Here is a 56,429-nt window from a genome sequence, read left to right as displayed (position 1 = left end):
CGGCGTCCTCGATCGGCAGCGGGCGCCTCAGCTGGAGGAGGTCGCGGCCGCGGCCGAGGCCCACTTCGGCGGCGACGGCGTCGTGCACCTCGGTCGGCTGGTGGACCCACAGGTGCACGTGGCCTCCGCCCTCGTCGGCGATGGTACCGAGGGCGGCGCGCAGCAGCTCGGGGCCGATGGTCAGGCTGTCAATCCGGTGGTGGGGGTCGATCACGAGGTCCAGGGCCCAGCTGCGGACCCCCCGGCTGACCTGGGCATAGCCGACGGGGTGGTCGTGGCCCGGCTCCCAGGCCACCAGGCCAGCGAAGCTCTGGCGCCCGCCCTCGGCCATGTCGAGCCAGCGGTGGTCGTCGACGGCGCGGTGGCCGTCTGCCTCCTCGGCCACCGCCAGCAGCCGGCGGACGGCGGCGATGTCGTCGCCGTCGAGCTGACGCTTGATCTCGAGCCTGCGCACCATCGCAGGGTACGACTCCGGTGGGGCCGCGCCGACCGTCCCGTACGATCCGGACATGGCCCGACCCCGCAGCCCGACCGGCCGGGCCCGAGAGGTCGTTCGCCGGCTGGCCGTGGTGTACCCGGGCACGGCCGCCGAGCTGTGCGAGCTCGACCACCGGTGTGCGTTCGAGCTCCTCGTGGCGACCATCCTCTCGGCTCAGACCACCGACGCCCGGGTCAACACGGTGACCCCCGAGCTCTTCCGTCGCTGGCCCGACGCCGCCGCCCTCGCCGGTGCGGACCCGGACGAGCTCGAGGCCGTCCTCCATCCGACCGGCTTCTACCGCCAGAAGGCGAGGAGCGTGCGGGCGATGGCCGCCCTGCTGTGCGAGCGCCACGGTGGCGAGGTGCCCACGGCGATGCGCGAGCTCGTGGCGCTGCCGGGGGTCGGCCGCAAGACCGCCAACGTGATCCGCAGCGTCGGCCTGGGCCTGCCGGGCCTTCCGGTCGACACCCACGTGCTGCGCCTCGCCGAGCGCCTCGGCCTGACCGACGCGACCGATCCGGTGAAGGTCGAGGTCGAGCTGAACCCCATGGTGCCGGCGCGCGAGCGGGGTCTCCTCAGCGAGCGGCTCATCCTCCACGGCCGCCGCGTGTGTGGCGCCCGCCGCCCCCGCTGCGACGACTGCGTCCTCGCCGACATCTGTCCCAGTGCCTTCGCAGCCGGTGGCACATGACCGGCTTGGGGCCGTGTGCCGGCCCATAGGCTGTCGAGGTGACCACCCGGCCCGCATCGTGACCCCCGAGGCTGTCTGGCGGGTGGGCTGCCGCCTCGGCTTCCGGGTGAGCGAGCCGGCGACGGTGGCCCTCCAGATCGCCCCGGCCGCCACCGCTGGCGACGTACTCGATGCCACGCTCGACGTGACGATCGGTGGCGACCCCCTCGATGTCGAGCTGTTCGATGGTGACCACGGCGCGGTCGTCCAGATCCTGCACAGCCCGGTTGGAGAGCTGTCCGTCGCCTACGACGGCGTGATCCAGCGGGGGGAGGCCGTGCCCGGGCCCCCGGTCACCAGCCTCGACGCCGAGCAGCTGACGTACCTGCGCCAGAGCCGGTACTGCCCCTCCGACGAGCTGAGCGGCTTCGCCGCCTACGAGCTCGGCCACCTCGGACCCGGTCCCGAGCTGCTCGCCGCCGTCGGCGGGTGGGTGGCCAGCCGCCTCACCTACCTGGGCGGGGCGAGCGGACCGCTCGACACCGCCGTCGACTCGCTCTTCGCCGGGCGGGGCGTCTGCCGCGACTTCGCCCACCTGGCGATCACCATGCTGCGGGCCCTCGACGTCCCCGCCCGCCTCGTGGCCGTCTACGCCCCCGGGCTGAGCCCCATGGACTTCCACGCCGTGGTCGAGGCCTACGTCGACGGACGGTGGTGCATCCTCGACCCCACGCGCCTGGCGCCCCGCGCGTCGCTGGTGCGCATCACCACCGGCCGGGACGCGGCCGACACCGCCTTCGTCACCGTCATCGGCGGCACCGTCGAGCTGCTACGGGCGGAGGTGACGGCCGTGATCGACGGCGACCTGCCCATGGACGACCACACCGGCGTGGTCGTCCTCCCGCTCTAGGGGTCACGGGTCCTGTCGCCCTCGCGCAGGTCACCCGCGAAGGTCGTCGACCACCCGGTCGAGTCGGCGCCCCGCGGTGCGCAGGGTGCGCTCCACGTCGAAGAGGGCCAGGGCCAGGTCGTCGCGCTCGGTGCCGACCATCGCCTCGGCGATGCCGGTGAGCCGTTCGGTGAGCTCGGCCAGGCTCGTGGCCACGGAGGAGAGCTGGGGTCCGGCGGTCATGAGGCCTGTCTAGCGGTCGATACCGGTTCCGGCCGCGTCAGGGGTGCCCGTTAGGCTCGATCTCCCATGTTGAAGCGGCTCGACCTCCGTGGCACCACCGGTGACCTCGTCGACCTCCTCCCGCGGCCGCAGGCCGCCAAGGAGCCGCCGATCGCCGAGGTCCAGGCCCTCCTGGCCGATGTCGCCGCCCGGGGCGACGCCGCCCTTCGGGACGCCACCGAGCGCTTCGACGGGGTCGTCCTCGACGAGCTGCGGGTGCCGACCGCCGACCTCGACGCCGCCCTGGCATCGATCCCGGCCGAGCTGAGAGCTGCCCTGGAGGTCGCGCAGGCCAACATCACCGCCTACCACCGGGCCCAGGTGGCACCCGACGTCGACCACGACAACGACGGCATCACCGTGCGAGGCCTCCGCCGGCCGGTCGACCGGGCCGGCTGCTACGTGCCGAGCGCGGCCGCACCGCTGATCTCCACCGTGTTGATGACGGCACTGCCGGCCAAGGTGGCGGGCGTGCCCGAGGTCGTGCTCTGCACCTCGCCGTCGCCCGATGGGTCGGTCGACCCCGGCATCCTCGCCGCCGCCGCGCTGGCGGGGGTCGACGAGGTCTTCCGGGTGGGTGGTCCGGCGGCCATCGGTGCCCTGGCCTCCGGCACCGAGAGCATCCGGGCGGTCGACGTCATCGTCGGCCCCGGGAGCGCCCGTGTTGCCCAGGCGAAGCGCGAGGTCGCCTCCCGTGGGCTCGTCGGTGTCCCGTCGTCCTTCGCTGGACCGTCGGAGGTGGTCGTCGTCGCCGACGCCGGCGCGCCGGTGGAGTGGGCCGCGGTCGACATCGTGGTGCAGGCCGAGCACGGCCCCGACGGCCTGGCGTGGCTGGTCACCTGGGACGAATCGGTGGCCGACGCGGTCACCGACGCCGTCGCCCGCATCGTGGCCGCGTCACCCCGGCGGGCGCAGATCGAGTCGACCCTGGGCGAGGGTGGCTACGCCGTGCTCTGCGACGGCCCCGAGCACGCCATCGCCATCGCCAACGCCATCGCCCCAGAGCACCTCGAGCTGATGGTCGACGGTGCCGACGACCTGCTGCCGTTCGTGCGCCACGCCGGCGCCGTCTTCACCGGTCACCTGGCACCTGCTTCGGTCGGTGACTACCTGGCCGGCCCGAACCACGTCCTGCCGACCTTCGGCTCGGCCCGCTTCGCCGGCGCCCTGCGGGTCGACGACTTCACCAAGCACATCCACGTGGTGAGCCTCGACGGCGCCGCGCTCGACCGCGTCGCGCCCCACGTGGTGGCCATCGCCGAGGCCGAGGGCTTGGTGGCCCACGCCCTGTCGGTGCGGCTCCGCCAGGAACGACCCCGGTGAGCGCGGCGGCGCGGCCGCCCGTGCGGGACGACCTCGCCATCCTCGAGGGCTACCACTCCCCACAGGTCGACGTGGCGGTGCGGCTCAACACCAACGAATCGCCGCTGCCCCCGCCCCCGGCGTTCTCCGACGCCCTGGCCGCCGAGCTGTCGCGCCTGGAGTGGCACCGCTACCCGGACCGACAGGCCCTCGAGCTGCGCAACGCCATCGCCGGGGTCCACGGCGTCGACCCCCGCCAGGTCTTCGCCGCGAACGGCTCCAACGAGGTCATCCAGAGCGTGTGCCTGGCGTACGGGGGTCACGGGCGCACCGCGGCGTTGTTCGCGCCCACCTACCTCATGCACGGCCAGATCGCCAGGGTGGTGGGGACGACGGTCGTCGAAGGAGGGCGCGCCCCGGACCTCTCGCTCGACCTCGCAGAGGTCGACCGGGTCGTCGCCGCCCACGGGCCTGCCATCACGTTCATCACGTCGCCGAACAACCCCACGGGCATGGTCGAGGAGCCCGACGTGATCCGCGCCGTGGCCGACCGCGCGCCGGGGGTGGTGCTCGTCGACGAGGCCTACGGCCAGTTCGCCGGGTGGTCGTCCCTCGAGCTCGTCGACGACGACCGACCCCTCGTCGTCACCCGCACCTACTCGAAGACCTGGTCGATGGCGGCGGCCCGGCTGGGCTACCTCATCGGGCCCACCTGGCTGGTCGACGAGCTGGAGAAGGTGGCGCTCCCGTACCACCTCGACGCCGCCAAGCAGGCCGCCGGTCGCATCGCCCTGCGCTTCGAGCCCGAGATGCGCGAGCGGGTTCGGGCCCTCGTCGCCGAGCGCGAGCGCCTGGCCGCCGCCATGGCACGCCTGCCGGTCCACCAGTGGCCGTCGGGTGCCAACTTCATCCTCTTCCGTCCCGAGTCCCGTCCCGGGGCCGAGGTGTGGCAGGGGCTGCTCGACCGATCCGTCCTCGTCCGCGACTGCTCGTCGTGGCCCGGCCTCGACGGGTGCCTCCGGGTCACCGTCGGGACACCGGCCGAGGGGGACGCCTTCCTGTCCGCGCTCTCCGAGGTGATCACATGACCCGTTCCGCCCGCCGCAGCCGCACCACCAAGGAGACCTCCATCGAGCTCTCGGTCGAGGTCGACGGAGGTGGCACCGTCGAGGTGAGCACCGGGCTGCCGTTCTTCGACCACATGCTCTCCCAGCTCGGCCGCCACGGAGGCTTCGACCTGGTGGTCAAGGCCGAGGGCGATCTCGAGGTCGACGCCCACCACACCGTCGAAGACGTCGCCATCACCCTCGGGGAGGCCTTTGCCGAGGCGCTCGGCGACAAGGCAGGGGTCCGGCGCTTCGCCAGCGGGCTCTACCCCCTCGACGAGGCGCTGGTGGAGGTGGCGCTCGACCTGTCGGGCCGGCCGTTCATCGCCTACGACGTCGAGCTGGGGGAGGTGCTCCCGCTCGGGACGCCGCCGTTCGACCCGCAGATGGCGGAGCACTTCTGGCAGTCCTTCGCCCACAGCGCCGGCATCACCTTGCACGTGAACCTGCGCACCGGCCGCAACACCCACCACGTCCTCGAGGCGACCTTCAAAGGCGTGGCTCGGTGCCTGCGCGATGCGGTGCGGGTGGAGGGTGGGGGGATCCCGTCCACCAAGGGCACCCTGTGACCGACGCCGGGCGCCCGCTCGTCGCCGTCCTCGACTACGGCATCGGCAACCTCCGGTCGGCCCAGAAGGCGCTGGAGCGCGTCGGGGCCGATGCCCGTCTCACCGCCGACCACGGCCTCATCAGCGAGGCCGCCGGTGTGGTCCTGCCCGGGGTGGGGGCGTTCGGGTCGTGCATGGCGGCGCTGCGCCGGACAGGCCTCGACGAGCCGGCCGCCGAGGCCGCCTCGGAGCGACCCTTCCTCGGCGTCTGTGTGGGGATGCAGCTGCTGTACGAGGGCTCCGAGGAGGATCCCGGGGTTCCCGGGCTCGGCGTGCTGCCAGGCACGGTCCGTCGGCTCCCCGATGGGGTCAAGCGCCCGCAGATGCAGTGGAACACCCTCGACATCGTCGGTGAGCCGGCCCTGTTCGAGAGGGTCGAGCGGCCGGTGTGGGTCTACTTCGTGCACTCCTACGCCGCCGACCCGGGCGAGCACGTGGTGGCCACCTGCCACTACGGGCGGCCTCTCGCCGCCGCAGTCGAGCGTGGCCGTCTGTGGGCCACCCAGTTCCACCCCGAGAAATCGTCCACCGCTGGCCTGGCCATCCTGGGAAACTGGGTCCGTCGCCTCGGCGCCGAGGTGCCAGCATGATCGACCTCTACCCCGCCATCGACCTGCGCGGTGGCCGCTGCGTGCGGCTCTACCAGGGCGACTTCTCCAGGGAGACCGTCTACGGCGACGACCCGGTGGCGGTGGCGCGGGCCTACGAGGACGCCGGCGCCCCGTGGATCCACGTCGTGGACCTCGACGCCTCCCGGGGGCAGGGCTCGAACCGCGAGCTCGTCATCGCCGTCGCCGCCGCCGTGTCGGTGCCGGTGCAGACCGGTGGCGGCGTGCGTGACACCTCGCTGCTGGACGAAGGCGTCAGTCGGATCGTCCTCGGGAGCGTTGCGGTGGGCGAGCCGGACCTCGCCGCCCGCCTCATCCAGGAGGCGCCCGGCCAGGTCGCCATCGGGCTGGACCACTGGGACGGTCAGGTCCGGGTCCGGGGCTGGGAGGACGGAGCGGGCGTCGAGCTGTTCGAGGCGCTGGCCTGGCCAGAGCTCAGCGGCGCGGCGTCGTTCGTCGTCACCAACATCGCGCGGGACGCGACGCTCGAGGGCCCCGACCTCGACGGCTACCGAAGGCTGCTGGAGGTGACCGACACCCCAGTCGTGGCCAGCGGAGGGGTGGGATCGCTCGACGACCTGCGTGCCCTCGACTGCATCGGTGTGTCCGGGGTCATCGTGGGCAAGGCCCTGTACGAGGGGCGCTTCGACGTGACCGGTGCCCTCGAGGTCCTCGCCGGTCCGTAGCGACCACGGAGCGTAGGTGCTCGCATACCTTCTCTCCGGCGTGGGGAAGGTGAAGCACATGCTCTTCGTCCTCCTCGTCCCCGGCACCCTCGCTCTCATCCTCGCCCTCCTGGTGGTCGCCGATGCCCTGGAGCGGCGCTCCTCGCTGTCCCTCGTCCGGTCGTCACTGCGGTCGCCGGTCTCGTGTGAGCTGACCGAGGCGATCATCGCCGCCAACCTGGCGCCCCGCCTCGAGGCCGCCGGCCTCGGCCGCGACGAACATGAAGGCGACGGCGAGGAAGACGCGGCGGGCGTCACCGCCCTTCGGGCCGAGCCGGCGAGCGCCTCGTTGGGCGCCCTCCAGGTCGCGGAGGCCTGACCCTCGGGGCTCGTCGACCCGGAAAGACGATGTGCCACCGTGGCCTGGCCCTGCCACGCTGGACCAATGCTCTCCGTGCGCGATCTCTCGGTGGAGGTGGGTGGTCGGCTGACGCTGGCCGACGCCACCTTCAGCGTGCGCGCCGGCGACAAGGTCGGCCTCGTGGGTCGCAACGGGGCCGGCAAGACCTCGATGCTCAAGGTGATGGCGGGCGCGGCGCCGCCCCACAGCGGCACCGTCTCCATCCAGGGTGCCCTCGGCTACCTCAACCAGGACCCCCGGAACACCACCGCCCTCGACGGCACCACGGCCCTGTCGCACGTCCTGGCCGGCCGAGGCCTCGACGAGATCACCACCCGGATCGAGAAGGCCCGCCTGGCGTGCGAAGAGGACCCCTCCGAGCGCAACGTGGCTCGGCTCAGCAAGGCCCAGGACGCGTTCGAGCACGAGGGCGGCTACGCCGCCGAGGCCGAGATCCGCCGAATCGCCTCCGGTCTCGGTCTGGCCGACGACCGCCTCGAGATGCCCCTGAAGGTCCTCTCCGGCGGCGAGCGCCGTCGCGTCGAGCTGACCCGCATCCTCTTCGCCGGCAGCGACGTCCTCCTGCTCGATGAGCCGACCAACCACCTCGACACCGACGCCAAGGCATGGATCATGGGCTTCCTCCGCGGCTACCGGGGTGCCCTGCTGGTGGTGAGCCACGACCTCGACCTGCTTGACGAAGCGATCACCCGGATCCTCCACCTCGACCGGGCCGGCGACGGGGTTGGGCACATGGTGGAGTACAAGGGCACCTACACCCAGTACCGGGAGGCCCGGGCCGCCGACGAGGTGCGCCTGGCCAAGACGGTGGCGGCCCAGGACGCCGAGATCCACCGGCTGGCGTCGCTGGCCGACTCCATGCGGGGCCAGACGGCCAAGCGGGCCCGCACCGCCAAGTCGCTCGACAAGCGGGTCTCCCGCCTCGAGGGGGCCAAGGTGACCGGCCCGACGCGGGAGCGCAGCATGGCGGTGCGCTTGCCCGACCCCCCGCACGCCGGCAAGGTGGTGCTGGAGGTCGAGGGGCTGGCGAAGTCCTACGACGGGCCCCCGATCTTCACCGACGTGGCCTTCGACCTCGGCCGGGGCGAGCGCCTGATGGTCATGGGCCTCAATGGGGCCGGCAAGACCACGCTCCTGCGCATCCTGGCCGGCCAGAGCGAACCCGACTCCGGCACGGTGCGCTTCGGGCTCAACGTGTCGACGGGTTACTACGCCCAGGAGCACGAGAACATCGCCGCCGGCACCGACCTCCTCACCCACGTCCAGGCCGAGGCCGACCGCCCGCTCGTCGAGCTCCGCTCCCTGCTCGGCATGTTCGGGCTCTCCGGGGAGATGGCCTTCCAGGACGCTGGCACGCTCTCCGGTGGTGAGAAGACCAAGCTCTCGCTGACCCTCCTCACCGCCGGGCGCCACAACCTGCTCTTGCTCGACGAGCCGACCAACAACCTCGACCCGCCGTCCCGCACCGCGGTCGCCCACGCCCTGGGGGGCTGGAAGGGCTCGATGATCCTCGTCAGCCACGATCCGGAGTTCGTGCGCGAGCTGGCGCCGCAACGGGTGCTGATGATGCCCGAGGGGACCCTCGACTACTGGAGCGACGACCTCCTCGACCTCGTTGCGATGGCCTGATGGTGCAGGCGGCCCGCGTCATCCCCTGCCTCGATCTGGATGCCGGGCGCGTGGTGAAGGGGGTCAACTTCCTCGACTTCCGCGATGCCGGCGACCCAGTGGAGGTCGCGGCCCGATACGACGCCCAAGGCGCCGACGAGGTCGTCTTCCTCGACACCACCGCGTCCTCCGACGACCGCGACACGATGGTCGAGGTGGTCGCCCGTGCCGCGGAGGAGGTCTTCATCCCCCTCACGGTCGGCGGAGGGGTGCGTACCGTCGATGACGCCCGTCGCCTCCTCCGTGCCGGCGCCGACAAGGTCGGCGTGAACTCGGCTGCCGTGGCCCGACCCGAGCTGGTGGCGGAGATCTCTGGCATGTTCGGCGCTCAGTGTGTGGTGGTGTCGATCGACGCGCGCCGCACGGAGTGGGGCTTCGAGGTGTACACCCACGGGGGCCGGCGACCCACGGGCATCGACGCCGTGGCGTGGGCGGCCGAGGTGGAGGCGCGTGGCGCCGGCGAGATCCTGCTGACCTCCATGGACCGCGACGGCACGGGCGATGGCTTCGACCTGGAGCTGATCCAGAGGGTCGTCGACGCCTGTGGCATCCCGGTGATCGCCAGCGGCGGGGTCGGCACCCTGCAGCACCTCGTCGACGGCGTCCTCGAGGGCCACGCCGACGCTGTGCTCGCCGCCTCGATCTTCCACTTCGGGGAGCACACCGTGGCCGAGGCCAAAGAGGCCATGGCCGCGGCCGGCGTCGTCGTCCGCCCACCCGACTGACCGGGCCTGGCCCCTCCTGGTTCTGGGCACGTCCGTTGCCGCCCGCGCACCATCTGCGTGCCGAGAACCAGGCGGTACGCACGCCGTCGCCCGGACCCCGGCGTCGCATCGCTCTCCCTCCGCGAGCCAGACTGAGGCCATGATCCTCGAACACGCGATCCTCGACGTGACCCCGGGACAGGAGGCCGCCTTCGAGGTCGCCTTCCGGCGGGCGAAGGCGATCATCGCCGGGGCGCAGGGCTGCTCGTCGGTAGCCCTCCGCCGCTGCGTCGAGCACCCCAACCGCTATCTGCTCCTGGTGGAGTGGGAGCGCCTTGAGGACCACACCGAGGGCTTCCGGGGCTCGGCGGCCTACGAGGAGTGGCGCGACCTGTTGCACCACTTCTACGACCCGTTCCCTGTGGTCGAGCACTTCGAGGAGCTGGAGGGCACATCTTCGCGATGACCCCGGGTTGTCAGGAGACCCGAGCCTCCCAGGCTCGCCGGAGGACGCGCAGGAGGGTCTCGGGGGGCTGGGCGCCGCCGATGCCCCGACCGTCGATGAGGAAGTACGGCACACCGGTGACGTCGATCTCGGTGGCCCGCCGCTCGTCGGCGCGCACCTCGTCGGCGAATGCCCCAGAGGCCAGGACCTCGGTCACCTCGTCGGGGTCGAGCCCGGCCTCCACCCCCAGGCGGGCGAGCGCGGCGTGGTCGGCGATGGGTTCGCCCTCGGTGAAGGTGGCGGCCAGCAGACGCTCCTCGACGCGGTCCTGGATCCCCCGGGCGGCGGCGAGGTGGATGAGCCGGTGGGCGTCGAAGGTGTTGCCCGACCGGACGAGGTCGAAGCGCAGGTCGAGCCCGGCTTGCGCCCCGGCCGCCGTCATGCGGTCGACCATGCCCTGGGCGCCCTCGACCGAGGTGCGGTACTTGCGCGCCAGGCGCTCGACGTAGCGGCCCTCACGAACGCCGGGCGCAGCAGGGTCGAGCTCGAACGACCGCCACACGACCTCTACCTCGTCGGCGTGCTCGAAGTCGGCGAGAGCGGCCTCGAGGTGGCGCTTGCCGATGTAGCACCAGGGGCAGACGACGTCGGACCAGATCTCGACCTGCATGGTGGGTCCAACACGGCGCCGCCCACCGATCATCCCCAGGGTGATCTCCCGAGGCCAGCCGGAACCGAGGCCAGGAGGTGGACCACCCGGCCCTACGATGGGGCCATGGACGCCGCCACGACCATCGATGCGACCGACGACGAGCTGGGCCGCGTCACGTACGACGCCGCCGGCCTGGTGCCCGCCATCGTGCAGGACCGGGCGACCGGCCAGGTCCTGATGATGGCGTGGATGAACGCCGCGACCCTCCGGCGCACCCTTGCCGAGGGTCGCACCGTCTTCTGGAGCCGCTCCCGCAAGGAGGAGTGGGCCAAGGGGGACACCTCGGGCGACCGCCAGTGGGTGCGCGAGGCGTACTTCGACTGCGACGGCGACACGCTGCTCTTCGTGGTCGACCAGGAGGGCAAGGGCGCGTGCCACACCGGTGAGGTGAGCTGCTTCTACCGGCCCTTCGGATCCGGCTGAGCCCATGTTCCGACCCAGCAGGGACGACTTCCGCGACCTGGCGCGGGGACACACCGTGGTGCCCGTGTGGCGGGAGGTCCTCGGCGACCTGATCACGCCGGTGGCGGCCTTCGCACGGGTCGTGGGCGAGGAGCCGGGGTTCCTCCTCGAGTCCGTCGAGCACGGCGAGCGGTGGGGCCGCTTCTCCTTCATCGGCCGGCGGCCGACGGCCACCCTGGTGGCCCGCGGCGCGGTGGTGACCGTCGACGGGGCGATCCCCGACGGCATCCCCCTCGACCGTGGGGTCCTCGCCGCCGTCGAGGCCCTGCTCGGCGCCTACCGATCGCCCTCCCTCCCCGAGCTTCCCCCGCTGCACGGTGGTCTGGTCGGCTACCTCGGCTACGACATCGTGCGCGAGGTGGAGCACCTCCCCGACGTGCCCCCCGACGACCACGGCCTCCCGGACGCGGTGCTCAGCGTCATCGGGCAGCTGGCGGTCTTCGACCACTGGCGCCAGCGGGTGATCCTGATCGACAACGTCATCGTGGAGCCGGGCGCGACCGACCAGGAGCTCGACGCCGCCTACGACGAGGCCCTGCTCCGGCTCGACCAGCTCGCCGCCGACGGTGCCCGCCCGACCGACGAGCCGGTGGTCGACCCGCCCGACCCGGGAGACCCCCTGCCCGAGGTCAGCTCGTCGATGGGGCCCGGCGTCTACGAGGCGGCAGTCGACGTGGCCAAGGAGCACATCCTCGAGGGCGACATCTTCCAGGTGGTGCTGTCGCAGCGCTTCGACCTCACCCTCGACGCCGACCCCTTCGACGTCTACCGGGTGCTGCGCCAGGTGAACCCGAGTCCCTACATGTACTTCGTCCGCCACCCCGACGTGACGCTGGTGGGTTCGTCGCCCGAGCCGATGGTCCAGCTCCTCGGCGGCCGGGTGGTGTCCCGCCCCATCGCCGGGACCCGTCGCCGGGGGGCCACCGACGAGGAGGACCGCCGCCTCGCTGGCGAGCTGGCCGAGCACCCCAAGGAGGTGGCGGAGCACATCATGCTGGTCGACCTGGCCCGCAATGACGTCGGCCGCGTCGCCGAGTTCGGTAGCGTCGCCATGGACGAGCTCATGACCCTCGAGCGCTACAGCCATGTGATGCACCTCACCTCGCAGGTGTCGGGCCGGCTCCGTCCGGGGCTCGGGCCGGTCGACGTGCTGCGGGCCACGATGCACGCCGGCACCGTCACCGGCGCTCCCAAGGTCCGGGCCATGGAGATCATCGACGAGCTCGAGCCCGTCAAGCGCGGCCCCTACGCGGGTGTGGTCGGCTACCTCGACTTCTCGGGCAACCTCGACACGGCCATCGCCATCCGGACCATGGTCGTGCGCGAGGGCACCGCGTCGGTGCAGGCGGGTGCTGGCATCGTCGCCGACAGTGACCCCCAGGCGGAAGAGGCGGAGACCCGGAGCAAGGCGGCGGCGCTCCTCGCCGCCGTGCCCGCCGCTCGCCGCATGACCGCCAAGCGCCACGAGGCTGCGACATGACCGTCGAGGTCGCCGCCAGCGGGGGGTTGGTGCTGGCGCGCGACGTCGTGCGCGCAGCCGGCGACGAGGCCGTGTCCTTCCTGCAGGGCCAGCTGAGCCAGGACGTGGAGGCCCTCGAGGTCGGCGGCTCGGCGTTCTCGCTCCTCCTCCAGCCGCAGGGCAAGGTCGATGCCTTCCTCCGGGTCACCCGGGTCGCCGACGACGAGCTCGTGCTCGACACCGACGCAGGTTGGGGGAGGGCGGTCGTGGCCCGGCTCGAGCGCTTCAAGCTGCGCGTCCGCTGCGAGCTGGCGCTGCTCGACGACTGGCGGGTCGTGGCCCTCCGGGGCGTGGACTGCGAGGGGCTCGACCCGGGACCGGACGTGTGGGCCGTCCCGCCGGAGACCCCGGGGGTCGAGGGGTGCGACCTCCTGGGACCGGGCGTCGCCGTCCCCGATGGCATCGCCACCATCGCCCCCGGGACGTACGAGGCCCTTCGCATCGCCCGTGGCGTGGCCCGCATGGGTCCCGAGCTCGGCGAGTCGACCATCCCCGCCGCCGCCGGCCTGGTCGAGCGCTCGGTCAGCTTCACGAAGGGCTGCTACACCGGCCAGGAGCTGGTGGCCCGCATCGACTCGCGGGGCGGGAACACCCCGGTGCGGCTGCGACGGGTGGTCGTCGAGGGGTTGCTCCCGATGGCGGGCGCCACCCTCGAGGTCGACGGTGAGGAGGTGGGCACCCTCACCAGCGTCGCCCCCGTCGAAGGCGGTGCCGTGGCGCTGGCCTACGTCCGCAGGGGGGTCGAGGTGCCGGGCCCGGCGGCGCTCCGGTGGGGTGACGGCGTCACCCCGGCCACCGTCGAGCCGCTGCCGTAGCCGTCGTGTCCCTCTCTCACGGCCGCGGCCGCCACGTCGTCGTGCTCCTCGCCCCGCTGCTCCTCGCGACCATCGTCGGCTGCTCGTCCCCGCGGGGGTTCCAAGCGCTGCCGGAGCCCGAGACGGTCACCACCCTCGAGGCCACCTCCACCTCCCGGCCCGACCGCAGCCAGGTCCGCCTCCGCGAGGTGCGGGGCACCACGACCACCACGACGGTGGCCATCGTGGGGGCTGGCGGCGACGCCACCCTGGTGGGTCGGGTCGACGGTCCGAACGGGCCCGTCGGGGGGGCGACCGTGCTGATCGAGCGGTTCGTCGGTGGCGAGGTGGCCGCCGTCATGGTGCCGACGGCCCCCGACGGCACGTGGAACCTCCCGGACGTCCTCGGCGGTCGCTACCGGATCCGTGCCTGGCGGGTGCCCGACCTGGCGCTCATCCGGCCCACCATCCTCTTCCTGCGGTCTGGCCAGACGCGCGGCGTCGAGCAGCGCCTCGAGCTCGTCGAGCGCGAGCGGGTCGACACCGTGGCGGCGCCGAACCCGCCCATCGTCGACGAGCCGACCAACCTCAAGGTCCGGCTCTCGACCTGGGCGGTCGACGACGACGGCATCGTGCGATCGCGCCCACGCCCCGGGGTCTCGGTGAGGCTCGGGGGGACCGGCTCCTGGAGCGTTCGCAGCGCCAACCCGGTCACCACCGGCAGTGACGGCTCGGCGACCTTCACGCTGGTCTGCCAGACGACCGGGCGTCAGCCCCTCGTCGCCACCCTCGACGGCACCGACACCGTCATGCTGGTCGTAGCGGACTGCACCACGGCTCCGACCACCACGACAACCACGGACGGGACGGCGACCACCGATCCCGGCGGGGGGTCCGGGACCACGACCACCACGACAGAGGGGAAGACGACCACCACTGCAGACGACGATGGCTGACGCCGTCCGCGCCGTCGCCCCCGCCTCGTGACCCACTACGAGGTGCTCGGGCTGGCGCCCGATGCCGGCGAGGCAGAGGTCCGGCGGGCCTACCTCGCCTTGGCCCGGCGGCACCACCCCGACGTGGTCGCCGGCTCCCCGCCCGCGGAGCGGGCCGACGCCGAGCGGCGCATGCGCGAGGTGAACGAAGCTTGGCGCGTACTCGGCGACCGGACCCGGCGGGCCGCCTACGACCGACGCCTCGCCGGCGGCGCTGATCCCGACGGGGACGCCGAGACCTCGGTCTTCCGGCCCTTCGAGCCGGGTGACGACGACCCCGACCCCCTCGACGTCGCCGACCATCCCTACCGGGACGACCCTGCGGCCCTGGCCCCCGGTCGACGCATCGCCACCGTCGCGCCCATCGCCCTGTTCGCGGCCAGCGTGGGGGCAGGCGCGGTGGGCCTGGCGCTCGGTTCGGCGCCGTTGCTCGGGCTGGCGGTGGCGCTGTTCGTGCTGTCCTGTGTGGGCTTCCTGGTGGTGCCCCTCCTGGCCCTGGCCAGGGCGACCCGCGACGAAGGGTGACGGCGGGGCCCGTCACCGAGCGGGACCCCTCCCACCGCCTCCGCAAGCTCCGGCGGCGGGCCCCTCCCCTCGGTGCCACCCGCCGTCAGTCCGGTTCTGCGGTCTCGGCCTTCGGCCGAGGCGGTTGGTGGGGTGACGGCGGGGCCCGTCACCGAGCGGGACCCCTCCCACCGGGCGGCTACGGTCGCCGTCGACGTCCGACGCCCCTCCAGGAGACCCCACCGTGTCGAAGATCGCCGTGTTCGCGACCATCAAGGCCAAGGCCGGGAAGGGCGACGAGGTCGCCGTCGCCCTGGCCACGATGTTCCCCGTGGTCGAGTCCGAGGAGGGCACCGAGGTCTACGTCCTCCACCGGGTGGAGGGCGACCCCGACACCATCCTGTTCTACGAGCTCTACGCCGACGCCGAGTCCCTCGGCGCCCACGGCGGCAGCGACGCAATGAAGGCGGTCGGGGCCGGTCTCCGGGATCTCGCCGATGGGCGTCCCGAGATCGTCCTCGCCACGCCGGTGCAGGCCAAGGGCATCTCGCTCGAGGGCTGAGGAAGGTCGAGGGCCGGAACGGCTCCGGGCAGTCCGGAGGCCGCCGGTAGGCTGGTCCGCCGTGGGCACCTACCTCGATCGCATCGTCGCTGCCCACCGGGCGGTCACTCGGCGCGACGCGCGTGACCTGGCGACGCTGGTGGCCGCGTGCGACGGCCTCGCCCCCACGCGCTCCTTCGCGGGTGCACTCACCGCCCGGCCGGGTACGTCGGTCATCGCCGAGGTCAAGCGGCGGTCGCCCTCGCGAGGGGACCTGTTCCCCGACCTGGTGGCTGCTGACCTCGCACGCCGCTACGAGGCGGGCGGTGCCAGCTGCCTCTCGGTCCTCACCGACGCCGAGTTCTTCGGTGGCTCGGTCGACGACCTGGTCGAGGCCCGGGCAGCCGTCGCCCTGCCGGTCCTGCGCAAGGACTTCACCGTCGACGACCGCGACGTGGTCGACGCTCGCCTCATGGGTGCCGATGCCGTCCTCGCCATCGTCGCCGCCCTCGACGCTCGCGAGCTACGGCGGGTCATCGCCCTCGGCGGCGATCTGGGCCTCGAGGTGCTGGTGGAGGTGCACGACGCCGCGGAGCTCGACGAGGCGCTCGGAGCCGGTGCCACCATCGTGGGGGTGAACCAGCGCGACCTCACCACCTTCGATGTCGACCGGGAGCTCGCCCTGCGGCTGGCGCCGTCGATCCCGTCAGGGGTCACGAGCGTCGCCGAGTCGGGAGTCCGCCACGCTGCCGATGTCGCCGCCCTGGCAGCGGCCGGCTACGACGCCGTCCTGGTGGGGGAGACCCTCGTCACCAGCGGCGACCCAGGGGACGCGGTCGCCGGCCTGGTGGCCGCCGGCGTGGCGGTGACACCGTGTTCGTGAAGATCTGCGGCACCACCAGCGAGGAGGACGCCCTGCTTGCCGTGGCCCTGGGCGCCGACGCGGTGGGCTTCATCTTCGCCCCCTCGCCTCGGCAGGTGGCCCCGGCCATGGTGCGCGACATCCTCCGCCGGCTCCCGCCCGAGATCCTCACCGTCGGCGTGTTCCGCGACCAGGCACCCGAGCGGGTGGTCGAGATCGTGAACACCACCGGCCTGCGGGCGGCGCAGCTGCACGGCCACGAGTCGCCGTCCGACACGCAGTACGTGAAGGAGCGGGTGCCGGTGGTGTTCAAGGTCTTCGGCGCCGGCGATCCGGCGGTGGCCTCGGCGCGTGACTACGGGGCCGACGTGGTGATGATCGACAACGAGAGCCCCGGGTCGGGCCAGGTCTTCGACTGGTCCCTGGCCGAGGACGTGCCCGCCCGGCTGCGCCTGATGCTCGCCGGTGGCCTGCACGCCGGCAACGTGGCCGCCGCCATCGACCGGGTCCACCCGTGGGGTGTCGACGTCGCCTCGGGCGTCGAGTCCTCCCCCGGGCACAAGGACCCACGCCAGCTGCGCGCCTTCGTCAACGCCGCCAAGGCAGCGGCGCCACCCGGGTACGAGGCCGCCGCCGGCGGCCCCCTGCCCTACGACTGGCGCGAGGAGCTGGCATGACCGACGCAGCGGACGGCTCCCGCCCCGCCCCTGGGTCGGCGGTCGAGGCAACCCACATGGGCGACCCCGACGACCGTGGCCGCTTCGGCGACTTCGGCGGTCGCTTCGTGCCGGAATCCCTCGTTCCCGCCTGCCAGGAGCTCGAAGCCGCGTTCCGCGCCGCATGGTCCGACGACGCCTTCCACACCGAGCTCGACGACCGGCTCCGCACCTACGCCGGCCGGCCCTCGCCGGTGACCGAGGCCGAGAACCTGTCGCGCCGCCTCGGGGTGCGGGTGCTGCTCAAGCGCGAAGACCTCAACCACACCGGGTCCCACAAGATCAACAATGTCATCGGCCAGGCCCTCCTCACCCGGCACATGGGCAAGAAGCGCCTCATCGCCGAGACCGGGGCCGGCCAGCACGGGGTGGCGGCGGCGACGGCGGCGGCGCTCTTCGACCTCGACTGCGTCGTGTACATGGGCGAGGTCGACGTCGAGCGCCAGGCGCTCAACGTCTTCCGGATGGAGCTGCTCGGCGCCGAGGTGCGGCCGGTGTCGTCGGGGAGCCGGACCCTCAAGGACGCCATCAACGAGGCCATGCGCGACTGGGTGGCCTCGGTCGAGACCACCCACTACTGCATCGGCTCGGTGATGGGTCCGCACCCCTACCCGTGGATGGTCCGGGAGCTGCAGCGGGTGATCGGCGACGAGGCGCGGGTGCAGTCCAAGGAGCTGCTCGACGGCGGAGACCCCGACCTCGTCGTGGCCTGCGTCGGCGGGGGATCCAATGCCGCGGGAATCTTCGCCGGCTTTGCCGAGGGCCCGGCCCGTCTGGTGGGGGTGCAGCCCGATGGCGGCGCGGCGATCGGTCGGGGGCTGCCCGGGGTCGTCCACGGGTCGGCCAGCCTGCTCCTCCAGGACGAGCACGGCCAGGTCAGCGAGGCCCACTCCGTCTCCGCCGGGCTCGACTATCCCGGTGTCGGTCCCGAGCACGCCCACCTGGCCGCGACCGGCCGCGCCGAGTACGTCACGGTCACCGACGCCGAGGTCCTCGACGCCTTCGAGCTGCTGAGCCGCAGCGAGGGCATCATCCCGGCGCTGGAGCCGGCGCACGCCATCGCCTGGGTGGCCCGAGAGGCCGGAGGGGCGATCCCGACCGGAGCCACCGTCCTGGTGAACCTCAGCGGCCGAGGCGACAAGGACGCTGAGCAGGTCATGCGCATCCGCAAAGGCACGCGGTGACGCCCACGACGCAGGTCGGCCCGCTCGAGGCCTCGCTGCGCGCCCGTCGCGACGCCGGCCACAAGCTCCTGGCCCCTTACGTCACCGGTGGCCTCACCGACGACTGGACGGAGGTCCTGCGGGCGGTGGCGGCGGCCGGTGCCGATGCCATCGAGGTCGGGATCCCGTTCTCCGACCCGGTCATGGACGGCCCCACCATCCAGGAAGCTTCGGCGACGGCCCTGGCCCGGGGGGTGACGCCGCCCTCGATCCTCCATGACCTCACCGGGGTCGACGCCGGCGTCCCGCTGGTGGCGATGACCTACTACAACCTGGCGTACCGCATGGGCGAGCTCCGCTTCGCCCGCTCGCTGGCAGCAGCGGGGGTGGCGGGAGCCATCCTGCCCGACCTGCCCCTCGACGAGTCCGCCGGGTGGGAGGCCGAGGCCGCCGCCGCGGGCATCGAGACCGTGTTGCTGGCGGCGCCGGTCACCTCCGACGACCGCCTGGGCGAGATCGCGGCCCGCTCCCGAGGGTTCGTCTACGGGGTGAGCCTGATGGGCATCACCGGCGAGCGGGCCGAGGTGGCGTCGTCGGCGGCGGTGATGGCGAAGCGCCTCAAGGCCGTCACCGACAAGCCCGTGCTCATCGGCTTCGGTGTCTCGACGCCCCGCCAGGCGGTGGAGGTCTGCGCCGAGGCCGACGGGGTCATCGTGGCGTCGGCCCTGATCCGCACGCTCCTCGCCGGCGGGGGCCCCGAGGCCGCCGCCGACTTCGTCGGTGGGCTCCGGGAGGCGCTCGACCGCGGCTGACGCCGGACCGCCCGTCCCGCGCTAGTGGTCCTGGGAGGTGCGCTCGTCGGGGTCGACGGCGTGGTCGGCGCGCTCCTCCTCGAGGCTGCTGCCAGGTTCGGTCCCGGTGTCAGTTGGGAGGTCGATCGCTGTCCGGTCGTCGCCGTCCCGCGACCGGGCGTCGGCCACGATCTCGTCGTAGGGGCGGGCCGGCTGGGTGCCATGGGCGACCGGGCGGGCGTGCCAGCGCTCGCCACGCCACCCGCCGAGCAGCGCGCCGACGAGCATGGCGAGGGCGGCGGCGATGCCGGCACCGATGCCGATGTCGGTCCAGGTGTCGGTGCTGGTGGGCACGCCCTGGTCACGCAGCTCGTCGCCGACGGCGGTGGTGTCGGCGGTGAGCGAGGTCACCAGGCCGGCGACCACGATGACGAGCAGGCCGAGCCCGAAGACGACCAGCCCGTGGCGCAGCCCGGCGCGGCCGGCCATGCGCCCGGCGGTGTAGCCGCCGAAGGCGAAGGAGGCGAGCAGCGCCAGGGCCATGGCCGCGGCGCCGCCGATGCCGACGTTGCGCCACTCGTCGTCGCTGAGCCCGGCGATGTCGGCCCCGATCACGGCGGCGATGCCGGCGGAGAGCGCCGCCAGGAGGGCGAGCAGGCCGAAGGCGGTGAGGGTCCCGGACACGGCGCTCAGCGGCGACAGGGTCTCGTTGCCCCGCGGCGGCCTGGCCGCGGTTCCGCGCCGGCCCCGGGGGCGACGCTTGGTCTTCTGCTTGTCCTCGTCGTCCGTGTCCTCCGGGCCGGGCCCGCCGAGCTGCTCGTCGGTTCGATCGGTTGACTCGGTCCGTCGGTCGCCCATCGCTCGCCCCTCCGCCTACTCGTCGCTCGTGCCCTGATGGTGCCCGGGGCGCGCGCTCGTGAAACGCCGCCGGGTGCAGGCGGGCGCGCCCAGCGGCTCGCAGGTGCGCCCGTAGGATCGAAGGCCGTGGAGGGCGATCGTGTCGTGGTCGAGGGTTGCGAGCTGTGCGAAGCGGCGCGCTTCACCCCCTGGTTCCACGAGGACGATGTGTGCTGGGTGGCCGAGTGCGAGGCCTGTGCCATCCCGATGGTGGTGTGGCGCTCCCACGGGGTCGAGCCCCCCGAGACCGAGCTGGAGCACATGCTGGCCGAGCTGGCTCGGGTCGCCGCCGAGCAGTTCCCCGACGTGGGGGTCACCATCGACCGGGTCATGCGTCAGATCCCCAACCACTTCCACGCCCACGCCCGGCCCGACGACTGGTGGGCCCGCCGCCGCGGCCTGGTCTGACCGACGTTGCCGGCGTGGTGTCCGCGACCGGCCGGTTGCGTGATACGTGCCGTAGAGGCGGCCGGGCTCTCCGGCAGTCGGGACGGCTCGAGAGAGGCCCATGGGCAGTGAGGAACGGTGGCGCGACGCTGGCAGCGGACACTGAACACAGACGGCTGCGGCGGCTCGGGGGCGCGGGCGTCCCGAAGTGGATTCGATAGCCGACCCGACTGGCGCGGGAGATTGCTCCGCCCCCACGATCGCGGCGTTTCACCTCGTCGCCCTTCAGCAGCGCAGCGGGATGGGCGGTGGCCGTTCCCGGATGGGGGTGCCGTCGCCCCGGAGGACGATCCAGCGCTGCGGACTCGCAGGTCGGAGGCGGATGGTGTGGTTGTGGGCGAGCTTGTGGTGGCGGTTGCAGAGGAGCACGAGGTTGTCGAGCTGGGTGGGACCCGCGGGGTGGGGAACCACGTGGTGGGCGTCGCACCAGCGGGCTGGTCGGTTGCAGGAGGGGACGATGCAGCCGCCGTCGCGAGCCACCAATGCTCGGCGTTGGGCGGGGGACGGCGTGTACTGGCTGCGGCCGACGTCGAAGGGCACCCCCGCCTTGGTGGACACCGTGGAGGTGGCGCAGTCGCACAGCCACCGTTCGAGGGTGGAGCGGGGTACGAGGGTGCCGTCGTCGAAGGTGGCGGCAACGCCCCGGGCGCCGGCAAGGGCGTCGAGGGGCACGGTGACTATGAGCTGCGCCCGCCGGGGGCGGGCCCGCTCTCGGCGGTCAGCCTCGGCGACGTCGTCTTCGAGGTCCTGGCGGCGGGTGGCCGAGGAGCGGCGCGCCATCTCGAGGAGGGCGGCGGCGCAACGTTGGGCGTGGCTGCGGTGGGCGGCGGGGTCGTGGTCGTCGAGGCGTTGGTCTTCCCGCCACAGCTCGTCGGTGATGGCGTCGAGCTCGGCGAGGAGCTCGGCGCCGTCGTCGATGTCGAGGTCGCCGTCGAGCTTGACCCGGCCGTCGCCGTAGCGGGATGCCCGCACCTGGCTGGGTTCGCCGGTGCCGGGCTCTGGCCCGTCGTCGTTGAGCGACAGCCACCTGGTGACAAGCACTTCGTAGTCGTCGACGCACAGCACCTTGGCCTGGTCGACCAGGAGGGCCTCGTCGCGGGTGAGCGCCACGAGGGTGCGAGGGGTGAGGCACCGCGCCAACGCGCGGGCGTGGCCCTCGCTGACCGCGCCGGCCGCGAGGGCGTCGGCCATGAGCGGGGTGAAGCGGAGCCGCTTGGCCAAGCGCACCCGGCTACCGGCCGTCGCCCGGGCGATGCCGCTGTGGTGGGCCAACCAGCAGCGAACCTTGGCGGCCCCGTCGTCGAGGTACCAGCCGTTGCGGTCCAGCTCGCCAGCCACGGCCAGCAGCGCGGCGTCGAGGCGGGCCTTGGCCCGCTCGAGCTCCACCGCCAGCGCCCGCACGCCCGCCGAGTCGAGGCTGGTGGCGTCGATGGCCACCAGCTCATCGATCGAGGGCACACCAACGCTTCCCATCGAGACGCTTCCCATCGAGACCTCGCACACGGGACCGGTTCACTCGGGGAAGCACCCCCATCGTACACCTGTTCGATTGCCGGGCGCAAGCGTCGTCCGCGCCGGCGAGGATGCACCGCGCGGCGGCCTGAACCGGTCATGCTGGTGCTGTCGTGGTTTGACACCCGGTAGGTCACCGGCTCGCATGAGCTGGTGAGCCCGGGCCTGAGCCCCGGCACCCGACGCCACAAGGAGAGCACATGAACCGATCTGAGCTGGTCGACGCCATCGCCGAGCGCAGCGGGGTCGCCAAGGGCGACGTCGACGCCTCCCTCAAGGGCCTGTTCGACGTCGTTGCCAACGTCGTCGCCAGAGGCGATGACAAGATCTCGATCCCGGGGTGGATCTCGTTCGAGCAGACCCTGCGGTCGGCCCGGACCGGGCGCAACCCCCAGACAGGTGCGGAGCTGCAGATCCCGGCCACCAAGGCCGTCAAGATCAGCGCCGGCTCCAAGCTCAAGGCCATCGCCGCCGGCAAGGAGCCCGCACCGGGCTGAGCGGCGCCCCTCGCGGCACCGTCCCCGCCCGCCCGCCGGCGGGCGGGGACGCGGTCCGGCCGGTCGCACCGTCGCCGGGCCCTAAGGTTGCCGGCATGCTCGAACCCGGCGACAAGGCCCCCGCGTTCACCCTCACAGACCAGACCGGCGAGCCGGTCCGGCTGTCGTCGTTCAAGGGCCGCAAGGTGCTCGTGTACTTCTACCCGAAGGCCGACACGCCAGGGTGCACCACACAGGCCTGCGGGCTGCGCGATGTCCTCCCGGAGCTCGGTGATGTGGCGGTGGTCGGCATCAGCCCCGACCCGCCCGAGAAGCTCCAGCGCTTCGACGACAAGCACGGACTCGGCTTCACCCTGCTCTCGGACCCCGACCACGCCGTGGCCGAGGCCTACGGGGCCTGGGGGGAGAAGTCGATGTACGGCCGGAAGTACCAGGGCGTGATCCGCTCGGCCTTCCTGGTGGACGAGAAGGGCAAGCTGGTCGAGGTCTGGCACAAGATCTCGCCCAAGGACACCCCGGCCAAGCTCCGTCGGGCGGTGGCGTGAGCTCGCTGCCCGCCCCCGTCGACCTGCTGCCGCATCGCCCCCCGTTCCTGCTGGTGGACGAGCTGGTCGCCCTCGACCCCGGGACGTCGGCCACGGGGCGGTGGACCCTCACCGGCGACGAAGCGTTCTTCGCCGGGCACTTCCCCGGCCGCCCGACCCTGCCGGGCGTCTTGATGATCGAGGCGCTGGCGCAGGTCGGCGCGTGCTCGGTGCTTGCCGACGAGCGCTTCGCCGGCAAGCTCCCGCTCTTCGGCGGGATCGACGGCGCCCGATTCCGCCGCCAGGTCGTGCCGGGCGAGACGCTCGAGCTCGAGGTGACCCTCGGGCGCATGTCGGCACGAGCCGGCAAGGGATCGGGGCGGGCCACCGTCGACGGCGAGCTCGCGTGTGCTGCCGACCTCCTCTTCTTCCTGGCTCCGGCCTGACAGACTCTCCAACACGGCCATCGAGGAGGACACCATGACCGCCAGCACCGTGGAGCGCGTCACCGAGCTACAGGTGGCATGGGGGACCCTGGAGTCGCCCCTCGGCCAGCTCCTGGTGGCCGTGACGTCACGGGGCCTGGTGCGGGTGTCGTTCGAGGCCAACGACCCCGCAGCCGTCCTCGAGGTGCTGGCCCGGCGGATCTCTCCCCGGGTGATGGAGGCGCCGGCCCTCGTCGACGAGCCCCGCCGCCAGCTCGACGAGTACCTGGCCGGGCGACGCAAGCGCTTCGACCTTGCCGTCGACTGGGCACTCGTGAGTCCCTTCGGGCGCGAGGTCCTCGGGGCCTGCGCCGCCATCCCCTTCGGGCAGGTCAGCACCTACGGGGCCCTGTCTGCCGCCATCGGGCGCCCCCGGGCCTCCCGTGCCACGGGCAACGCCCTCGGGGCCAACCCGATCCCCATCGTGGTGCCCTGCCACCGGGTGCTGCGCACCGGCGGCGGCCTCGGTGGCTACACCGGGGGGCTCCACCTGAAAGCGCACCTCCTCCACCTCGAAGGCGTGCTCAGCTGACTGCGAGCGGGGCCCGTCACCGAGCGGGACCCCTCCCACCGCCTCCGCAGGCTCCGGCGGCGGGCCCCTCCCCTCGGTGCCACCCGCTCCCAGCCAGTTGAGCACGCCGGCTGGACTCGGCGTGGCCGGTTGCGGACTCGGCTTCGCCGAGGCCACTTTTCTGCTACTGGGGTGGGGGGCCGATGACGAGGCAGCCGTTGTGACCGCCGAAGCCGAAGCTGTTCGACAGCGACGGCCCGGGCTCCCACGGGCGGGGCTCGCGCACCACGTCGATGGTGATGGCGGGGTCGAGGTTCACCAGGCCGGCGGTGGGGGGGATGAGGCGGTGCTCCATGGCTAGGAGCACGGCGGCGGCCTCGATCGCTCCGGCAGCGCCGAGGGCGTGGCCGGTGACGCCCTTGGTGGAGGTCACCGGCGGCCCGGGCGTGCCGAAGACCGTGGTGATGGCCTCGGCCTCGGCCGCGTCATTGAGGGGGGTGGAGGTGCCGTGGCCGTTGATGTGGGCGACGTCGGCGGCTCGCACGCCGGCGTCGGCGAGGGCGAGCTCCATGGCCCGCACGGCGCCGTTGCCGCCGGGGGCGGGGGCGGTGATGTGGTGGGCGTCGGCCGTGCTGGCCGACCCCATGATCTCCCCGTAGACGCGGGCGCCGCGCGCCCGGGCCGCCTCGAGCTCCTCCAGCACGAGCACCACCGCGCCCTCGGCGATCACGAAGCCATCCCGGTCGATGTCGTAGGGGCGGGAGATCCCCGACCCCGAGAGGGCGGTCATGTTGGCGAAGCCGGCCACCCCGGTGGGTGTGATGGCCGCCTCGCTGCCGCCGGTCATCACCGCGTCGCACGTGCCCGACGCGATGAGGCGGGCGGCGTTGCCGATGGCGTGGGTGCTCGCCGCGCAGGCGGTCACCGTGGCCTCGCAGGGGCCCCGCCAGCCGAAGCGCATCGAGACCGACGCGGCGGCAGCGTTGCTCATCATCATGGGGACGAGGAAGGGCGAGACCCGCTTGGCGCCCTTCTCGTGTCGGATGACGATCTGGTCCTCGAGGGTGTGGAGGCCACCGACGCCGGTGCCGATCAGCACGCCGGCCCGGTCGAGGTCGGCGGTGAGCTCACCGGCGTCGTCGAGCGCCATGGCGGCGGCGGCCACGGCGAACTGCGCGAAGCGATCGGTGCGCCGTGCCTCCTTGGGGCCGAACCACGGCGACGGGTCGAAGTCGGTGATCTCGCGGGCACCGGGGGCCGGCTCGGCGAGCAGCCCCTCCCAGAACGCCTCGGTGCCGGTGCCGCAGGGCGCGACGATGCCGATGCCGGTGACGGCGACCCGGCGCCGGCTCACGAGCCCAGCTTGCCCTGGACGAGGTCGTAGGCCTGGCCGACGGTCTCGATCCCCTCGAGGTCCTCTTCGGGGACCTCGATGTCGAACGCCTCCTCGAGGGCCATCACGAGCTCGACGAGGTCGAGGCTGTCGGCGTCGAGGTCGTCGGCGAACTTCGCCTCCTTGGTGACCTGGTCGGGCTCGACCTGCAGCACCTCGACGGCGCACTTCTTGAACGTCTCGAAGGTGTCCTCAGCCATGGTGTCTCTCTCCTGTGGTTCGTGCGGGGTGGTCGGGGAAGTCTGGTGCCTGCTAGTGGCCCATGCCGAGTCCGCCGTCGACCGGCACGATGGCACCGGTGATGTAGGCGGCACCGGGGGAGGCCAGGAACGTGACGACCGCGGCGATCTCCTCCGGGGAGGCGAAGCGGCCGAGGGGGACGGCGGCGGCGAGCTCGGCCTGGCGGTCGGCGCCGAGGGCGGCTGTCATGTCGGTCTCCACCGGGCCGGGCGCGACCACGTTGGCCGTGATCCCTCGGGAGCCGAGCTCGCGGGCGAGCGACCGGGCCAGGCCGACGAGGCCGGCCTTGGACGCGGCGTAGTTCGCCTGCCCGGCGGACCCGAGCATGGCGACCACCGAGGAGACGAAGATGAGGCGGCCGCCTCGGGCCTTGAGCATGGGGCGGGCAGCGCGGCGGGCGACCCGGTAGGCCCCGGCGAGGTTGGTGTCGATCACGGCGTCGAAGTCGTCCTGGGCCATGCGCACGATGAGCCCGTCGCGGGTCAGCCCGGCGTTGGCCACCACGACCTCGACCGGACCGAGGCGCTCCTCGACCTCGCTGAAGGCGGCGTCGACGTCGTCGACCGAGGTCACGTCGCAGCGGACGGCGAGGAGCCCCTCGGGCGGGTCGGAGCGATAGGTGACGGCGACCCGGTCCCCCTGGGCCTCGAAGGCGCGGGCGCAGGCGAGGCCGATGCCCCGGTTGCCGCCGGTGATCAGCACGACCCGGCCGTCGTCGTCGCCCTGCTCGCTCATGGGGAGCCCCATCGTAGGACGGCGCTGGCCCACGTCAGCCCGGCGCCGAAGCCGACGAGCAGGAGGATGTCGCCGTCGGCGATGCGGCCGGCGTCGGCGGCGTCGGCCAGGGCCAGGGGGATCGACGCCGCCGAGGTGTTGCCCGTGCGGTCCAGCACCGTGGCTGCCCGGTCGGCGGGGATGCCGAGGCGGGCGCACGCCGACTCGATGATCCGCAGGTTGGCTTGGTGGGGCACGAGCAGGCTGACGTCGTCGGTCGTGAGGCCGGCGGCAGCCAGCGCCACCTTCGAGGACTCCACCATGCCGCGCACCGCCCGGCGGAAGACCTCCTTGCCGTCCATGTGGGTGAAGCCGCCGAGGTCGGTGTAGAGGAGGTGGCGGGCGGCGCCGTCCGAGCCGAGGTCCCACCCGAGCAGCTGGCCGGGACCGTCGACGGCGTCGAGGAGGACGGCCCCGGCGCCATCGCCGAAGAGCACGGCGGTGCCGCGATCGTCCTGGTCGGTGATGCGGCTCATCACGTCAGCACCCACCACGAGGATGCGGCGGGCGCCGATGCCGAGCATCCCGGCGGCGGCCACGAGGGCGTAGACGAAGCCGGAGCATGCGGCGTTGAGGTCCATGGCGCCGCAGTCCAGACCCAGGGCCTCCTGCACGGCCGAGGCGGTCGCCGGCATCTGTTGGTCCGGCGTCGTGGTGGCGAGCACGAGGAGGTCGACCGAGGTGGGGTCGGTTCCCACGCGGTCGAGGGCGGCCTTGCCGGCAGCGGCGGCGAGGGTCCCGGTGGTGCCGCCCATGCGTCGCTCGGAGATGCCGCTGCGCTCCACGATCCACGCATCGCTGGTGTCGAGTCGCGACGCGAACTCGTGGTTGGTGACGACCCGTTCGGGGAGGGCGACGCCCCATGAGGTGATGGCGGCACCCGTGCCGAGGGGGGTCGCGCTCACTGGTTGACGCGCAGCCAGGCGATGGGCTGGCTCGGGGTGACGCGCTCGCCTTCGACGGCGATCAGCCCCATGACGGTCCCGGCGAAGAGCGAGCGAACCTCGTGGTCGCCCACGTGGCCGACGAGGTCGCCGACCTGCACGGTCGCCCCCTCGGAGCCGCCGAGCCAGGGTTGGGCGGGGGTGAAGACGCCGGCGGTGGGGCTCACCACCATGCGCTCGGTCATGTAGAGGTGCTCTCCGTCGGGCTGGTTGGCGGCGGCGGCAGGCTCGCCGGCGAGGAGCTCGAGCAGGTGGTCGAGGTCGTCGGGGGTGGCGACGGCCACGGAGCGGGTCTCTCGGCTGATCCGCTTGGCCATGCCGGTGAGCACCCCGCCGGGGCCCAGCTCGACGATGCTGTCGACGTCGAGATCGATCAGTCGCTGCACCGACTGGCGCCACCGCACGGGGCTGCACAGCTGGGCCGAGAGCAGCCCGCTCCACTCGGTGGGGTCGGTGTGGGGACGGGCGTCGATGTTGGCCACCACGGCGACATCGGGTTCGCGCAGGGTCACCTGGGCGATGGCCTCCCGCAGGCGGTCGCGCGCCGAGGCCATCAGCGGCGTGTGGAACGCCCCGCTCACCGGCAGCGGCATCACCTTCTTGGCGCCGAGGCCTCTGGCCGCATCGGAGGCGGCCGCCACGGCGTCGACGCCGCCGGAGATCACGACCTGGCCGGGCGCGTTGAAGTTGGCCACCCACACGTCACCGTCGGCCTTGCGGCATGCGGCATCGGCGTCGTCGTCGTCGAGGCCGAGGATGGCGGCCATGGTGCCGGGTCGCTCCTCGGTGGCGTCCTGCATGGCGTCACCCCTGGCGGCCACGATCCGGACGCCGTCGGCGAACGACAGGGCACCGGTGGCCGTCAGGGCGCTGTACTCGCCCAGGCTGTGCCCCGCCATGATCCCCGGAGCGACGCCGACCCGCTCCACGGCGTCGAGGACGACGAGGCTGGCGACGAAGGTGGTGAGCTGGGCGTTGCGGGTCTGCTTCAGCTCGTCGACGTCGGCCTCGAGGAGCAGGCGGGCCACGTCGCGCCCGGCGACCTCGGAGGCCTCGCCGACCAGCTCCCACGAGGGGTGGTCGAGCCATGCCGCGCCCATGCCCGGACGTTGCGATCCCTGTCCCGGAAATGTGAACGCCAGCATCTCAACCCTCTCGATGTCCCGTGCTGCCCGCCTCTTGCTCCGACCTCGTCCCTACCGGGGAGGTTTCACCGAGGCGGCGTGGGCATCGGTCCGCCCTCGGCGGCGCCGAGGCGGCGATGGCGGTAGCCCGCCAGGATCCCGGCCGCGGCCAGCGCCACCAGCCACCACGGCGGTCGCCTCCGTCGTCGTCCCTTCGCGCCCACCTCGGCGAGACTAGTGACTCGGGTCGCCGGGGCCCACTGGGGCCGCTGCGCACCGGAGTCGGGTCCCGTCCTCCTACACTCTGGCGGCGCGCGCGGCGGTGGCGGAACGGCAGACGCGGAGGCCTCAAAAGCCTCTGTCCTTCGGGGCATGTGGGTTCGAATCCCACCCGCCGCACGCAACCCCCGCTGCACGCAACCCCAGCCGCCGCCCTCCGGCGGCGGTGGGGGCACCGTCCCCCGACCCGCCGAGCACCTGTTGTTCCGGTTGCTCCTCGTGTGGGTATGGCCCCGGCATCGATCTCTCAGAGGCCCTCCCGCCCGAGCGTCACAGTGCCTGGGCCGCCCGCCGCCTGGTGGCGCGTGCCCTGGCGGACGGCTGTGGGGCCGACGAGACGATCGAATTGGTCTCCCTGCTGGTCACCGAGGTCGTGACCAACGCCCTCCTCCATGCCCGCACCGAGCTGCGCCTCGACGTCAAGGTTGGCCCGGAGGTCATCCGCGTGGAGGTCGCCGACGGCTCCGCATTCCTCCCCATCTCCGAGGTGCCTGGCCATGACCAGGTCGGCGGCCGGGGCCTCTTCCTCGTCGACCAGCTGGCGTTGTCGTGGGGTGCCGATCCGATCGACGGCGGCAAGGTCGTGTGGTTCGAGGTCGCGCACACCTCCTGACACCGCCGCGGTCTCCGCCCCATCGGATCCCTCAGGTCCTGCTCGGGCGGGCGGTGCGCCGCGCGATGTCGTCGGCGTAGCGGGTGAGGAGGGGCCCGGCGATGGCGAGGGCGAGGACGTAGGCGGCCGAGAGGGGTCCGAGCTGTGGCTCGATCCCGGCGGAGACGCCCAGTCCGGCGATCACGATCGAGAACTCGCCGCGCGAGACCAGGGCGGTGCCGGCGCGCATCCGGCCCGGCCGGGCGATGCCGGCCCGCCGGGCTGCCCACCAGCCGGTGCCCAGCTTGGTGATGGCGGTGACGACCGCCAGGGCGATGGCGACCCCTGCCACGGGCGGGAGGTTGGCCGGGTCGACCTGGAGCCCGAAGAAGAGGAAGAAGATGGCGGCGAAGAGGTCCCGGAGCGGCCCGATGAGGGCCGAGGCACGGTCGGACACCGGGCCGCCCACGGCGATGCCCACCAGGAAGGCGCCGACGGCCGCGGAGACCTGCAGCTGCTGGGCCAGGCCCGCCACCAGCAGCGTGAGGCCGAGGATGCTCAGGAGCAGGGCTTCGTCGGACTGGCTGAAGATCACCTGGCTGATGCGGTGGCCCAGCCGGAGCGCGACGACGAGCACCACCGTGACGGTGGCGAGGGCGACTCCCACCGAGACGAGCCCGCTGGCGAGCGCCCCGCCGGCGAGCAGGACCGCGACCACCGGGAGGTACACGGCCATGGCCAGGTCCTCCATGACGAGGATCGTCAGCACCGTTGGCGTCTCGCGGTTGCCGAGCCGATCGAGCTCCCCGAGGACCTTGGCGATGATCCCCGACGAGGAGATGTAGGTGACACCCCCGAGGAGGATCGAGGCCCGGACGTCCCAGCCGAGGGCCATCCCGGCGACCAGGCCCGGCACGCCGTTGGCGACGATGTCGACGATCCCCGAGGGAAGACCGGTGCGCAGCCCGGCGCCAAGCTCCTCGGCGGTGTACTCCAGGCCCAGGGTGAGCAGGAGCAGGACGACACCGATCTCCGATCCCAGCTCCATGACGTCCTCGCCCAGGTCGATGGCGGCGATGCCGCCGCCGCCGAAGAACAGGCCGGCCACGAGGTAGAACGGGATGGGGCTGATCCCGAGCCGGTGAGAGGTCCGCGCCAAGAAGGCGAGGCCGACGACGACCAGGCCCAGATCGACGAAGATCAGCGCCACCTCGGCCGAGGCGGCAGCGATGACCACTGCGCTACCCGTGGTGGAGGAGGTTGGTGAGATCCTGGGTGCCAGCGGCGGTGCCGACCGTGACCGCGGTGTCGCCCCCCTCCAGGACGAAGTCGGGGCCTGGCGAGGGGATGGTCTCGCCCTTGCGCAGCACGGCGACGATCGACACGCCCGTGCGGGCACGGAGCGCGGCATCGCGGAGCGTGCGGCCGACGGCGGTAGAGGCGTCTTCGACGGTGATCCAGTCGATGGTGAGGCCTTCCACCTCCTGTTGGAGCTCGCCGAGCGCCTCACTCACAGGGGAGGAGCCGAGCACCTCCGAGAGGGTTCGGGTGTCGTCGCCGTCGAGGTGCACGACCTGGCGGCACGAGTCGGGGTCCTCGCGGTCGTAGACGAGGAGCTCGCGGCGGCCGGTGCGGTGCACCAGGACGCCGATCCGCTCGCCCTCGCTGGTCACGAAGTCGTGCCGGACCCCGACGCCCGGCAGCTTGGTCTCACGCACCTCGGCCATGGGGATCCTCCTCGGTCGGAGCGAGGCTACCGGTCGGCGACGGCGCCGAGCGCCCGGCGTGGCGGTCTGGTGGTCGCGGTCCGCACCGCCAGCGAGGTACTGACCCCGAGGAGGAGGACGAGCTGCACCTGGCCCAGGGCGGTCCGCTCGCAGGCGTCGCCGACCAGGGCGGAGATCACGGGGCGGTTCCGGACCTCGGGCTCGATCGAGCACGTCCGGGGCACGGCCAGGTTGAGGGCGGCGAGGCTCGTCAGCGCCAGGCCGGCGCCGGCAACGGCAGGTGCCGCTCGCACGATCGACCGGGCCCAGCCCACGACGAGGGCCGAAGCGCCGCCGGCGGCAGCGGCGAGCACCAGGACGGCCAGGAAGGCGAGGATGGAGTAGCGGGTGATCTCGAGGGGCACGAGAGCGCCATCATGCCTGCCCGCCGTCGGGGGGCGGTGCCAGGGGGTCGGCGCGGGGTCCTTCCGCCCATGCCGTGAGCAGCGCGGGGCCGCCCGCGTCGCTGGCCGTCACCACGATGAGGAGGTCGCCGGGTGCCAGTCGGGTGTTGCCGTCGGGGACGCGCACGCCGTCGTCACGGAGCACGGCGGCCACGCGTGCCGTCCCCGGCAGCGGCACCTCGCGCAGGGTTCGCCCGGCCACCCCGCACGAGGAGGTGATCTCCAGCTCCACCACGTCGACGCCGGCGCTGTCGATCGACACGAGGTCGGCGACGGCATCCCACGCCGTCGTGCCCGCCTCGAGCCCGAGCGCCCGGGCCAGCGGCCCCACGGTGAGGCCCTGGAGAGCGGCGGAGACGAGCACCACGAAGAACACCACGTTGAAGACCAGGTCGCCGTCGGGGTAGCCGGCAATGAGCGGGAAGGTGGCCAGCACGATGGGCACCGCCCCCCGCAGCCCGGCCCAGGCGCTGAAGGTGAGCTCGCGGCGGTCGAAGCCGAACCACGGCAGGCAGGTCAGCACGGCCAGCGGGCGGGCGAGGAAGATCAGCACGCCCGCTGTGGCCAGGCCGGTGATGGCAACGGCCGGAAGCTGAGCGGGGAACACGAGCAGCCCGAGCAGCAGGAAGAGGGCGATCTGCGACACGGAGGCCAGGCCCTCGTGGAACCGCCGGATGGACCGCCGTTGACGGGGCGCGGTGGAGCCGAGCACCAGCCCGGTCACGTAGACGGCGAGGAACCCCGAGGCCCCCACCCCGGCCCCGGCCCCGTAGGCGAGACCGGCCAGCCCCAGGGCGAGCACCGGGTAGAGGGCGGCACTGTCGAGGCGGAGACGTTGGACGGCGAAGGAGCCGGCGGCCCCCACGGCCAAGCCGACGACGAGGCCGCCGCCGAGCTGGCGGGCACCGAACAGCGCCCATTCGGTGACGTCGGGATCGCCCGACCACGAGGCCAGCACCCCCACGGTGAGCAGCACCGCCATGGGGTCGTTGCCGCCCGACTCGGTCTCGAGCAGGGAGTTGAGGCGGCGGGGCGTCGGCGCTCGGCGGAGGACGGCGAAGACGGCGGCGGCGTCGGTGGAGGCGACCACGGCCCCGATCAGCAGGGCGGTGGTCGGTGAGGTGTCGGTGATCAGGAGGACCCCGCCCGCCACGACCAGGGCGGTCACGACGACGCCGACCGTGGCCAGCAACGCCGCTGGGGCGGCGACGCGGCGGACGTCGGTGACCGAGGTGGAGAGTCCACCCTCGAACAGGATCACCACCAGGGCGACCACGCCGATGCGCTGTGCCGCCTCGGCGTCGGAGAACCGGATGAAGGCGAGCCCGTCGTCCCCGAGGAGCATGCCGAGGCCGAGGAAGAGCAATAGACCTGGCGCCCGGAAGCGATCGGCGAAGCCGCTCAGCAGGACGCCGACGACGAGCAGGGCAGCGCCCGCCAGCAGAGCGGCATCACCGGGGAGGGCGGCGTTCACCCGGTGACCGCTCCTCGATCGCCCATGGGCCGAGAGTACTTGCGGCTCGACGGTCGGTCGCCGGCCGGCTACCGGGGGGCGACCGCGAGCAAGGTCCTGTCGGGGAGGGCTCGGGCGAGGCGGGGGACGTTGTGACCGAGGCCGGCGCGTAGGGGCGAGATCCCGGTGACGACGAGGTCGCCCGGCCCGGTCGTGTCCGGCAGCGCCTCCCGGGGGTGGCGCTCGTCGATCACCACCTGTGGGTCGCGGGACCCGTTGACGAGGGTGGGCACCAGGGTCGTCTCCTCCTGGGCGACCACGACGATCGGGATCCCCGCGCCGACGGCGATCCGGGTCGCGACGAGGGCGGCGAGCTCGAGGCCCGGCAGGCCGGCGGGGGTGAGGTCGCGCCTGGTCACGGAGAGGACGACGCGGGCGATGTCGTCGTCTCGGCCCTGCCGGCAGACGATGACCGGGACGGGCGAGAGCGCGAGGAGGGCGTCGACCCGCTCGCCGAAGAAGCTCTCCTTGCGGGTGGTGTAGCCCCGCCAGCCCATCAGCAGGCAGGTCGCCGACTGCTCGACCGCAGCGTGGAGGATGCCGGCGCTGGCGGTGAGGTCGAGGCGAACCACGCTCTGGGCATCAGCCCCCGCGGCGAGGACCATGCGCTCCGACTCGGCGATGAGCCGGGTGCGATGGTCTTCGACCACGTCGGAGCCGGTCTCGAGGTCGAGCACGGTCAGGGGGACGACGCGGCCGCTGTCTGGCCGTGCCAGGAGGGCGCCGATGCGCATGAGCGTCCCGGAGAGCTCTGGGGAGATCACCGGCGCCAGGACGGTCTGGCCGATGGTGGACTCCTTGATGGGAGGTCGCGGGAGCAGGGGGCCCCAACGAGCGGCGGCGAAGGAGGCGACCAGGCACGACGAGAGGATGACGAGCACGACGGCGTTGACGGTCCCCTCGTCGATGAGGCCCACCTGGAGGCCGACGAAGACCACTGCCAGGGTGGCGGCCGCCTGGGCGATCGAGAGGGAGGCCACGGTGCCGATCTCGGCGCTCTGGTAGCCGAACAGCCTCCCGGCGATCACGGCCGCGAGGCCCTTGCCGGTCACGACGACCGCGGTGAAGGCCGCAGCCCGACCGAGTGAAGCAGGGTCGGCGATCGCGACGGCGGGGTCGACGAGCATGCCCACCGAGATGAGGAAGATGGGCACGAGGAACGACGCACCGAAGAACGAGATCTGCGACATCAGCTGACCGCTGTTGGGGATCTGCCGGTTGAGGGCGAGCCCGGCCAGGAAGGCGCCAACGATGGCCTGGATGCCGGCCAGCTCGGCCAGGCCGGCGGAGCCGAAGAGCGCGACGGCGACGAAGAGGAAGCGCACGGTGCGGTCCTGGCCGAGTCCGGTGAAGAACCACCTGGCGACGCGGGGGAGCACCCAGAGGATGACGAACAGGACGGCGGCGACGCTCGGGAGGAAGGTCAGGACGAAGGTGGCGTCGAGCGCGCCCTGGTGGGCAGCCACCACCAGGGCCAGGGCGGTGAGGGCCGACATGTCGGTGACGATCGTGGCGCCCACCGTGGTGGCCACCGCCCGGTTGCCGACCGCGCCCATCCGCTGGAGGGCGGGGTAGGTGAGCAGGGTGTGCGAGGCCCAGCATGAGGCAAGGAGGATGGCCGCCATGGTCGAGAACCCGATCGCCTGGTGGACGACGATGCCCAGTGCGAAGGGGAGAGTGAAGGAGATCGCCCCGAGGGTCAGCGATTGGTTGCGGTGCCGGACGAAGTCGTCGAGGTCGAGCTCGAGGGCCGCCTGGAAGACCAGGTACAGCAGGCCCACCCCACCGAGGACGGCGACCGTGCCGTCCCGCTCGACGACGTTGAGGGCGTTGGGGCCGAGGACCAGGCCGGCGACGATGAGGCCGATGATCCCCGGCAGGCCTGCCCGTTGGGCGGCGATGGGCGCGACAAGCGCGGTGGCGAACAGGACGACGAAGACCAGTGAGGGTTCGTCGAGTGGCAGGCTCATCCCGGGTCACCGGTCGGTGTGGCCACGACCACGACGGTGACCGCACAGGCGTCGAGGACATGCTCCACGCCGTGGCCGAGGAACGGCCGGCCCTCGAGCTGGCGGAGGTCGGCACCGAGGACCACCAGGTCGGCGTCCTCGTCGATCACGGTCTGGATGATCTCGTCGGGCTTGGACGTGCCCCGGCGGACCACTGAGCGGGAGCGGGCGCCGAGCTCGTCGGCCAGGGCCTCTGCCCGTTCGAGGATCTTCGTGGCGACGTCGCCTTGGGCGTCTACCAACGTGCTGCTGCCACCCGATGCCTCGGCGGCCTCAGGAGCGTCGGGCCGACGCCCGAAGACGCCCCGCAGCCGGCGGGTCAGCGCGTCGCGCGCGGGTGCGGCGATGTGGGTGAGGACGACCTCGGTGCCGATGTTGGCGCTCAGGTGGCCGGCGATCTCCTGCGCCGCGCGCGACGGCCTCGCGGCCGAGACCGGCACGACGGCGCGCGCGAACGCGCCTGGCGTCGGTCGGTCGAGGTTGCGCGCCCTGCGCACGATCACGACCGGCACCGACGTCTCCTGGAGGAGCTCGTCGACGACAGGGGAGAGGATCCAACGCCCGAGTGCCTCGTCCGGCGCCCCGACACCGATGGCCCCGTAGCCCAGCCGCGCCTCCCGCAGGATGACGTCGGGCGCGTCCTCCGACGACACCCGCTCGATGTCGGTGCTGCGGTCCCCGAGCACCGAGGTGATGGCCTCGATCCCCTGCTCGTCCACGTCCTTGCCGGCGATGAGGAGCGTGGCTCCCACATCGGGTGGCCACGCCAGGTGCATCACCTGGGCGGCAACGATCGAGTTGGGTCCTCCGGTCGTGGGGAGGAGGAAGCGCGTCGGCTTCACCATCACGTTGCGGCTGAGCGTCTCCTCGCGGAGGAGCCGCTTCTGTTCCTCAACGGTGCCGGCCCACGACCGTACGACCCAGCGCAGCATCGGTCCCGCCATCATCGATGTGACGATCGACATGATCACCAGCACGGTGTACGACGCCTGGTTCAGAACGCCGAGCGACAGCCCGACGGTGGCGATGATGAGCCCGAAGGCGCCACGGGCGTTGAGCCCGATCCCGAGCGCAAGCCCCTCGCGGCCGGGAAGCCGCGCCGCCTTGGCGCCGATCCACGCACCGAGGATCTTCGAGACGCTGGCGACGGCAACGACAACAGCCGACCAGAAGAGGACCTGAGGTTCGGCCAGCAGGGCGAGGTCGACCCGCAATCCCGCGGTGGCGAAGAAGACCGGTGCGAACACGGCGGCCGTCACTGACTCGAGCTGGTGCTCGACCTCGACTTGTCGGAACTTCGAGCGGCCGAGGACGATGCCCGCGACGAAGGCACCGAGGACCGCCTCGACCCCGAGCGCCTGGGTGACGACACCGGCGAGCAGAGCGATGACGACGTAGGTGGTGATCGTGGCGGGTACTCCCGCCTCTGTTCGGCGCAGTCGGCGCAGGAAGACGTCGACCGCTCGTTGGCCCACGGTGAGCGATCCGACGAGGAACAGCGTCATACCGGCGAGCGTGAGCGCCAAGCGGCCGAGGGCGATCTCACCCGCCTGCGCCAGGCCGGCGATCAGTCCGAGGAGGACCCACCCGACCACGTCGTTGGCGATGCCGGCCGCGAGCGTCATCTGACCGAAGTTGCGCCGCATGAGGCCGAGCTCGCCGAGGATCTTGGCGATCACCGGCAGCGAGGAGATGCTCAACGCCGTCGCGATGAAGAGCCCGAAGACGACCTGCTGGTCGGGATCCGCGACGAAGATGCCAGGAAGGAGGAAGCCCACGACGGCGCCCAGCGCGATGGGCACCAGGAGGCTGCCGGCGGACACGAACGCCGCGCCCGACCCGAGGCGGCGGATGAGCGTGAGGTCGGTCTCGAAGCCGGTGACGACGAGGAGGAGCACCACGCCTATCCAGCCGACGGTGAAGAGCATGCCGGACTGCACGTTGTCGGCGGGAAACAGCCAGGCGGTCGCCCCCGGCGCCACCTGGCCGAGCACTGACGGTCCGAGGAGCAGGCCTGCCGTCAGCTCGCCGACGACGGCAGGCTGGCCGATGCGCCGCATGGCCCCACCCAGGAGGCGGGCCACGAGGAGGAGGACGGCCAGCGTCGTCCAGAAGACGAGCAGCTGGTGCTCGCTGGGTGCCACCAGGTTCACGGGCCAGCCTTTCCCCCGGCGGTCGGCTGGCTCCCGGTGCTGGAGGGGGTGCCGCCCGTCTCGGTCACGTCCGACACGATGCCACGGGATGCCTGGTGTGGCGTGCACACCCGGGTGAGGTAGACAGGCGCGTGGACATCACCGCCACCCTCGATGCGCCATGCGAGCCGTCCGTGCTCACCGCCTGGGTCAGCGACCTCGGTCGCTACCCCGAGTGGCTCGAGATCGTCCCGCGCGCCGAGCCGGCTCCGCCCCACGACGGCGATCCGGGTCCAGCCTGGCTGGTCGACTTGCGCGGCCGCCTCGGTCCACTTGCCCGCTCGAAGCGCCTGCGCATGGTTCGCAGCACCCTCCAACCGGGCGAGGCCGTCCGCTTCGAGCGGCGCGAGCTCGACGGCCGCCGCCACTCGACGTGGCTGCTGGAGGCCACCGTCGATCCCCACGACGGCGGCAGTCGCCTCACCATGGGCCTCCACTACGGCGGGGCGTTCGGGGGCCCCGTCCTCGAGCGCATGCTCCGTGACGAGATCGAGCGCTCCCGCCCCCGCCTCCTGGCCTGTGTGGCCGGCGGCCCACCTCCCGAACCCCCGTCTGGGCGGTGAACCTGGCCGCTCGAGCGACCACGATCACCGCCCAGACGCAGGGTGGGGGTAGTCACGGGGCGGCGATGGGGAGGTGGAGGAGGTGCGGCCCGCCCGCCTGCCGGGCGGCGCGCACGGCGTCGCCGACGTCGCCCGCCCGCTCGACCGATGTGGCGGGGACGCCCATGGAGCGGGCCAGCGCCGGAAAGTCGATGGCCGGTCGGTCGAGGTCCATGGCGACGAAGGTGCCGGTCTCGGCGCTGCGGCCGCCCATGCCCCGCAGGGCGTTCTTGAGGATGAGGTACTGGCCGTTGTCGACGACGGCGAAGGTGACCGGTAGGTCGAGGCGCGCCGCCGTCCACAGCGCCTGGGGCGAGTACATGGCGGAACCGTCGCCCACCACGCACAGGACCGGCTCCCGGTCGTAGCCGAGCGAGACGCCGAGGGCGGCGGGCATGCCCCAGCCCAGCCCGCCGCCGCGGCAGAAGAAGTAGCGGCCGGCGCGGGCGGTGCGGTGGTAGCCGCGGACGTGCGACCCCGTGGTGATGGCCTCGTCGACGACCACGCTGTCGGGCGGGAGTGCCCGGACCAAGGCGTGGGCGGCCGCCGCGGGGGCCATCGGCTGCTGGTCGTAGGCGGCCAGGGCCTTGGCATCGAAGCGGGCGGCCGCCGCCTCCGCCGTGGTGCGGGCCTCGGCCAGCGCCGTCTCGGCCGCCGTGGCGTCGACCCTGCCGTGGACGGCGACGAGTAGGGCGCGGAGGGTCTCGGCCGGGTCGCCGACCACTCCGAGGTCGGTGGGCCAGGTGCGGCCCAGCTGGGCGGGGTCGGGGGAGAGGTGGAGGAGGGCGACGTGGGGTGGGACCGCCGGCCCGGGGGTGAAGGGGTAGACCATGAAGGCGCGGCCGCCCACCAGGAGCACCGTGTCGTAGGCGGCCAGGGTGGCGTTGATGCCGGAGGCCGCCGGTGCCAGCGGCCCCGCCCAGAGCGGGTGGTCGGTGGGGAAGACCGTGGTGGAGTGGAGCGGTGACCCGTGGACCCGGCACCCCAGGGTCTCGGCCAGGTTCACCAGGGGGTCCACGCCGGCCGGGGCGACCTCGTCGCCGGCCACGATCGCCAGGCTCCCCACCGGGGCCGTGGCCAGCCGGTCGGCCAGGCGCTCCAGGGTGAGGCCGGCGGGCACGGTCGCCCGGTGGAGCTGCGACGGCGGGGGCACCTGGTGGTCGCCCTCCTCCTCGAGCACGTCCATGGGGATGGATACGAAGACCGGCCCGGCCGGCGCCGAGGCGGCGTCGTGGAACGCCCGTCGGAGCACCGTGCCCAGCTCGCCGAGGGTGGAGGTCTCGTGGGTCCACTTCGATACCGAGGCGGCCAGGCCGACCAGGTCGCCGCCGAGGAGGGGGTCGTGGTGGAGGTGGCGGCGGTCCTGCTGGCCGGCCGTGACCACGAGCGGGGTGCCGTTGGCCTGGGCGTTGGTGAGGTTGCCGACGGCGTTGCCGAGGCCGGCCGACGTGTGCAGGTTCAGGAACGCCGGGCGCCCGGTGGCCTGGGCGTAGCCGTCGGCCATCCCGACGGCCGTCGCCTCTTGCAGTGCGAGCACGTACTCGAGGTCGTCGGCGCCCACCAGGGCGTCCACGAGGGGCAGCTCGGTGGTGCCCGGGTTGCCGAAGAGGTGGCGCACCCCCTCGGTGCGCAGCACCTCCAGCAAGATGTCGCGCCCGCGGGTCATCCCCGCAACCTACCGATGGTCTGGTGTCTCAGGTGGTGGGCGGCTCGTTCACCTCGACCGGTACCCCCGCGGAGGCCGGGGCCTCGCCCCCGACGTTGGGGAAGTGGCACGCCACGTAGTGCTCGGCGCCGACCTGGCGCATGAGCGGCTCTTCGGCAGCGCAGCGGTCCTGCACGTTGGGGCAGCGGGTCCGGAACCGGCAGCCGCTCGGCGGGTCGATGGGTGAGGGGAGCTCGCCGCCGAGGGTGAACTCCGACGGCAGCGCGGTGGGGTCGGGCTTGGGGATCGACTCCAGCAGGGCATGGGTGTAGGGGTGGGCGGGCTCGGCGTAGAGCGTGTCGGAGGGGGCCAGCTCGCACATCTTGCCGAGGTACATCACGGCGACCCGGTCGCTGATGTTCTTGACCACGGCGAGGTCGTGGGCGATGAACATGAGCGTCAGCTCGTAGCGCGCTTTCATGGCCTCGAGCAGGTTGAGGATCTGCGCCTGCACCGACACGTCGAGGGCCGAGACGGGCTCGTCGCAGATGATGATCTCGGGGTCGAGCACCAGCGAGCGGGCGACGCAGATGCGCTGGCACTGGCCGCCGGAGAACTGGTGGGCCCGTCGGTCGCCGACGGTGTCGGGGTCGAGGCCGACTGCCTCCAGCACCTCGTCGACGCGCTGATCGGCATCCTTGCCATCCCCGCCGTCCTTCTTCCCCCAGATGGAGATCCCCTCGCCGACGATGTCTTTGATCTTGCGGCGCGGGTTCAGCGACGAGATGGGGTCCTGGAAGATCATCTGGAGCTGCGTGCGGGTGCGTCGCATCTCCTCGCCCTTGAGCTGGGTGAGGTCCTTGTCGCCGAACATCACCGACCCCGACGTGGGCTTCGGCAGCTGCATGATGGCGCGCCCGGTGGTCGACTTGCCGCAGCCCGACTCGCCCACCAGGCCGAGGGTCTCACCCTTGGCCAGGTCGAAGCTGACGTCGGAGACGGCGTGCACCTTGCCGCCGGCGGTGGGGAAGTCGACGACGAGGTGCTCGACGCGCAGGACGATGTCGTCGCGGTCGCGGAGGTGGGCGGTTCCGCTGCCGGCCACTACGCCGTCACCGCCGACTCGGTGTCGGTCAGGCCGGCGATGGACACAGGGGTGCCGCAGGCGTTGACGCCGGCAGCCTCGTTGACGGCGAGGGCGTCGGCGCCGGACTGCGTTCCCACCGGGAAGAAGCAGCGGTAGGCGTGGCCGGGTTCGTCGGCGGGGAACAGGTCGGGGTCCTCCTGGAGGCAGCGAGGCTGCGCGTAGCGGCAGCGCTCGGCGAATCGGCAGCGGTCGGGGAGGTTGGCCAGGTTGGGCGGTCGCCCGGGGATGGCCTGGAGCAGGGTGTGGCTGGGGTTCTCGATCCGGGGGATCGATGCCATGAGCGCCTCGGTGTAGGGGTGGCGCATGCTCTTGAACAGGGTCCGGGTGGCCGCCTTCTCGACGACGCGCCCGGCGTACATCACGACGATCTCGTCGGCGCGGTTGGCCACCACCCCGAGGTCGTGGGTGATCAGCATCATCCCCATGTTCCGGTCGCGCTGCTGGGCCTGGAGCAGGTCGAGGATCTGCTTCTGGACGGTGACGTCCAGGGCGGTGGTGGGCTCGTCGGCGACCAGCAGCTTGGGACCGCAAGCCAGCGCGATGGCGATGGTGACGCGCTGGCGCATGCCGCCCGACAGCTGGTGGGGGTACTCGTTGAGGCGTCGCTCGGGGGCGGGGAGGCCGACGGAGCGCAGGAGTGCGACCGCCGTCTCGTTGGCGTCGCCCTTCGACATGTCGAGGTGGTGGCGGAGGCCCTCGGTGAGCTGGCGGCCGATCTTGACGACGGGGTTGAGCGAGGTCATGGGGTCCTGGAACACCATTGCCATCTCGAGTCCCCAGATCTTGCGCATCTCCTTGGTGCCGAGCTGGCGGAGGTCGCGCCCTTCGAACAGCACGCGCCCCCCGGCGGGGATGGCGGTGCGCTTGGGCAGGAGGTTCATCACCGAGCGGGAGAGGATCGTCTTGCCCGAGCCCGACTCGCCCACGATGCCGATCGTCTTGCCCTGCTCGAGCGTGAAGGAGACGCCGTCGACGGCCTTGACGGTGCCCAGGGGCGTGTCGAAGTAGGTCTTGAGGTCCTCGACCTCGAGCAGGCAGCCCGCGTGCCGGGAGTCCTCGGGCAGGAGCACCCCGTGAGACCTGCGACGGGATGGGGTGCTCACAGGCTGGACTCCTTGACGTCGAAGCGGCTGCGGAGGCTGTCGCCCACGAAGTTCACCGAGAGCACGGTGAGGAACATCACGAGGGAGGGCATCAGGGCCACGTGGGTGGTCCTGCTCAGGTGGCGCTTGCCCTCGGCGATCATCGACCCCCAGGTGGCGTCGGGGGGCTGCACCGACAGGCCCAGGAAGGCCAGCGATCCCTCCAGGACGATGATGATCCCGAGGGCGACGAGCCCGAAGGCGGCCACCGGCAGGATCACGTTGGGCATGATCTCGCGGAAGAGGATCCGGGTGTTGCTGGCGCCCATCGCGCGGGCGGCGAGCACGTACTCCCGCTGGGCGACGGCCAGGGTGGTGCCCCGGGCCACGCGGGCGTAGACCGGGATCGAGAGGAAGCCGACCACCATCGTGATGGCGGTGAGGCTCTGGCCCACGAACGCAACCATGCCGAGGAGCAGGATGAGGCCGGGGAAGGCGAGGATGATGTCGATCGCCGCCATCACACCGAGCTCGAACTTGCCCCGGAAGTAGCCCACCATCATCCCGAGGGTGCCGCCCACGACGATGCCGATGCCGACGGCGGAGAGGCTGATGATCAGCGACACACGGGCGCCGAACGCCAGCCGGGAGAGGATGTCGCGACCCAGCCCGTCGGTGCCGAGCACGTAGCCGTTCTGTCCGGGCGTCGAGAGCTTGTCGGTGATGAAGATGTCGTTGGGCTCACGGAACGGGAGGACGTTGGCGAACACGGCCACGAAGACCACGACGCCGATCCAACCCAGCGCCAGCCAGAAGACGATGCCGCGTGCCTTGCGCTTGAGCTTGTCCTTCTTGGCTGCGGGGATCCTGGGGACCGGCGCCTGGCCGGCGAGCTCGCTGAGCTCGGACTCGTCGCGCTCCCGGTCGATCTGGTCGGAGAGGTGGAGCGATCCGTCGACGCCGTCGGCGCTGGGCGGGGTGCCGTCAGGGCCGGGCCCGGGGGGGGTGGAGTCGGACATCAGTGACGGCCTCCCTGTCGGATCCGGGGGTCGAGGAACGAGTACAGGATGTCGACCGTGAAGTTCACGACCACGTAGGCGATGGTGATGAGCAGGACCACGCCCTGGACGATCAGCAGGTCGCGCTGGAAGATCGAGCTGAGCAGGAGGCGGCCGATGCCCGGGAGGGCGAAGATCTCCTCGACGATCACGGCCCCGCCGAGGAGGTTGCCCACGGTGAGGCCGGCCACCGTCAGCAGCGAGAACGACGATGGCCGCAGGGCGTGGCGCAGCAGGATCCTCCAGGTGGGCAGGCCCTTGGAACGGGCCAGCATCACGTGGTCCTCCTGCAGCGTGGCGATCATGTCGGTGCGCAGCAGGCGGGTGAAGACCGCCACGTTGGCGGTGGCGAGGGCGAACGCAGGCATGAAGACCGACCGGAGGTTGCCCACCGGGTCGGCGGTGAGCCGCGTCCACCCGGTGGCCGGGAACCACCCGTAGCGGACGGCGAAGACGTAGATCAACAGGAGCGCCATCATGAAGTTCGGGATCGAGAGGAGCCCGAAGGTGGTGCCGGTGACCACCTTGTCGAAGGGTCCACCGGCCCGGTAGGCGGTGAGGACCCCGAGCGGGATGGCCACCACGAGGCTCATCAGGAGCGAGACCACGGCGATCTCGACGGTCACCGGGAGCCGCTCCATGATGGCGGTGCTGACCTCCTGGCGGGTCTGGTAGGAGCGGCCCAGGTCACCCTGGAGGGCGTCGCCCAGCCACCCGATGTACCGGACGGGCAGGGGGTCGTCGAGCCGGAGGTCGGCCCGGACCGCCTCGAGGGCGGCGGGCGTGACCCCCTGGGGCCCGAGGACCTGGCACTCCACGCACCCGGGAAGGAGGTTGAGGAGGAAGAAGGTCAAGAACGACACCGCCAGCATGATGGGGATGAGCGCCAAGACCTTCTTGCCGATCATCCGTGCCACGGTGCGACTCCTCCTCTGCGTCCTCTCCCGGGTGCGTGGGCGCTCACGGCGCTACTGGTCGATCCAGACAGCGCCCCATCGGGTGACGGCGTCGGGCGTGCCCGTGCCGCGCGTGCCGTCGGGCAGGGTCCACCCGCCGACGTTGTTGATCTCCGGGATGGTGGCGATCACGGTCGCCGTGCCGCCCGTCCAGAGGTTCGGCACTGCCTCGGCGAAGTGCAGCATGATCGCCTCGGCGGCCTCGAACCGGGTGTCCGGGTCGGTCTCCGTGCGAAGGATCTCGAGGTTCTCGTTGATCACCGGGTTGGTGTAGTTGGTGAAGTTCAGCGGGTTCTCGGTACTCCCGAAGGCGTCGTTGAGGACGTTGTACGGGTCAGCCTCGCCGCCCATCCGCCAGCAGTTGATCATGTAGTCCTCGGCGAAGGCGTTCTGGATGTGGACCGCCTGCTCGACCTGGTTCAGCGACACCTCGACGCCGACGTTGGTCCAGAAGGCCTGGTACGCCTGGGCCAGCTCGATGAGGCTGGGGTCGGGCGGGCAGTTGAACTCCACCGAGATGGGTGCGCCGACGGCCTTGCCGTCGGAGCGCTCGGGGTCGTTGACGTACTCGTCGAGCAGCTCGCGGGAGCGGTCCTCGTCGAGCTTGGGCCACGCCTCGTCGACCGCCTCCGAGAAGAACGGGCTGTTGGGGCTGAAGTACTGGGTCTGCGGCGGGGTGATGCCGGTGCCGCCCAGCACGTCGACGAGGCCCTCCTGGTCGAGGGCGTGGGCCAGGCCCAGGCGGACCCGGGCGTCGTCGACTGGCGGCTTGTTGACGTTGTAGATGGCGCCACCACCGTTGTTGCCGATGAACAGCGTCGTCTCGATGGTGCCCTGCTCCTCGGCGTCGAGGGCCTGGCGCACGATGCTCTGGCGCAGCGTGGTCATGGCCTCGACGTCGCCGGAGAGGAGGCTCTGGAGCCGGGTGTCCTCATCGGGGATGGGCCGGAAGGTGATCTCGTCGAGGTAGGGCAGGCCCTCCTGCCAGTAGCCGTCGTAGCGCTCCACGACCAGGCGGTCGTCACGGCTCCAGGACACGAACTGGTAGGGGCCGGTGCCGACGGGGTTGTCGGCGAAGCCGTCGGTGTCGGCGTCGTACGCGGTGGGCGAGAAGGGCATGCCCGCCGCCGAGGTGAGGCGGTCGGGGAAGGCGGCGGAGCCCTCGGACAGCCGGTAGGTGCCGGTGAGCTCACCCGTGACCTCGAAGGTCTCGACGCTGGCGAGGGCGCCGGAGAGCACGGAGGTCTCGCCCTTGTTGATCCCGAGGTTGTGGGCGATGGCCTCGGCGTTGAGCGGCGTGCCGTCGTGGAAGGTGACCCCCCCGCGGAGGGTGAGCTGCCACTCGGTCAGGTCGTCGTTGGGCTCGAGGCTCTCGGCCAGGAACGGCAGGACCTCGCCGCCCTCGGAGCCGGCCATGAGCGGGTCGTAGAGCGTGTAGGCCACGTTGTAGCCGGAGGAAGCCCAGTTGCCGGTGCTCGGCAGCCAGTTGGCGGTCTCGGCCTCGAGGCCGACGGTGATGGAGCCGCCCTGTTGGGGCTCGCCCTCGTCGCGCGCCGCGGTGGTGGGCGTGTCGCCGTCAGCGGTGGCGCCGGTGTCGTCGCCGCCGCCGTCGTCGCCGCCGCAGGCCGCCGCCAGCAGGCCGAGCGAGACGAGCAGAGCGAGGAGTCGGATGAATGGTGATGACGCCGATCCGGCGCGTCGTGTGACCACGTGGGTCCCCCTGGTGTTGGTTCGTCGGGCCGACCGGACGGTCGCCCGGTCGGAGTATAGGAACCGCGCCTGTGACTGGGGTCACACCGCGGGCCGTGCGTCGGCGGTGACCGCCGTCACGACGGAGGCGGATCGTACTGCCTCCGTCGGCGATGGTGCGCCATCTGGAGGTGCTGCCTCTTCCGGATCTGCCGGAGATGGTCCGTTCGGGTGACGCCGGACGTAGCCCGTCTCTCCGCCTGCGTGGCAGCGCTAGTCTCGGGGCTTTCCCGGAGGTCGCACCACCATCGACATCGCGCTCGGCCTGGCCGCTGCTGCCCTGCTCATCCTGGCCAACGCCTTCTTCGTGGCCGCCGAGTTCGCCCTCGTCGCCGTCGACCGTGAGCGCGTCGAGGTCCTCGCCGCCGTCGGCGGTCGTCGGGCGCGGCGGGCAGCCGCCGCCCTGGGCCGCCTCTCGTTCAACCTCTCCGGCGCTCAGCTGGGGATCACGGTCACCTCCCTCGTGCTCGGCTTCGTCGCCGAACCCACCATCGCCAGGGCCATCCGGCCGATGCTCGGCGCCCTCCCCGAGGGAAACCGCACTGCCACCTCGATTGCCCTCGCGCTGCTGATCGCAACCGTGGTCCAGATGGTGATGGGCGAGCTGATCCCGAAGGGCCTGGCCATCGCCCATCCGCTTCCGACCAGCCTGGCGCTGGCAGGTCCGCTCCGCGCCTACACCGCCGTGTTCGGGCCGCTGATCCGGTTCCTCAACGGGGCCGCCGACGCGACCGTCCGCCGCATCGGCATCGAACCTCGGGACGAGCTGCGCTCGGTGCGCAGCCTCGAGGAGATCGAGCTGCTGATCCGGTCGTCGGGCGAGGAGGGGACCCTCGATGCCGACGCCGCGAACCTGCTTGCCCGCACCATCCGCTTCGGCCAGATGAACGCGGCCGGTGCGCTGGTGCCGAGGGTCGACATGGTGACCCTGCCGGTCGAGGCCACCGTCGCCGACCTCAGCCGCCAGGCGGTCGAGACCGGGCACTCCCGCTTCCCGGTCGAGGGGGCCGATCGGGACGACATCGTGGGCGTGGCCCACGCCAAGGACGTCCTCCTGGTGCCGGCTGCCCAGCGGGCGACGACCCCCGTCACCGCGGTCAGCAGGCCGCCACTCTTCATCCCCGAGGGGCGCGACCTCGAGTCGCTGCTCACCGAGATGCGCGCCGAGGGCATCCCGTTGGCGGTCGTCCTCGACGAGTACGGCGGCGTGGCCGGGATCCTCACCCTCGAGGATCTGCTCGAGGAGATCGTCGGCGAGATCGCCGACGAGCACGACCCGCCTGAGCCGAGCCTGACGAGCTCGCTGCCGACGGGCACCACGGTCGTCGACGGGTCCCTGCACCTCGACGAGGTCGCGGCAGTGACGGGGTTGGTGCTGCCCGCCGGCCCCTACGAGACGGTTGCGGGGTTCGTGCTCGATCGCCTCGGCCACCTGCCGGTGCCCGGTGAGCGGGTCGACCACGAGGGCTGGGAGCTGGAGGTCCTCGAGCTCGAGCGCCGGCGCATCGCCTCGCTGCGCGTCGCCGCGCCCTCGCCGGCGCGCCCCCCGGGCGACGACGGCCTCGACCGGGGGAGGCGCTGATGGGGGCCATCACCGTCGCCGTCCTGCTCCTGGCCGCCAATGCGTTCTTCGTGGCCGCCGAGTTCGCCCTGGTGGCCGTGCGCGGCGCGCGCATGGGGCAGCTCGCCGCCGGTGGCGACCCCCGTGCCCGTGCCGCCGAGTCGGCGGTCAAGGACCTCTCCTTCATGCTCTCGGCTGCCCAGCTCGGCATCACGATGGCGTCGCTCGGTCTCGGCTTCGTGGCCGAGCCGGCGGTCGCCCGGCTGCTCGAGGGGCCGATCGAGGCGCTCGGGGTGCCGGCCGCCGCGACGCACACCATCGCCTTCGTCATCGCGCTCACCATCGTGGTGTTCCTGCACATGGTCCTCGGAGAGATGGTCCCGAAGAACATCGCCATCGCCGAGCCCGAGCGGTCGGCGCTCTGGCTGGCGCTGCCGATGCGGGCCTACACGGTCGCCTTCCGCCCGCTCATCGTCGCCCTCAACGCCGCGGCCAACGTGGGCCTGCGGCTCCTCGGTGTGCAGCCGACCGACGAGCTGATCGTCGCCCACACCGGTGAGGAGATCGCGACCATGCTCGCGGTGTCCCGCCGGGAGGGGCTCCTCGAGGAGGTCGAGCACCGCCTGATGAGCGGCGCGCTGGCATTCGCCGCGCGGCCCGTCTCCGCCGTGATGATCCCGCGCGAGCAGGTCGTGGCCGTGGGGGCGGCGGCGTCGGTGGAGCGGGTCGAGGAGGTGGTGCTCGACAGCGGCCACTCCCGGCTGCCGGTCTTCGGGCGGTCGCTCGACGACGTGCTCGGCTTCGTCCACGCCAAGGACCTCCTCGAGCTGCCCGAGGTCGGCCGTCGCCGTCCCCTGCCTCCGGGGCTGCTCCGCCGGATGCTCGTCGTCCCCGAGGACCAGGAGCTGCAGGCGCTGCTGCGCGCCATGCGCCGTGCCCGGCTCCACTTCGCGCTGGTGGTCTCCGATACGGGCACGACGGCCGGTATCGTCACGCTCGAGGACGTGCTGGAGGAGCTGGTGGGAGACATCCGCGACGAGCACGACGAGCACGACCACGACACGTGACGAATATCACCTGACTCGGGGCCCTAGTTTGGTCAGGGCCTTGGCGGGGAATCGCAGGAACCACGGCGCCACCTCGCGAAGTCTCACCTACGTCAAATGATCGGATCCGCTCCGCGGCTCCAGGGAGTCCAAACCATGCAACGATCGCTCGCCCGCCGGTATGCGCCGCTGGCCGCCCTGGCTGCCGTGCAGCTCCTCGTCATCGCGCTGGCGCCGTCGCGCGCCCCGGACGACCCGGGTTTCACCCAGTTCGCGACCGGCCCCAACGGCGCCCAGCAGTTCGACGGCACCGGGAGCGGTGACGGCACGGGCAACGACTTCTCAACCGGCGACGGCAGCGATTTCAGCAGTGACGGCACTGGTGGGACTGGAGGCACCGCGGGCGGTGGCGGCACCACGGGCACTGGCGGCACCACGGGCGGCGGCGGTGGCGGTGGCGGTACCACGGGCGGCGGCGGCGGCGGTGCTGTCGACGGTGGCGGCGGCGGCGGTCAGCCGGCCGGAGACACCAGCCACTGCGTCGACGGGCGCCAGTTCAACCCGGCCATCACGTTCCACGCGCCGCCGTGCACGCCTAAGTTCCAGGGCGACAACGGCGGCGCCACCTACCAGGGGGTGAGCGCCGACGAGGTCCTCATCATCGACTACGTCGGCAAGGGCAGCGACGCCGTCGACACCATCCTCAAGGCCCAGGGCGCCTTCGTCGAGCTGGAGCAGCGCAGGGCGTACAACGCGGCCGTGATGGACTTCGTGAACGCCAACTTCGAGCTCTACGGCCGCACGTTCCGGATCGAGATCTTCCAGGGCAACTGCGACACGATCCCGCCGAACAACCGGTGCCTGCGCAACGAGATGCGCCAGATCGTCAAGGACAAGAAGCCCTACTTCTTCAAGTGGAACTCGTCGCTGTCGTCGGAGACCTACGACGAGCTGTCCCGCCTCGGCACCCCCAACGCCGGTGGCTGGCACTTCCGCGACTCGTTCCACCAGGTCCGGCGCCCCTTCCACTGGGACGTGCAGATGAGCGGCACCAAGGTCGCCCAGCACGTCGCTGAGTGGTACTGCAAGCAGCTGAGCGGACCGACGGAGTACGCCGGCACCGCCAACTCGCTCCAGAACTTCAACGGCCAGCCCCGGGTGCTCGGCGTGATCAGCACCAACGACCCCGAGAACCAGGCCATGGTCGAGGTCGACCTGCGCAAGGCACTGGGCGGGTGCGGGAAGCAGATCGCCAAGACCTACTTCTATGCCCAGGACATCACCACCGCCGACCAGCAGCGCCGCGCGGCGGTGACCCGCATGCGGGACGACCCCACGGCCACCACCGTGCTCTGCCTCTGCGACCTGGTGGCGCCGATGTTCCTCTACGCCGAGGAGCAGCAGCAGAACTACTACCCCGAGAACCTCATCGGCGGCTTCGGCTTCATGGACGCCGACCAGGCCGCCCAGGCGTACATGGGTCAGGTGGCGTGCCCCCTCAAGGGCAGCCGGCCGTGCAACTTCGAGGACGCCTTCGGCATCTCCAGCATCACCGCCCAGGAGCCCGAGAACAAAGATGCCGGGGCTCGCGTCTGGCAGGCGGCGGGTAGGGAGGGCAACCCGCCCTACAACTCCGTCACGGGCGACTGGGACTACTGGAACATGATCGCCAGCCTCATCCAGGGGGCCGGGCCCACCCTCCACCCGGGCACCATGGAGGCCGGCGCCTTCGCCCAGGGCTTCCGCGGTGGCGGCAACACCGGCCAGATCCGTCGGGGCTTCAGCGAGGGCAACTACACCTGGAACCAGGACATGCGGGTCGTGTACTGGAGCACGACCAAGCCGAGCAGCCGCAACGGTGTTGCCGGAACCTACGTCCAGGTCGGCGGCAGCCGGATCGACCTCGGCAAGTACCCCAACAGCTCCCTCCAGATCCCGGCCAAGCCGCGATGAGCGCCCCCGCGCTCCCGGCCCCGCTCGGCGAGGTGCTCGCCGCGGCCCGGGCGGACAACCCCGTGGCCAAGGCGGGGCGCTTCGCGCTCGTCGTCGTGTTGTTCGTCCTCGGCGTGCAGGTGGCGTTCTCGCCGCCCCTGAGCCTCTTCTTGTTCGGGGTCGCCAGCGGGTCGCTCTACGGCCTCGTCGCCGTGGGCATCATCCTGATCTACCGCACGAACCGGATCATCAACTTCGCCGCCGCCGCCATCGGCGCCGTCCCGGCGATCCTCGCCGTCCTGCTCATGGTGCTCAAGGGCGTGCCGTACTTCGTCGCCCTGCCCATCACCATCGTCGGCGGCCTCGGCCTCGGCGGGCTCACCGACGTCGTGGTGATCCGGCGCTTCTCCAAGGCTCCCCGCCTCATCCTCACCGTGGCCACCATCGGCGTGGCCCAGATCCTGGCCTTCGTGGCGCTGTACATCCCCATCTGGCTGGGGCGCGAGGACATCAGCTCCGGCGTCACCACGCCGTGGACCGATCTCCAGGTCAACACCGCCACCAACAACCTGCTCCTCAACGGCGACTACATCTTCTCGGTGGTCACCGTCGTGGCCCTCGCCGCCGGCCTGGCGTTGTTCTTCCGGTTCACCCGCATCGGCATCGCCCTGCGGGCGTCGGCCGAGAACGCCGACCGCGCCTCGCTGCTCGGCATCCCGGTCGAGCGGGTCCAGACGGTCTCGTGGATGATCGCCGGGCTCCTCGGGGCCATGACCATCTTCCTCCGCTCGCCGCTCGTCGGCGTCCCCGTCGACGGCAGCCTCGGCTACACCGTCCTCCTCTTCGCCCTCGCAGCGGCCGTGATCGCTCGGATGGAGAGCATCCCCCTCGCGGTGGTCGCCGGCTTCGCTGTCGGGGTCCTCGAGCAGAGCTCGGTCGCGGCCACCGGCTCCTCCGACCTCGCCGCCGCCATCATGCTGGCGTTCATCCTCGGTGCCCTCCTGTTCCAGCGGGGGAGCCTGTCGCGGGCCTACGACGCCGGCGTCTCGACCTGGCAGTCGCTCAAGGAGTTCCGTCCCGTCCCCACCGAGCTGCGCAACGTGCGCGAGGTGGTGGTGGGGCGCTGGGTGCTCGCCGGCCTCCTGCTGGCCCTCGTGCTCTTCGCCCCCCTCATGGTCAGCGCCGGCGAGGTCGCCAAGCTCAGCACCATCCCCATCACCGCCATCGTCGCCGTCTCCCTGGTGATCCTCACCGGTTGGGCGGGCCAGATCAGCCTCGGGCAGTTCGCCATCGTGGGTGCCGGCGCCGTGGTCGCAGGCAAGCTGGCGACCGACTTCAACCAGGACTTCTTCACCACCGTGATCGCCGGCGCCCTCGCCGGGGCGGCCATCGCCATCGTGGTGGGCATCCCCGCGGTGCGGATCCAGGGCCTGTTCCTGGCGGTCACGACCCTGTCGTTCGCCGGCGCGGTGCAGTTCTACTTCCTGAAGCGGAACTACGCGATCGGCCAGCTGATCCTGCCGAGTCAGGCCAACGCCCGCGTCGGGCGGCCCATCCTCTGGGAGCGCATCGACCTGGCGCCGGAGCGCAACTACTACTACCTGTGCGTCGTGTTCCTGGTGCTGGTGCTGCTGGCGGCCCGATCCTTCCGGAAGAACCGCAGCGGTCGGGTCCTCATCGCCACCCGCGACAACCAACGTGCCGCGCCGGCCTACGCCATGAACCTGGTCCGCACCCGCCTGGCGGCCTTCGCCGTTGCCGGGGCCATCGCCGGGATCGCCGGGGTGCTGCAGGTGTACCAGAGCCAGTCCGTCGACGCCTCGACCTACGGTCTCGTGCCGAGCATCCAGGTCTTCGTCGCCACCGTGATCGGCGGGCTCACCTCGCTACCGGGGGCCGTGGCCGGCGCGGTGGTGATCGAGGCCGTGAGCCTCTTCGGCGAACCGAGGCTCACGGGGATCTCCTTCCTCGTCACCGGGCCGGGCCTCCTGCTGATCCTGTTGTTCCTGCCCGGAGGCTTTGCCCAGGCGGGCTACCAGCTGCGCGACCGCTACCTGCGATGGGTGGCGGCCAAGCACGACATCCTCGTGCCCTCCCTCGTCGCCGACCGCATGGTCGAGGACACCAGCGACCAGGACCACATCATGGAAGACGCGCAGCACCACGCCGAGGAGCTCGAGTGGAGCGAGCGCGAGCTCACCGGCTCGGGCACCGGGAAGGGGTCTTCATGAGGCTGCGCAAGGGAGGGGCCGAGGGCCAGGCCACGAGCGAGGCCGGCAGCGTGGCCGTCGACCCAGACCCCACCACCCCCATCGACGTGCCCGCCGGGCGCGAATCGGCCCCGGCCGAAGGCGAAGCCCCGCTGCTGTCGTGCCGGGGCGTCGAGGTGGCCTACGACAAGGTGCAGGTGCTCTTCGGGGTCGACCTCGACGTGCAGCAGGGCGAGATCGTGGCCCTGCTCGGCACCAACGGCGCCGGCAAGTCGACCCTCCTCAAGGCCATCTCGGGCCTGGTGACGCCCATCGGCGGCACCATCACCTTCGACGGGAACGACATCTCCCGGGTGGGTGCCGTCGACGCCGCCAAGATGGGCATCGTCCAGGTGCCCGGCGGCAAGGCCGTGTTCCCGACCCTCACGGTGGCCGAGCACTTCAAGGCCAGCACCTGGCTCTACGCCAACGACGACCCCGCCGACGTCAAGGCCCGCATCGAGGAGGTCCTCGATCAGTTCCCCCGCCTCCGGGAGCGCTGGGACCAGATGGCCGGCAACCTCTCCGGCGGTGAGCAGCAGCAGCTGGCCGTGGGCATGGCGTTCGTCGCCAAGCCCAAGCTGCTCATCATCGACGAGCTCTCCCTCGGGCTGGCGCCGACCATCGTCGAGCAGCTGCTGGGCATCGTCCGCGAGATCCACGCCTCGGGGTGCACGATCATCCTGGTGGAGCAGTCGGTGAACGTGGCCCTCACCATCGCCACCAAGGCGTACTTCATGGAGAAGGGCGAGGTCCGGTTCTCCGGCAAGCCCGAGGAGCTGCTCTCCCGGGGCGACATCCTCCGGGCGGTGTTCCTCTCCGGTGCCGACGACGCCGCAGGGGTCGAGGGTGAGGTGTCCGCGACCGGCGCCCCGGTGCCGGCCTCCGCCACGCGCGCTGTTCCGATCTCCACCGAGCCTGCGCTCCAGGTCGACGGCCTCACCAAGCGCTTCGGCGGCATCACCGCTGTCAACGACGTCAGCTTCACCCTCCACAAGGGCGAGACGATCGGGCTCATCGGGGCCAACGGTGCCGGCAAGACCACCATCTTCGACCTCATCTCCGGGCTGCTGGCCCTCGACGGAGGTCGGATCCGCCTCGACGACGTCGACATCACCGGTTGGGGCGCCGACCGCCGCGCCATGGCCGGTCTCGGCCGGTCGTTCCAGGACGCGCGCATCTTCCCGTCGCTCACCGTCGCCGAGAACATCGCCCTCGGCCTCGAGCGCCACATCGAGGTGCGTGACCACCTCGCTGCTCTTCTCGCCCTCCCTGCCATGCAGGAGTCCGAGGAGGACGTCGCCTACACCGTCGACGACCTCATCGAGCTGATGAGCCTCAGCGCCTTCCGCGACAAGTTCGTCTCGGAGCTCTCGACCGGCAGCCGTCGCATCGTCGACCTTGCCATGTCGATCGCTCACGACCCCGCTGTGCTGCTCCTCGACGAGCCCTCGTCCGGCGTGGCCCAGAAGGAGACCGAGGCCCTGGGGCCGCTCCTCAAGCGCATCCAGCGCGAGACCGGGTGCGCCCTGCTCGTCATCGAGCACGACATGCCGCTGATCACCTCGGTGTCCGACCGCCTGATCGCCCTGGAGCTCGGCTCCGTGATGTCCGAGGGCGAGCCCGACGTGGTCATCAACGACCCGCGGGTCGTATCGTCCTACCTCGGCGGCGACGTCGACATCATCAACCGCTCCGGTGCCGCCACCGGCACCTCGGCGAGCGAGCGCGCGGCCGGCGACGACACCGGCTCCACGGCGAAGGCCGATCGAAAGGGTGCACCCGTGCGAGACGACGACGTGACCCCCGAACAGGCCACGGGGCGGCGCAAGCCGCTGAAGGCGTCCGGCCGATGACCGCCCGCATGATCCAGCGCAGCTGCCGTCTGGCCGCGGTGGTCTGCATCGGCCTCGCCGGGGTGGTGGCCATGCCGATGCCCGCCGGCGCCGAGGCGCCGACCGAGTCCGGCTGGTGGTACAAGGCGAAGGCGGGTCTCCTGGGCGCGGCCCCGCTGCCGCCACCGGTGCCGGTCCCCGACGGTGGGCTCTACGTGGCCAACGACCCGAGCGGCCACGTGGCCATCTCTGCCATGCGCTTCTCCGACGACGTCGGCAACGCCACCCTGCTGCTTCGGGTTGCCGGCACGACCCTCGCCGCGCCCGGGGAGCCACCCGAGATCGTGGCGTGCCCGGCCACGTCGGACTGGGAGCCGGTGGAGAACGGCGCGTGGGAGGACCGTCCCGAGGCCAACTGCGACGGCGCCAGCACCGGGGTGCTCTCACCGGATGGCCAGGAGATGACCTGGTTCATCTCGGAGTCTGTCGTCGCCGACGGTGGCATCGACGTGGTGCTCCTCCCTCGTGACGGGGCGCCGTCGTTCTCGATCACCTTCGAGGCGCCCGACGAGGAGACCCTGATGGGTCCCGGCAGCTTCGACGGCGACTTCGGCTCGGACTCCGACTTCGACTTCGACGACGACTTCGACTCCGGTGAAGGCTTCGAGCCCAGCGACGGCGGCGGCTCGTCGGGTGGTGACTTCAGCTTCGACCCCGGGCCGAGCCCCGTCCCGTCCGGCGGCGGTTCGTCGGGCGACTTCTCGGTCGATCCGGCGCCTCCGGTCGAGGTCCCGGACGACGGTGACGACGACGCCATCGCCGCGCCCCCTGTCCCGGGCAGCGGCTCCGGCACGCCCACCGCCCAGCAGGCTCCGCTGACCGACGAGAGCCGCACCGCCCAGGTCGCCGCCGTCCTCACCCTGATGGCCATCGCTGGTGCCCTGTTCTGGCTCGGATCGCAGCCGGTGCGGGCGCCCCGCCTCCTCGGTTCCCTCGGGGGCTCGGGCACGGCAGCGGCCGCGGCCGCCACCACCACCGCCGAGGCATCGATCATCAGCGCGCCGTCCCGCGGGATCGGTCGCTTCGCCCGCCCCCGCACCGCCCCCCCGACCCGCCTCTGAGGCTCACGGGGCCCGTCGCCGAGCGGGGCTCACGGGGCCCGTCGCCTTCGCGCACCGTTCTGGCACCAGGATCGCGTCGGTTTCCAGCACGTTTCTGGTGCCAGAAGCGGGGCTGACGGGGTCCGTCGCCGACGGGTCTCCTCCTCTCATCACAGTCAGACGACGGTTGCGTGGCTTTCTTTGCGGTTGCATGACGCGTACGATGCTCCGGATGCGTGCCCCCCTGGTGTTGGCGATGACCGTCGCGCTCCTGATCTCCGCCGCGCCCGCCGGCGCGCAGAGCAGCGAGCTCGATTCGGCGCGCCGACAGGCCAACCAGGTCGCGAGCGAGCTGGCGTCGGCCCAGAGTCGCCTGGCCGAGCTGCGGGGCGAGGTCGCCGCCCTCGAGGCCACGTACGGGGCCACCGCCGCCCGGGTCGTGCTCCTGCGCTCGTTGGTCAGCGAGGCCGCCATCCTCGAGTTCATGCGGGGCGGCGACATGCTCAAGGTGTCGGTGCTCGACCCCGACCTCGCGGTGTCGGCACGAGGTGCTGTGCTGGCCCGATTCGCAGGGGCCGACACCACCGACGTGGTCGACGAGCTCCGGGCGGCCGCGGCTGACCTCGAGCGCGAGGCCGCCGCCCTCACCAGGGCCCGTGCCGACGCTGCCGACGCTGTCGAGTCGGTTCGCGAGCGGGCCGCCCGGGCCAACGTCGAGCTCGCACGCCAGGAGCGCATCGATGCCGAGCGACGAGCGCGCGTGGAGGCCGAGCGTCGGCGCAAGGAGCAGGAGGCCGCCGCCCAGCGGGCGCGCGAGCGTGCCGCCTCGGTCGCCGCCCCCGACGGGACAGCCAGCCGGCGCACTTCGACCCCCGCCCCCCGGTCCGCCCCGGCCCCGTCGAGAGGCAGCTGGACCTGCCCGGTGCAGGGACCCCGGGCGTTCACCAACGACTGGGGCCAGCCCCGCTCCGGCGGCCGGCGCCATCAGGGCACCGACATCCTCAGCCCCCGTGGCACGCCGGTGGTGGCAAGCGTGAGCGGCTCCGTCCGGGGTCACAACTCCCGCCTCGGTGGCATCTCGTACTACCTCAAGGGCGATGACGGCACCACCTACTTCGGCACCCACCTCGACAGCCTCAGCGGGGCCAGCGGGCGAGTGAGCCAGGGCACCGTCCTCGGCTACGTGGGCGACTCGGGCAACGCCCGGGGCGGGCCCACCCACCTTCACTTCGAGATCCACCCTGGTGGGGGGTCGCCGGTCAACCCGTACCCCACCCTCGCCGCCAACTGCTGACCCCGTCGGGTTGTGCGCGCTGGAGGTCGGGAGACGACGTCTGGGGTGCACATCTCGGGATGGGGCGGTCTGACCCCGTCGGGTTGTGTGCGCTGGATGTCGGGAGACGACGTCTGGGGTGCACATCTCGGGATGGGGCGGTCTGACCCCGTCGGGTTGTGT

At 72.2% G+C, this 56,429-nt stretch carries 58 protein-coding genes and 1 tRNA gene (1 of these 59 running past the window's edge); 36 read left to right on the top strand and 23 right to left on the bottom strand.

Going from position 1 to position 56,429, the window contains the following annotated elements; all coding sequences use genetic code 11:
* On the bottom strand, window positions 1–454 hold the 5' portion of the coding sequence (gene mshD, locus VMN58_08970; protein ID HUF33321.1) for a mycothiol synthase. 458 nt of this gene lie to the left of the window's left edge; 454 of the gene's 912 nt are visible here — the first part of the coding sequence; its start codon is at window positions 452–454; its stop codon lies off the left edge, out of view.
* Between the two features lie 55 nt (window positions 455–509).
* Between mshD and nth the strand changes: the two genes are divergently transcribed.
* Together nth and VMN58_08960 are read left to right on the top strand one after the other, a co-directional pair.
* Window positions 510–1,172 (top strand): endonuclease III, encoded by a 663-nt coding sequence (gene nth, locus VMN58_08965; protein HUF33320.1) that lies wholly within the window; start codon window positions 510–512, stop codon window positions 1,170–1,172.
* A 58-nt stretch (window positions 1,173–1,230) separates the two neighbouring features.
* Entirely contained in the window at window positions 1,231–2,061 is an 831-nt protein-coding gene (locus VMN58_08960) for a transglutaminase family protein (protein ID HUF33319.1), read from the top strand.
* A gap of 30 nt (window positions 2,062–2,091) precedes the next feature.
* Here the strand turns inward: VMN58_08960 and VMN58_08955 are convergent, their stop codons facing one another.
* Window positions 2,092–2,283, bottom strand: coding sequence for a hypothetical protein (locus tag VMN58_08955; protein ID HUF33318.1), 192 nt, complete (start codon window positions 2,281–2,283; stop codon window positions 2,092–2,094).
* Window positions 2,284–2,349: 66 nt separating this feature from the next.
* Between VMN58_08955 and hisD the strand changes: the two genes are divergently transcribed.
* The 9 genes from hisD (at window position 2,350) to VMN58_08910 (ending at window position 9,870) form a co-directional block, all read left to right on the top strand.
* Window positions 2,350–3,645, top strand: a complete 1,296-nt coding sequence (gene hisD / locus VMN58_08950) for a histidinol dehydrogenase (protein ID HUF33317.1) — start codon at window positions 2,350–2,352, stop codon at window positions 3,643–3,645.
* Complete coding sequence (gene hisC, locus VMN58_08945; protein HUF33316.1) at window positions 3,642–4,712, top strand: histidinol-phosphate transaminase; 1,071 nt, start codon at window positions 3,642–3,644, stop codon at window positions 4,710–4,712. The genes hisD and hisC overlap by 4 nt, the downstream gene beginning before the upstream one ends.
* Window positions 4,709–5,299, top strand: a complete 591-nt coding sequence (gene hisB, locus VMN58_08940; protein ID HUF33315.1) for an imidazoleglycerol-phosphate dehydratase HisB — start codon at window positions 4,709–4,711, stop codon at window positions 5,297–5,299. Before hisC ends, hisB begins: the two co-directional genes overlap by 4 nt.
* On the top strand, window positions 5,296–5,928 hold the full coding sequence (hisH, locus tag VMN58_08935; protein ID HUF33314.1) for an imidazole glycerol phosphate synthase subunit HisH: 633 nt from the start codon (window positions 5,296–5,298) through the stop codon (window positions 5,926–5,928). The genes hisB and hisH overlap by 4 nt, the downstream gene beginning before the upstream one ends.
* Window positions 5,925–6,632, top strand: coding sequence for a 1-(5-phosphoribosyl)-5-[(5-phosphoribosylamino)methylideneamino] imidazole-4-carboxamide isomerase (locus tag VMN58_08930; GenBank protein HUF33313.1), 708 nt, complete (start codon window positions 5,925–5,927; stop codon window positions 6,630–6,632). The genes hisH and VMN58_08930 overlap by 4 nt, the downstream gene beginning before the upstream one ends.
* 40 nt (window positions 6,633–6,672) lie before the next feature.
* Window positions 6,673–6,990, top strand: coding sequence for a hypothetical protein (locus VMN58_08925; protein HUF33312.1), 318 nt, complete (start codon window positions 6,673–6,675; stop codon window positions 6,988–6,990).
* Between the two features lie 66 nt (window positions 6,991–7,056).
* Window positions 7,057–8,661 carry an ABC-F family ATP-binding cassette domain-containing protein gene (locus VMN58_08920; protein ID HUF33311.1) on the top strand — a complete coding sequence of 535 codons (1,605 nt, stop codon included), beginning with the start codon at window positions 7,057–7,059 and terminating at the stop codon, window positions 8,659–8,661.
* Window positions 8,661–9,425, top strand: a complete 765-nt coding sequence (hisF, locus tag VMN58_08915; protein ID HUF33310.1) for an imidazole glycerol phosphate synthase subunit HisF — start codon at window positions 8,661–8,663, stop codon at window positions 9,423–9,425. The genes VMN58_08920 and hisF overlap by 1 nt, the downstream gene beginning before the upstream one ends.
* A gap of 139 nt (window positions 9,426–9,564) precedes the next feature.
* Window positions 9,565–9,870: an antibiotic biosynthesis monooxygenase gene (locus tag VMN58_08910; protein HUF33309.1), complete on the top strand. Its 306-nt coding sequence runs from the start codon at window positions 9,565–9,567 to the stop codon at window positions 9,868–9,870.
* A gap of 10 nt (window positions 9,871–9,880) precedes the next feature.
* Here the strand turns inward: VMN58_08910 and VMN58_08905 are convergent, their stop codons facing one another.
* Window positions 9,881–10,519 (bottom strand): DsbA family oxidoreductase, encoded by a 639-nt coding sequence (locus VMN58_08905; protein ID HUF33308.1) that lies wholly within the window; start codon window positions 10,517–10,519, stop codon window positions 9,881–9,883.
* A gap of 105 nt (window positions 10,520–10,624) precedes the next feature.
* Here VMN58_08905 and hisI point away from each other — a divergent pair, with 105 nt between their 5' ends.
* The 10 genes from hisI (at window position 10,625) to trpA (ending at window position 18,929) form a co-directional block, all read left to right on the top strand.
* Entirely contained in the window at window positions 10,625–10,984 is a 360-nt protein-coding gene (gene hisI / locus VMN58_08900) for a phosphoribosyl-AMP cyclohydrolase (GenBank protein ID HUF33307.1), read from the top strand.
* A 4-nt stretch (window positions 10,985–10,988) separates the two neighbouring features.
* On the top strand, window positions 10,989–12,503 hold the full coding sequence (trpE, locus tag VMN58_08895) for an anthranilate synthase component I (protein HUF33306.1): 1,515 nt from the start codon (window positions 10,989–10,991) through the stop codon (window positions 12,501–12,503).
* A complete protein-coding gene (locus VMN58_08890) occupies window positions 12,500–13,357 on the top strand; it encodes a hypothetical protein (protein ID HUF33305.1) in 858 nt (285 codons plus the stop codon). Before trpE ends, VMN58_08890 begins: the two co-directional genes overlap by 4 nt.
* A 5-nt stretch (window positions 13,358–13,362) precedes the next feature.
* Entirely contained in the window at window positions 13,363–14,292 is a 930-nt protein-coding gene (locus VMN58_08885) for a carboxypeptidase-like regulatory domain-containing protein (protein HUF33304.1), read from the top strand.
* Window positions 14,293–14,319: 27 nt separating this feature from the next.
* Window positions 14,320–14,856: a DnaJ domain-containing protein gene (locus VMN58_08880; protein HUF33303.1), complete on the top strand. Its 537-nt coding sequence runs from the start codon at window positions 14,320–14,322 to the stop codon at window positions 14,854–14,856.
* Between the two features lie 223 nt (window positions 14,857–15,079).
* Window positions 15,080–15,397 (top strand): putative quinol monooxygenase, encoded by a 318-nt coding sequence (locus tag VMN58_08875; GenBank protein HUF33302.1) that lies wholly within the window; start codon window positions 15,080–15,082, stop codon window positions 15,395–15,397.
* Between the two features lie 61 nt (window positions 15,398–15,458).
* Entirely contained in the window at window positions 15,459–16,259 is an 801-nt protein-coding gene (gene trpC / locus VMN58_08870; GenBank protein ID HUF33301.1) for an indole-3-glycerol phosphate synthase TrpC, read from the top strand.
* The gene (locus VMN58_08865; GenBank protein HUF33300.1) at window positions 16,250–16,915 is read left to right on the top strand and encodes a phosphoribosylanthranilate isomerase; all 666 of its coding nucleotides are present in this window, start codon (window positions 16,250–16,252) and stop codon (window positions 16,913–16,915) included. Before trpC ends, VMN58_08865 begins: the two co-directional genes overlap by 10 nt.
* Entirely contained in the window at window positions 16,912–18,138 is a 1,227-nt protein-coding gene (gene trpB / locus VMN58_08860; GenBank protein HUF33299.1) for a tryptophan synthase subunit beta, read from the top strand. The genes VMN58_08865 and trpB overlap by 4 nt, the downstream gene beginning before the upstream one ends.
* The gene (trpA, locus tag VMN58_08855; GenBank protein ID HUF33298.1) at window positions 18,135–18,929 is read left to right on the top strand and encodes a tryptophan synthase subunit alpha; all 795 of its coding nucleotides are present in this window, start codon (window positions 18,135–18,137) and stop codon (window positions 18,927–18,929) included. Before trpB ends, trpA begins: the two co-directional genes overlap by 4 nt.
* 21 nt (window positions 18,930–18,950) lie before the next feature.
* Here trpA and VMN58_08850 read toward each other — a convergent pair whose 3' ends face one another.
* Window positions 18,951–19,766 (bottom strand): hypothetical protein, encoded by an 816-nt coding sequence (locus VMN58_08850; GenBank protein ID HUF33297.1) that lies wholly within the window; start codon window positions 19,764–19,766, stop codon window positions 18,951–18,953.
* 126 nt (window positions 19,767–19,892) lie between these two features.
* Here VMN58_08850 and VMN58_08845 point away from each other — a divergent pair, with 126 nt between their 5' ends.
* On the top strand, window positions 19,893–20,213 hold the full coding sequence (locus tag VMN58_08845) for a hypothetical protein (protein HUF33296.1): 321 nt from the start codon (window positions 19,893–19,895) through the stop codon (window positions 20,211–20,213).
* A 264-nt stretch (window positions 20,214–20,477) separates the two neighbouring features.
* On the opposite strand, the gene VMN58_08840 is transcribed toward VMN58_08845, so the two are convergent.
* A complete protein-coding gene (locus tag VMN58_08840) occupies window positions 20,478–21,710 on the bottom strand; it encodes a DUF222 domain-containing protein (protein ID HUF33295.1) in 1,233 nt (410 codons plus the stop codon).
* Between the two features lie 254 nt (window positions 21,711–21,964).
* On the opposite strand from VMN58_08840, the gene VMN58_08835 reads away from it, so the two are divergent.
* From VMN58_08835 to VMN58_08820, 4 genes are all read left to right on the top strand, one after another.
* A complete protein-coding gene (locus VMN58_08835; GenBank protein HUF33294.1) occupies window positions 21,965–22,261 on the top strand; it encodes an HU family DNA-binding protein in 297 nt (98 codons plus the stop codon).
* Window positions 22,262–22,356: 95 nt separating this feature from the next.
* Window positions 22,357–22,806, top strand: coding sequence for a thioredoxin-dependent thiol peroxidase (gene bcp / locus VMN58_08830; protein ID HUF33293.1), 450 nt, complete (start codon window positions 22,357–22,359; stop codon window positions 22,804–22,806).
* Window positions 22,803–23,231: a 3-hydroxyacyl-ACP dehydratase FabZ gene (gene fabZ, locus VMN58_08825; GenBank protein ID HUF33292.1), complete on the top strand. Its 429-nt coding sequence runs from the start codon at window positions 22,803–22,805 to the stop codon at window positions 23,229–23,231. Before bcp ends, fabZ begins: the two co-directional genes overlap by 4 nt.
* Window positions 23,232–23,265: 34 nt before the next feature.
* The gene (locus VMN58_08820; GenBank protein HUF33291.1) at window positions 23,266–23,802 is read left to right on the top strand and encodes a methylated-DNA--[protein]-cysteine S-methyltransferase; all 537 of its coding nucleotides are present in this window, start codon (window positions 23,266–23,268) and stop codon (window positions 23,800–23,802) included.
* A gap of 163 nt (window positions 23,803–23,965) precedes the next feature.
* Here VMN58_08820 and VMN58_08815 read toward each other — a convergent pair whose 3' ends face one another.
* The 6 genes from VMN58_08815 to VMN58_08790 form a co-directional block, all read right to left on the bottom strand.
* Window positions 23,966–25,135: a beta-ketoacyl-ACP synthase II gene (locus VMN58_08815; GenBank protein HUF33290.1), complete on the bottom strand. Its 1,170-nt coding sequence runs from the start codon at window positions 25,133–25,135 to the stop codon at window positions 23,966–23,968.
* Window positions 25,132–25,374: an acyl carrier protein gene (gene acpP, locus VMN58_08810; GenBank protein HUF33289.1), complete on the bottom strand. Its 243-nt coding sequence runs from the start codon at window positions 25,372–25,374 to the stop codon at window positions 25,132–25,134. The genes VMN58_08815 and acpP overlap by 4 nt, the downstream gene beginning before the upstream one ends.
* Before the next feature lie 52 nt (window positions 25,375–25,426).
* Entirely contained in the window at window positions 25,427–26,149 is a 723-nt protein-coding gene (fabG, locus tag VMN58_08805) for a 3-oxoacyl-ACP reductase FabG (GenBank protein ID HUF33288.1), read from the bottom strand.
* A complete protein-coding gene (locus tag VMN58_08800) occupies window positions 26,146–27,093 on the bottom strand; it encodes a beta-ketoacyl-ACP synthase III (GenBank protein ID HUF33287.1) in 948 nt (315 codons plus the stop codon). Before VMN58_08800 ends, fabG begins: the two co-directional genes overlap by 4 nt.
* The gene (gene fabD / locus VMN58_08795) at window positions 27,090–28,277 is read right to left on the bottom strand and encodes an ACP S-malonyltransferase (protein HUF33286.1); all 1,188 of its coding nucleotides are present in this window, start codon (window positions 28,275–28,277) and stop codon (window positions 27,090–27,092) included. Before fabD ends, VMN58_08800 begins: the two co-directional genes overlap by 4 nt.
* A 65-nt stretch (window positions 28,278–28,342) precedes the next feature.
* The gene (locus VMN58_08790; GenBank protein ID HUF33285.1) at window positions 28,343–28,480 is read right to left on the bottom strand and encodes a hypothetical protein; all 138 of its coding nucleotides are present in this window, start codon (window positions 28,478–28,480) and stop codon (window positions 28,343–28,345) included.
* Window positions 28,481–28,572: 92 nt separating this feature from the next.
* Between VMN58_08790 and VMN58_08785 the strand changes: the two genes are divergently transcribed.
* Together VMN58_08785 and VMN58_08780 are read left to right on the top strand one after the other, a co-directional pair.
* Window positions 28,573–28,655: transfer RNA gene (locus VMN58_08785), tRNA-Leu, on the top strand.
* Window positions 28,656–28,701: 46 nt separating this feature from the next.
* The gene (locus VMN58_08780; protein HUF33284.1) at window positions 28,702–29,148 is read left to right on the top strand and encodes an ATP-binding protein; all 447 of its coding nucleotides are present in this window, start codon (window positions 28,702–28,704) and stop codon (window positions 29,146–29,148) included.
* A 31-nt stretch (window positions 29,149–29,179) separates the two neighbouring features.
* Here the strand turns inward: VMN58_08780 and VMN58_08775 are convergent, their stop codons facing one another.
* From VMN58_08775 to VMN58_08750, 6 genes are all read right to left on the bottom strand, one after another.
* On the bottom strand, window positions 29,180–30,364 hold the full coding sequence (locus tag VMN58_08775; GenBank protein ID HUF33283.1) for a cation:proton antiporter: 1,185 nt from the start codon (window positions 30,362–30,364) through the stop codon (window positions 29,180–29,182).
* Between the two features lie 4 nt (window positions 30,365–30,368).
* The gene (locus VMN58_08770) at window positions 30,369–30,854 is read right to left on the bottom strand and encodes a cation:proton antiporter regulatory subunit (GenBank protein ID HUF33282.1); all 486 of its coding nucleotides are present in this window, start codon (window positions 30,852–30,854) and stop codon (window positions 30,369–30,371) included.
* A gap of 26 nt (window positions 30,855–30,880) precedes the next feature.
* Window positions 30,881–31,258, bottom strand: coding sequence for a hypothetical protein (locus VMN58_08765; protein HUF33281.1), 378 nt, complete (start codon window positions 31,256–31,258; stop codon window positions 30,881–30,883).
* Between the two features lie 10 nt (window positions 31,259–31,268).
* Window positions 31,269–32,771: a potassium/proton antiporter gene (locus VMN58_08760; GenBank protein HUF33280.1), complete on the bottom strand. Its 1,503-nt coding sequence runs from the start codon at window positions 32,769–32,771 to the stop codon at window positions 31,269–31,271.
* 68 nt (window positions 32,772–32,839) lie between these two features.
* Complete coding sequence (locus tag VMN58_08755) at window positions 32,840–34,780, bottom strand: cation:proton antiporter (GenBank protein ID HUF33279.1); 1,941 nt, start codon at window positions 34,778–34,780, stop codon at window positions 32,840–32,842.
* Window positions 34,777–36,972 carry a cation:proton antiporter gene (locus VMN58_08750; protein ID HUF33278.1) on the bottom strand — a complete coding sequence of 732 codons (2,196 nt, stop codon included), beginning with the start codon at window positions 36,970–36,972 and terminating at the stop codon, window positions 34,777–34,779. Before VMN58_08750 ends, VMN58_08755 begins: the two co-directional genes overlap by 4 nt.
* Before the next feature lie 131 nt (window positions 36,973–37,103).
* On the opposite strand from VMN58_08750, the gene VMN58_08745 reads away from it, so the two are divergent.
* Entirely contained in the window at window positions 37,104–37,574 is a 471-nt protein-coding gene (locus tag VMN58_08745) for an SRPBCC family protein (GenBank protein ID HUF33277.1), read from the top strand.
* 52 nt (window positions 37,575–37,626) lie between these two features.
* Here VMN58_08745 and VMN58_08740 read toward each other — a convergent pair whose 3' ends face one another.
* From VMN58_08740 to VMN58_08715, 6 genes are read right to left on the bottom strand one after another with little or no spacing between them, the layout of a single operon-like run.
* Complete coding sequence (locus VMN58_08740) at window positions 37,627–39,279, bottom strand: thiamine pyrophosphate-binding protein (GenBank protein HUF33276.1); 1,653 nt, start codon at window positions 39,277–39,279, stop codon at window positions 37,627–37,629.
* 28 nt (window positions 39,280–39,307) lie between these two features.
* Window positions 39,308–40,363: an oligopeptide/dipeptide ABC transporter ATP-binding protein gene (locus VMN58_08735; protein ID HUF33275.1), complete on the bottom strand. Its 1,056-nt coding sequence runs from the start codon at window positions 40,361–40,363 to the stop codon at window positions 39,308–39,310.
* The gene (locus tag VMN58_08730) at window positions 40,363–41,508 is read right to left on the bottom strand and encodes an ABC transporter ATP-binding protein (protein HUF33274.1); all 1,146 of its coding nucleotides are present in this window, start codon (window positions 41,506–41,508) and stop codon (window positions 40,363–40,365) included. The genes VMN58_08735 and VMN58_08730 overlap by 1 nt, the downstream gene beginning before the upstream one ends.
* The gene (locus VMN58_08725; protein ID HUF33273.1) at window positions 41,505–42,506 is read right to left on the bottom strand and encodes an ABC transporter permease; all 1,002 of its coding nucleotides are present in this window, start codon (window positions 42,504–42,506) and stop codon (window positions 41,505–41,507) included. Before VMN58_08725 ends, VMN58_08730 begins: the two co-directional genes overlap by 4 nt.
* The gene (locus tag VMN58_08720; protein HUF33272.1) at window positions 42,506–43,453 is read right to left on the bottom strand and encodes an ABC transporter permease; all 948 of its coding nucleotides are present in this window, start codon (window positions 43,451–43,453) and stop codon (window positions 42,506–42,508) included. The genes VMN58_08725 and VMN58_08720 overlap by 1 nt, the downstream gene beginning before the upstream one ends.
* Window positions 43,454–43,513: 60 nt before the next feature.
* Window positions 43,514–45,211 carry an ABC transporter substrate-binding protein gene (locus VMN58_08715; protein HUF33271.1) on the bottom strand — a complete coding sequence of 566 codons (1,698 nt, stop codon included), beginning with the start codon at window positions 45,209–45,211 and terminating at the stop codon, window positions 43,514–43,516.
* Window positions 45,212–45,497: 286 nt separating this feature from the next.
* Between VMN58_08715 and VMN58_08710 the strand changes: the two genes are divergently transcribed.
* The 7 genes from VMN58_08710 (at window position 45,498) to VMN58_08680 (ending at window position 56,267) form a co-directional block, all read left to right on the top strand.
* Window positions 45,498–46,832, top strand: a complete 1,335-nt coding sequence (locus VMN58_08710) for a hemolysin family protein (GenBank protein ID HUF33270.1) — start codon at window positions 45,498–45,500, stop codon at window positions 46,830–46,832.
* Window positions 46,832–47,878 (top strand): hemolysin family protein, encoded by a 1,047-nt coding sequence (locus VMN58_08705; GenBank protein HUF33269.1) that lies wholly within the window; start codon window positions 46,832–46,834, stop codon window positions 47,876–47,878. Before VMN58_08710 ends, VMN58_08705 begins: the two co-directional genes overlap by 1 nt.
* A gap of 135 nt (window positions 47,879–48,013) precedes the next feature.
* Complete coding sequence (locus VMN58_08700; GenBank protein HUF33268.1) at window positions 48,014–49,810, top strand: hypothetical protein; 1,797 nt, start codon at window positions 48,014–48,016, stop codon at window positions 49,808–49,810.
* Window positions 49,807–52,020: an ABC transporter permease gene (locus tag VMN58_08695; GenBank protein HUF33267.1), complete on the top strand. Its 2,214-nt coding sequence runs from the start codon at window positions 49,807–49,809 to the stop codon at window positions 52,018–52,020. Before VMN58_08700 ends, VMN58_08695 begins: the two co-directional genes overlap by 4 nt.
* A complete protein-coding gene (locus tag VMN58_08690) occupies window positions 52,017–53,894 on the top strand; it encodes an ATP-binding cassette domain-containing protein (GenBank protein HUF33266.1) in 1,878 nt (625 codons plus the stop codon). The genes VMN58_08695 and VMN58_08690 overlap by 4 nt, the downstream gene beginning before the upstream one ends.
* On the top strand, window positions 53,891–54,994 hold the full coding sequence (locus VMN58_08685) for a hypothetical protein (protein HUF33265.1): 1,104 nt from the start codon (window positions 53,891–53,893) through the stop codon (window positions 54,992–54,994). The genes VMN58_08690 and VMN58_08685 overlap by 4 nt, the downstream gene beginning before the upstream one ends.
* A 211-nt stretch (window positions 54,995–55,205) precedes the next feature.
* Window positions 55,206–56,267, top strand: coding sequence for a peptidoglycan DD-metalloendopeptidase family protein (locus VMN58_08680; GenBank protein ID HUF33264.1), 1,062 nt, complete (start codon window positions 55,206–55,208; stop codon window positions 56,265–56,267).
* The last annotated feature ends 162 nt before the right edge of the window (window positions 56,268–56,429 follow it).

The sequence above is a fragment of the Acidimicrobiales bacterium genome (assembly GCA_035512495.1).
GTDB lineage: Bacteria > Actinomycetota > Acidimicrobiia > Acidimicrobiales > CADCSY01 > DATKDW01.
This window is presented reverse-complemented; position numbering and strand designations above follow the sequence as displayed.

Coding starts and splice junctions, on each gene's coding strand:
- nth (HUF33320.1), top strand. CDS start 510: ATGGCCCGACCCCGCAGCCCGACCGGCCGGGCCCGAGAGGTCGTTCGC.
- VMN58_08955 (HUF33318.1), bottom strand. CDS start 2,283: ATGACCGCCGGACCCCAGCTCTCCTCCGTGGCCACGAGCCTGGCCGAG.
- hisD (HUF33317.1), top strand. CDS start 2,350: ATGTTGAAGCGGCTCGACCTCCGTGGCACCACCGGTGACCTCGTCGAC.
- hisB (HUF33315.1), top strand. CDS start 4,709: ATGACCCGTTCCGCCCGCCGCAGCCGCACCACCAAGGAGACCTCCATC.
- VMN58_08930 (HUF33313.1), top strand. CDS start 5,925: ATGATCGACCTCTACCCCGCCATCGACCTGCGCGGTGGCCGCTGCGTG.
- VMN58_08920 (HUF33311.1), top strand. CDS start 7,057: ATGCTCTCCGTGCGCGATCTCTCGGTGGAGGTGGGTGGTCGGCTGACG.
- hisF (HUF33310.1), top strand. CDS start 8,661: ATGGTGCAGGCGGCCCGCGTCATCCCCTGCCTCGATCTGGATGCCGGG.
- VMN58_08910 (HUF33309.1), top strand. CDS start 9,565: ATGATCCTCGAACACGCGATCCTCGACGTGACCCCGGGACAGGAGGCC.
- VMN58_08905 (HUF33308.1), bottom strand. CDS start 10,519: ATGCAGGTCGAGATCTGGTCCGACGTCGTCTGCCCCTGGTGCTACATC.
- hisI (HUF33307.1), top strand. CDS start 10,625: ATGGACGCCGCCACGACCATCGATGCGACCGACGACGAGCTGGGCCGC.
- trpE (HUF33306.1), top strand. CDS start 10,989: ATGTTCCGACCCAGCAGGGACGACTTCCGCGACCTGGCGCGGGGACAC.
- VMN58_08890 (HUF33305.1), top strand. CDS start 12,500: ATGACCGTCGAGGTCGCCGCCAGCGGGGGGTTGGTGCTGGCGCGCGAC.
- trpB (HUF33299.1), top strand. CDS start 16,912: ATGACCGACGCAGCGGACGGCTCCCGCCCCGCCCCTGGGTCGGCGGTC.
- VMN58_08850 (HUF33297.1), bottom strand. CDS start 19,766: ATGGGCGACCGACGGACCGAGTCAACCGATCGAACCGACGAGCAGCTC.
- VMN58_08835 (HUF33294.1), top strand. CDS start 21,965: ATGAACCGATCTGAGCTGGTCGACGCCATCGCCGAGCGCAGCGGGGTC.
- bcp (HUF33293.1), top strand. CDS start 22,357: ATGCTCGAACCCGGCGACAAGGCCCCCGCGTTCACCCTCACAGACCAG.
- VMN58_08820 (HUF33291.1), top strand. CDS start 23,266: ATGACCGCCAGCACCGTGGAGCGCGTCACCGAGCTACAGGTGGCATGG.
- acpP (HUF33289.1), bottom strand. CDS start 25,374: ATGGCTGAGGACACCTTCGAGACGTTCAAGAAGTGCGCCGTCGAGGTG.
- fabG (HUF33288.1), bottom strand. CDS start 26,149: ATGAGCGAGCAGGGCGACGACGACGGCCGGGTCGTGCTGATCACCGGC.
- fabD (HUF33286.1), bottom strand. CDS start 28,277: ATGCTGGCGTTCACATTTCCGGGACAGGGATCGCAACGTCCGGGCATG.
- VMN58_08770 (HUF33282.1), bottom strand. CDS start 30,854: ATGGCCGAGGTGCGTGAGACCAAGCTGCCGGGCGTCGGGGTCCGGCAC.
- VMN58_08755 (HUF33279.1), bottom strand. CDS start 34,780: ATGAGCCTGCCACTCGACGAACCCTCACTGGTCTTCGTCGTCCTGTTC.
- VMN58_08740 (HUF33276.1), bottom strand. CDS start 39,279: ATGACCCGCGGGCGCGACATCTTGCTGGAGGTGCTGCGCACCGAGGGG.
- VMN58_08725 (HUF33273.1), bottom strand. CDS start 42,506: ATGTCCGACTCCACCCCCCCCGGGCCCGGCCCTGACGGCACCCCGCCC.
- VMN58_08720 (HUF33272.1), bottom strand. CDS start 43,453: ATGATCGGCAAGAAGGTCTTGGCGCTCATCCCCATCATGCTGGCGGTG.
- VMN58_08705 (HUF33269.1), top strand. CDS start 46,832: ATGGGGGCCATCACCGTCGCCGTCCTGCTCCTGGCCGCCAATGCGTTC.
- VMN58_08700 (HUF33268.1), top strand. CDS start 48,014: ATGCAACGATCGCTCGCCCGCCGGTATGCGCCGCTGGCCGCCCTGGCT.
- VMN58_08695 (HUF33267.1), top strand. CDS start 49,807: ATGAGCGCCCCCGCGCTCCCGGCCCCGCTCGGCGAGGTGCTCGCCGCG.
- VMN58_08690 (HUF33266.1), top strand. CDS start 52,017: ATGAGGCTGCGCAAGGGAGGGGCCGAGGGCCAGGCCACGAGCGAGGCC.
- VMN58_08685 (HUF33265.1), top strand. CDS start 53,891: ATGACCGCCCGCATGATCCAGCGCAGCTGCCGTCTGGCCGCGGTGGTC.
- VMN58_08680 (HUF33264.1), top strand. CDS start 55,206: ATGCGTGCCCCCCTGGTGTTGGCGATGACCGTCGCGCTCCTGATCTCC.